The sequence below is a fragment of the Cypionkella sp. genome (assembly GCF_030652235.1).
Taxonomy (GTDB): domain Bacteria; phylum Pseudomonadota; class Alphaproteobacteria; order Rhodobacterales; family Rhodobacteraceae; genus Cypionkella.
In genome coordinates this window covers 1-56,566 of the sequence record NZ_JAUSBA010000048.1, presented here as the reverse complement: position 1 = coordinate 56,566, position 56,566 = coordinate 1, and the positions used below count along the sequence as shown (strand labels likewise).

At 60.0% G+C, this 56,566-nt stretch carries 54 protein-coding genes, 1 tRNA gene and 1 pseudogene (1 of these 56 cut by a window edge); 21 read left to right on the top strand and 35 right to left on the bottom strand.

Translation table 11 applies throughout. The features are described from left to right. Nucleotides 1-828 carry the 3' portion of an acyl-CoA dehydrogenase family protein gene (locus Q7V03_RS17100; protein WP_304926801.1) on the top strand. The gene continues 825 nt to the left of window position 1, outside the view, so only the last 828 of its 1,653 coding nucleotides appear in the window; its start codon lies beyond the left edge, outside the window; its stop codon occupies nt 826-828. A 129-nt stretch (nt 829-957) separates the two neighbouring features. Here Q7V03_RS17100 and Q7V03_RS17095 read toward each other — a convergent pair whose 3' ends face one another. Beyond that, on the bottom strand, nt 958-2,175 hold the full coding sequence (locus tag Q7V03_RS17095) for an MFS transporter (protein WP_304926800.1): 1,218 nt from the start codon (nt 2,173-2,175) through the stop codon (nt 958-960). Between the two features lie 68 nt (nt 2,176-2,243). Next, nucleotides 2,244-2,960, bottom strand: coding sequence for a DNA repair protein RecO (gene recO, locus Q7V03_RS17090; protein ID WP_304926799.1), 717 nt, complete (start codon nt 2,958-2,960; stop codon nt 2,244-2,246). A gap of 72 nt (nt 2,961-3,032) precedes the next feature. On the opposite strand from recO, the gene Q7V03_RS17085 reads away from it, so the two are divergent. Then, on the top strand, nt 3,033-3,629 hold the full coding sequence (locus Q7V03_RS17085; protein ID WP_304926798.1) for a Pr6Pr family membrane protein: 597 nt from the start codon (nt 3,033-3,035) through the stop codon (nt 3,627-3,629). On the opposite strand, the gene Q7V03_RS17080 is transcribed toward Q7V03_RS17085, so the two are convergent. The 10 genes from Q7V03_RS17080 to folK form a co-directional block, all read right to left on the bottom strand. Then, nucleotides 3,608-3,943, bottom strand: a complete 336-nt coding sequence (locus Q7V03_RS17080; RefSeq protein WP_304926797.1) for a DUF1491 family protein — start codon at nt 3,941-3,943, stop codon at nt 3,608-3,610. The two genes, Q7V03_RS17085 and Q7V03_RS17080, sit on opposite strands and share 22 nt — an antisense overlap. 126 nt (nt 3,944-4,069) lie before the next feature. Further along, nucleotides 4,070-4,993, bottom strand: a complete 924-nt coding sequence (gene era, locus Q7V03_RS17075) for a GTPase Era (protein ID WP_304926813.1) — start codon at nt 4,991-4,993, stop codon at nt 4,070-4,072. Nucleotides 4,994-5,015: 22 nt separating this feature from the next. Beyond that, complete coding sequence (rnc, locus tag Q7V03_RS17070; RefSeq protein ID WP_304926796.1) at nt 5,016-5,705, bottom strand: ribonuclease III; 690 nt, start codon at nt 5,703-5,705, stop codon at nt 5,016-5,018. Continuing rightward, entirely contained in the window at nt 5,702-6,481 is a 780-nt protein-coding gene (gene lepB / locus Q7V03_RS17065) for a signal peptidase I (RefSeq protein ID WP_304926795.1), read from the bottom strand. The genes rnc and lepB overlap by 4 nt, the downstream gene beginning before the upstream one ends. A 53-nt stretch (nt 6,482-6,534) precedes the next feature. Further along, nucleotides 6,535-6,948 carry a holo-ACP synthase gene (acpS, locus tag Q7V03_RS17060; RefSeq protein ID WP_304926794.1) on the bottom strand — a complete coding sequence of 138 codons (414 nt, stop codon included), beginning with the start codon at nt 6,946-6,948 and terminating at the stop codon, nt 6,535-6,537. 1 nt (nt 6,949) lies between these two features. Then, nucleotides 6,950-7,699, bottom strand: coding sequence for a pyridoxine 5'-phosphate synthase (locus tag Q7V03_RS17055; protein ID WP_304926793.1), 750 nt, complete (start codon nt 7,697-7,699; stop codon nt 6,950-6,952). Between the two features lie 44 nt (nt 7,700-7,743). Continuing rightward, nucleotides 7,744-8,460 carry a DUF2062 domain-containing protein gene (locus tag Q7V03_RS17050; protein WP_304926792.1) on the bottom strand — a complete coding sequence of 239 codons (717 nt, stop codon included), beginning with the start codon at nt 8,458-8,460 and terminating at the stop codon, nt 7,744-7,746. Between the two features lie 54 nt (nt 8,461-8,514). Continuing rightward, the gene (locus tag Q7V03_RS17045; protein ID WP_304926791.1) at nt 8,515-10,632 is read right to left on the bottom strand and encodes a bifunctional (p)ppGpp synthetase/guanosine-3',5'-bis(diphosphate) 3'-pyrophosphohydrolase; all 2,118 of its coding nucleotides are present in this window, start codon (nt 10,630-10,632) and stop codon (nt 8,515-8,517) included. A 30-nt stretch (nt 10,633-10,662) separates the two neighbouring features. Beyond that, entirely contained in the window at nt 10,663-11,016 is a 354-nt protein-coding gene (gene rpoZ, locus Q7V03_RS17040) for a DNA-directed RNA polymerase subunit omega (protein WP_304926790.1), read from the bottom strand. A 90-nt stretch (nt 11,017-11,106) separates the two neighbouring features. Further along, the gene (gene folK / locus Q7V03_RS17035; protein ID WP_304926789.1) at nt 11,107-11,688 is read right to left on the bottom strand and encodes a 2-amino-4-hydroxy-6-hydroxymethyldihydropteridine diphosphokinase; all 582 of its coding nucleotides are present in this window, start codon (nt 11,686-11,688) and stop codon (nt 11,107-11,109) included. Between the two features lie 141 nt (nt 11,689-11,829). Between folK and Q7V03_RS17030 the strand changes: the two genes are divergently transcribed. The 4 genes from Q7V03_RS17030 to rnhA all read left to right on the top strand — a co-directional run bounded on the left by Q7V03_RS17030 (nt 11,830) and on the right by rnhA (nt 14,588). Then, complete coding sequence (locus tag Q7V03_RS17030; RefSeq protein ID WP_304926788.1) at nt 11,830-12,402, top strand: NYN domain-containing protein; 573 nt, start codon at nt 11,830-11,832, stop codon at nt 12,400-12,402. Nucleotides 12,403-12,687: 285 nt separating this feature from the next. Beyond that, nucleotides 12,688-13,638 (top strand): 4-hydroxy-3-methylbut-2-enyl diphosphate reductase, encoded by a 951-nt coding sequence (gene ispH / locus Q7V03_RS17025; protein ID WP_304926787.1) that lies wholly within the window; start codon nt 12,688-12,690, stop codon nt 13,636-13,638. Further along, nucleotides 13,635-14,084, top strand: coding sequence for a DUF3429 domain-containing protein (locus tag Q7V03_RS17020; RefSeq protein WP_304926786.1), 450 nt, complete (start codon nt 13,635-13,637; stop codon nt 14,082-14,084). Before ispH ends, Q7V03_RS17020 begins: the two co-directional genes overlap by 4 nt. 42 nt (nt 14,085-14,126) lie before the next feature. Then, nucleotides 14,127-14,588, top strand: a complete 462-nt coding sequence (rnhA, locus tag Q7V03_RS17015) for a ribonuclease HI (RefSeq protein ID WP_304926785.1) — start codon at nt 14,127-14,129, stop codon at nt 14,586-14,588. Between the two features lie 114 nt (nt 14,589-14,702). Here the strand turns inward: rnhA and Q7V03_RS17010 are convergent, their stop codons facing one another. From Q7V03_RS17010 to Q7V03_RS17000, 3 genes are all read right to left on the bottom strand, one after another. Next, on the bottom strand, nt 14,703-15,437 hold the full coding sequence (locus Q7V03_RS17010) for an FkbM family methyltransferase (RefSeq protein ID WP_304926784.1): 735 nt from the start codon (nt 15,435-15,437) through the stop codon (nt 14,703-14,705). Continuing rightward, nucleotides 15,434-16,249, bottom strand: coding sequence for a hypothetical protein (locus Q7V03_RS17005; protein WP_304926783.1), 816 nt, complete (start codon nt 16,247-16,249; stop codon nt 15,434-15,436). Before Q7V03_RS17005 ends, Q7V03_RS17010 begins: the two co-directional genes overlap by 4 nt. Before the next feature lie 74 nt (nt 16,250-16,323). Continuing rightward, a complete protein-coding gene (locus Q7V03_RS17000) occupies nt 16,324-18,144 on the bottom strand; it encodes a glycosyltransferase family 2 protein (protein ID WP_304926782.1) in 1,821 nt (606 codons plus the stop codon). Nucleotides 18,145-18,499: 355 nt separating this feature from the next. Here Q7V03_RS17000 and Q7V03_RS16995 point away from each other — a divergent pair, with 355 nt between their 5' ends. Together Q7V03_RS16995 and Q7V03_RS16990 are read left to right on the top strand one after the other, a co-directional pair. Then, nucleotides 18,500-19,387 (top strand): hypothetical protein, encoded by an 888-nt coding sequence (locus Q7V03_RS16995; protein WP_304926781.1) that lies wholly within the window; start codon nt 18,500-18,502, stop codon nt 19,385-19,387. Between the two features lie 49 nt (nt 19,388-19,436). After that, on the top strand, nt 19,437-19,949 hold the full coding sequence (locus Q7V03_RS16990) for a transcriptional regulator (protein ID WP_304926780.1): 513 nt from the start codon (nt 19,437-19,439) through the stop codon (nt 19,947-19,949). Here the strand turns inward: Q7V03_RS16990 and Q7V03_RS16985 are convergent, their stop codons facing one another. The 6 genes from Q7V03_RS16985 to def (Q7V03_RS16960) all read right to left on the bottom strand — a co-directional run bounded on the left by Q7V03_RS16985 (nt 19,950) and on the right by def (Q7V03_RS16960) (nt 23,118). Continuing rightward, a complete protein-coding gene (locus Q7V03_RS16985; protein ID WP_304926779.1) occupies nt 19,950-20,186 on the bottom strand; it encodes a GlsB/YeaQ/YmgE family stress response membrane protein in 237 nt (78 codons plus the stop codon). Between the two features lie 341 nt (nt 20,187-20,527). Next, on the bottom strand, nt 20,528-20,665 hold the full coding sequence (locus tag Q7V03_RS16980; protein WP_304926778.1) for a hypothetical protein: 138 nt from the start codon (nt 20,663-20,665) through the stop codon (nt 20,528-20,530). 56 nt (nt 20,666-20,721) lie between these two features. Further along, nucleotides 20,722-21,615: a methionyl-tRNA formyltransferase gene (fmt, locus tag Q7V03_RS16975; protein ID WP_304926777.1), complete on the bottom strand. Its 894-nt coding sequence runs from the start codon at nt 21,613-21,615 to the stop codon at nt 20,722-20,724. Next, entirely contained in the window at nt 21,612-22,115 is a 504-nt protein-coding gene (gene def / locus Q7V03_RS16970; protein ID WP_304926776.1) for a peptide deformylase, read from the bottom strand. The genes fmt and def (Q7V03_RS16970) overlap by 4 nt, the downstream gene beginning before the upstream one ends. Further along, the gene (gene def, locus Q7V03_RS16965) at nt 22,112-22,594 is read right to left on the bottom strand and encodes a peptide deformylase (protein ID WP_304926775.1); all 483 of its coding nucleotides are present in this window, start codon (nt 22,592-22,594) and stop codon (nt 22,112-22,114) included. The genes def (Q7V03_RS16970) and def (Q7V03_RS16965) overlap by 4 nt, the downstream gene beginning before the upstream one ends. After that, nucleotides 22,594-23,118 carry a peptide deformylase gene (def, locus tag Q7V03_RS16960; RefSeq protein ID WP_304926774.1) on the bottom strand — a complete coding sequence of 175 codons (525 nt, stop codon included), beginning with the start codon at nt 23,116-23,118 and terminating at the stop codon, nt 22,594-22,596. The genes def (Q7V03_RS16965) and def (Q7V03_RS16960) overlap by 1 nt, the downstream gene beginning before the upstream one ends. Before the next feature lie 206 nt (nt 23,119-23,324). Between def (Q7V03_RS16960) and Q7V03_RS16955 the strand changes: the two genes are divergently transcribed. Beyond that, the gene (locus tag Q7V03_RS16955; RefSeq protein WP_304926773.1) at nt 23,325-24,494 is read left to right on the top strand and encodes a MalY/PatB family protein; all 1,170 of its coding nucleotides are present in this window, start codon (nt 23,325-23,327) and stop codon (nt 24,492-24,494) included. A gap of 45 nt (nt 24,495-24,539) precedes the next feature. Here the strand turns inward: Q7V03_RS16955 and Q7V03_RS16950 are convergent, their stop codons facing one another. Beyond that, on the bottom strand, nt 24,540-24,890 hold the full coding sequence (locus tag Q7V03_RS16950; RefSeq protein ID WP_304926772.1) for a hypothetical protein: 351 nt from the start codon (nt 24,888-24,890) through the stop codon (nt 24,540-24,542). A gap of 176 nt (nt 24,891-25,066) precedes the next feature. On the opposite strand from Q7V03_RS16950, the gene Q7V03_RS16945 reads away from it, so the two are divergent. Continuing rightward, nucleotides 25,067-25,603, top strand: a complete 537-nt coding sequence (locus Q7V03_RS16945) for a hypothetical protein (protein ID WP_304926771.1) — start codon at nt 25,067-25,069, stop codon at nt 25,601-25,603. A gap of 9 nt (nt 25,604-25,612) precedes the next feature. Here Q7V03_RS16945 and Q7V03_RS16940 read toward each other — a convergent pair whose 3' ends face one another. Then, nucleotides 25,613-25,942 (bottom strand): hypothetical protein, encoded by a 330-nt coding sequence (locus Q7V03_RS16940; RefSeq protein ID WP_304926770.1) that lies wholly within the window; start codon nt 25,940-25,942, stop codon nt 25,613-25,615. A gap of 11 nt (nt 25,943-25,953) precedes the next feature. After that, on the bottom strand, nt 25,954-29,409 hold the full coding sequence (gene smc / locus Q7V03_RS16935; protein WP_304926769.1) for a chromosome segregation protein SMC: 3,456 nt from the start codon (nt 29,407-29,409) through the stop codon (nt 25,954-25,956). A gap of 224 nt (nt 29,410-29,633) precedes the next feature. Between smc and Q7V03_RS16930 the strand changes: the two genes are divergently transcribed. Then, entirely contained in the window at nt 29,634-30,020 is a 387-nt protein-coding gene (locus tag Q7V03_RS16930; protein ID WP_304926768.1) for a GFA family protein, read from the top strand. Nucleotides 30,021-30,180: 160 nt separating this feature from the next. Here the strand turns inward: Q7V03_RS16930 and Q7V03_RS16925 are convergent, their stop codons facing one another. The 7 genes from Q7V03_RS16925 to rsfS all read right to left on the bottom strand — a co-directional run bounded on the left by Q7V03_RS16925 (nt 30,181) and on the right by rsfS (nt 36,519). Then, nucleotides 30,181-30,663: an RNA pyrophosphohydrolase gene (locus Q7V03_RS16925; RefSeq protein ID WP_304926767.1), complete on the bottom strand. Its 483-nt coding sequence runs from the start codon at nt 30,661-30,663 to the stop codon at nt 30,181-30,183. A 64-nt stretch (nt 30,664-30,727) separates the two neighbouring features. Next, nucleotides 30,728-32,074, bottom strand: coding sequence for a S41 family peptidase (locus Q7V03_RS16920; protein WP_304926766.1), 1,347 nt, complete (start codon nt 32,072-32,074; stop codon nt 30,728-30,730). Between the two features lie 9 nt (nt 32,075-32,083). Then, nucleotides 32,084-33,211, bottom strand: coding sequence for a murein hydrolase activator EnvC (locus Q7V03_RS16915; protein ID WP_304926765.1), 1,128 nt, complete (start codon nt 33,209-33,211; stop codon nt 32,084-32,086). Then, complete coding sequence (gpmI, locus tag Q7V03_RS16910) at nt 33,208-34,728, bottom strand: 2,3-bisphosphoglycerate-independent phosphoglycerate mutase (protein ID WP_304926764.1); 1,521 nt, start codon at nt 34,726-34,728, stop codon at nt 33,208-33,210. The genes Q7V03_RS16915 and gpmI overlap by 4 nt, the downstream gene beginning before the upstream one ends. 76 nt (nt 34,729-34,804) lie before the next feature. Further along, the gene (locus tag Q7V03_RS16905) at nt 34,805-35,719 is read right to left on the bottom strand and encodes a hypothetical protein (protein ID WP_304926763.1); all 915 of its coding nucleotides are present in this window, start codon (nt 35,717-35,719) and stop codon (nt 34,805-34,807) included. A gap of 11 nt (nt 35,720-35,730) precedes the next feature. Then, on the bottom strand, nt 35,731-36,201 hold the full coding sequence (gene rlmH, locus Q7V03_RS16900; protein ID WP_304926762.1) for a 23S rRNA (pseudouridine(1915)-N(3))-methyltransferase RlmH: 471 nt from the start codon (nt 36,199-36,201) through the stop codon (nt 35,731-35,733). A gap of 3 nt (nt 36,202-36,204) precedes the next feature. Beyond that, the gene (gene rsfS / locus Q7V03_RS16895) at nt 36,205-36,519 is read right to left on the bottom strand and encodes a ribosome silencing factor (protein WP_370651158.1); all 315 of its coding nucleotides are present in this window, start codon (nt 36,517-36,519) and stop codon (nt 36,205-36,207) included. Between the two features lie 374 nt (nt 36,520-36,893). Here rsfS and Q7V03_RS16890 point away from each other — a divergent pair, with 374 nt between their 5' ends. The 10 genes from Q7V03_RS16890 (at nt 36,894) to Q7V03_RS16845 (ending at nt 45,474) form a co-directional block, all read left to right on the top strand. Then, on the top strand, nt 36,894-37,034 hold the full coding sequence (locus Q7V03_RS16890; protein ID WP_304926761.1) for a hypothetical protein: 141 nt from the start codon (nt 36,894-36,896) through the stop codon (nt 37,032-37,034). A 350-nt stretch (nt 37,035-37,384) separates the two neighbouring features. Continuing rightward, on the top strand, nt 37,385-38,791 hold the full coding sequence (leuC, locus tag Q7V03_RS16885; protein ID WP_304926760.1) for a 3-isopropylmalate dehydratase large subunit: 1,407 nt from the start codon (nt 37,385-37,387) through the stop codon (nt 38,789-38,791). A gap of 164 nt (nt 38,792-38,955) precedes the next feature. Then, complete coding sequence (locus Q7V03_RS16880) at nt 38,956-39,498, top strand: bifunctional 2-polyprenyl-6-hydroxyphenol methylase/3-demethylubiquinol 3-O-methyltransferase UbiG (RefSeq protein ID WP_304926759.1); 543 nt, start codon at nt 38,956-38,958, stop codon at nt 39,496-39,498. Between the two features lie 23 nt (nt 39,499-39,521). Next, the gene (gene leuD, locus Q7V03_RS16875) at nt 39,522-40,127 is read left to right on the top strand and encodes a 3-isopropylmalate dehydratase small subunit (RefSeq protein WP_304926758.1); all 606 of its coding nucleotides are present in this window, start codon (nt 39,522-39,524) and stop codon (nt 40,125-40,127) included. A 289-nt stretch (nt 40,128-40,416) separates the two neighbouring features. Further along, entirely contained in the window at nt 40,417-41,223 is an 807-nt protein-coding gene (locus tag Q7V03_RS16870; RefSeq protein ID WP_304926811.1) for a hypothetical protein, read from the top strand. Nucleotides 41,224-41,255: 32 nt separating this feature from the next. After that, nucleotides 41,256-42,251 carry an endonuclease/exonuclease/phosphatase family protein gene (locus Q7V03_RS16865; protein ID WP_304926757.1) on the top strand — a complete coding sequence of 332 codons (996 nt, stop codon included), beginning with the start codon at nt 41,256-41,258 and terminating at the stop codon, nt 42,249-42,251. A gap of 57 nt (nt 42,252-42,308) precedes the next feature. Then, nucleotides 42,309-43,025 (top strand): substrate-binding domain-containing protein, encoded by a 717-nt coding sequence (locus Q7V03_RS16860; RefSeq protein ID WP_304926756.1) that lies wholly within the window; start codon nt 42,309-42,311, stop codon nt 43,023-43,025. Nucleotides 43,026-43,058: 33 nt separating this feature from the next. Continuing rightward, entirely contained in the window at nt 43,059-44,165 is a 1,107-nt protein-coding gene (gene leuB / locus Q7V03_RS16855) for a 3-isopropylmalate dehydrogenase (protein ID WP_304926755.1), read from the top strand. Nucleotides 44,166-44,318: 153 nt separating this feature from the next. Then, a complete protein-coding gene (locus tag Q7V03_RS16850; protein ID WP_304926754.1) occupies nt 44,319-45,326 on the top strand; it encodes a DMT family transporter in 1,008 nt (335 codons plus the stop codon). Between the two features lie 71 nt (nt 45,327-45,397). Further along, nucleotides 45,398-45,474: transfer RNA gene (locus Q7V03_RS16845), tRNA-Pro, on the top strand. A gap of 328 nt (nt 45,475-45,802) precedes the next feature. On the opposite strand, the gene Q7V03_RS16840 is transcribed toward Q7V03_RS16845, so the two are convergent. The 4 genes and pseudogenes from Q7V03_RS16840 to Q7V03_RS16825 all read right to left on the bottom strand — a co-directional run. Next, complete coding sequence (locus tag Q7V03_RS16840; RefSeq protein WP_304926753.1) at nt 45,803-51,703, bottom strand: DUF3320 domain-containing protein; 5,901 nt, start codon at nt 51,701-51,703, stop codon at nt 45,803-45,805. A 22-nt stretch (nt 51,704-51,725) separates the two neighbouring features. Beyond that, nucleotides 51,726-55,115: an AAA family ATPase gene (locus Q7V03_RS16835; RefSeq protein ID WP_304926752.1), complete on the bottom strand. Its 3,390-nt coding sequence runs from the start codon at nt 55,113-55,115 to the stop codon at nt 51,726-51,728. Beyond that, entirely contained in the window at nt 55,115-56,386 is a 1,272-nt protein-coding gene (locus Q7V03_RS16830) for a DNA repair exonuclease (RefSeq protein ID WP_304926751.1), read from the bottom strand. Before Q7V03_RS16830 ends, Q7V03_RS16835 begins: the two co-directional genes overlap by 1 nt. A gap of 59 nt (nt 56,387-56,445) precedes the next feature. Next, nucleotides 56,446-56,566 (bottom strand): annotated as a pseudogene (locus tag Q7V03_RS16825) (IS5/IS1182 family transposase); the annotation flags it as partial.

Genomic DNA, 56,566 nt, shown 5'->3' with positions numbered 1-56,566 from the left:
GCCTCGGGCGAGATTTTGCCGACGGCAGTGTTTACCGAGCCCAACACTGGCAGCGATCTGGGGTCTTTGCGGACGCGGGCGGTTGCGGTGGATGGGGCTTGGGAGGTCACCGGGAATAAGACTTGGATCACCCATGCGGCGCGGACTCAGGTGATGACGTTGTTGGCGCGGACGGATGCAGAGACAACCGATTATCGCGGCCTGTCGATGTTTCTGGCCGAAAAGCTGCCGGGAACCGATGCAGAGCCGTTTCCGACGCCGGGGATGACCGGGGGCGAGATTGCGGTCTTGGGCTATCGCGGCATGAAGGAATATGAGCTGGCGTTTGACGGCTTTAAGGTGGCATCCGAGAACCTTTTGGGCGGGGTGCCGGGGCAAGGCTTCAAGCAGTTGATGCAGACGTTTGAAAGTGCGCGGATTCAGACGGCGGCGCGGGCGATCGGGGTGGCGCAGAACGCTTTGGAAGTGGGCATGGCTTATGCCACGGACCGCAAGCAGTTTGGCAAGGCGCTGATCGAATTCCCGCGCGTGGCGGGGAAGCTGGCGATGATGGCGGTCGAGGTGATGATCACCCGGCAGCTGACCTATTACAGCGCATGGCAGAAGGATCACGGCAAACGTTGCGATCTGGAGGCGGGGATGGCGAAGCTGCTGGGCGCACGGGTGGCTTGGGCGAGCGCGGATAATGCGTTGCAGATCCATGGCGGCAATGGCTTTGCCTTGGAGTATCAGATCAGCCGCATCCTGTGCGATGCGCGAATCTTGAATATCTTTGAGGGCGCGGCGGAAATTCAGGCGCAGGTGATTGCGCGGCGATTGCTGGATTAGAGCGGGGGGAAAGGGCGTCGTCCGGGGCACAAAAATTCTTCCCCGCGGGGAATGACTTGTAGAATTTTTCAAAATCATGGCCACTTTCCACAACATGTTGTGGTAGAAGGGCGGATCAGAGAAATCGACTTAGAGCCGGCCGCGTGATGGGCGCAGGTTGCCGAGGCGGGGATGTAACTTGCCTGCGATGACGTAAGCCGCCCCGAAAGCCAGCCCTGAGGCGGCAAAGATGAAGTTCAACGGTGCGACCCAGAGCACCAGCCACGCCATGGCGGGGGTGGCGATGCCAGAGACATCGCGGAAGCTGGAATAGACGGCGGCCATCTCGGCGCGCTCGGACGGTTTGACGGACATCATGAAGGGCAAACCGCCGACAACGTCGAGCATGACAAGGCCGAATGAGCCGAGAAAAAGGCAGGCGATGGTCAGCGTGGGGGCGAATGCGAGGATTGTGGCGGCGCAAAACAGAATGGCGCAATAGGCCAAGGTGCGGCGCAGGGCGACCCGGACCGAGCGGCGGCGCACCCACGCGGCCATGAACGGCGACAGCAGCAAGGTGGCGTTGGAGACTGACAGCATGAAGCCGCCGAGTTTGTCGCCCAAGCCGGATTCAATACAGTACACCGGGACATAGACCACATAGACCCACCAGCCACAGCTGCGGATCACCGCGAACAGCCAGCCGGCGATCAGCCTCGGTTGGCGGAAGAAGCGGCCCAAATAGGCCAGCGGATTGACAGCGGGGCCTTTGGCGCGGGCGATCTGTTTGCCGGACCCGAGGCGCAGATACCAGAACACCCCGAACAGGATCACCGCAAACACAGCCGCCACGATGAACGGTAAGGGGGCCCACAGCGCGCGCATGTAAACGCCGCTCATCGGGCCAATCGCCCAAGGCGCTGCGGCATAGACCATTTGCAGGCTTTGGGTGCGGCCGAGATCGGCGCGCGGCACATAATCCAGCACATAGGCGTTGAAGCAGACAAAGCAGGTGACGGTGGCCATCGACATGATCAAGATGCCCAATTGCACCGACCATTGCGTGCCCAGCACGAACAGCACCATCGAAACCAGATAGAACACGCAGCCCGCCGAATAGACCCAGCGGCGCGGCCAGATTTGCGTCAGGCGCGGCACCATCAGGCCCCAGAACAAAGTGATGATGCCTGCGGTCAGATAGACGGTGGACAGGTTTTGCGCCGAGCCAAACGCATCATAGACCGCGATCGGAATGGTCGAAATCAGCATGCCGCGCACCGCAGCCTCTAGCCCCGCAAGCAAAGCGAAATGCTGGAGTTTTGGGCTGGAGGAGTGTTTCAACTCCAAAGACTGATACCGCAGGGCCATGGTGATATTTGGCTTGTATCGCGGCTGTGGGTCTGTGCCGCTGGCGACGGCGGTTAGGCTGTCCGCGACTATTGTTGCGCCAAGATGGCTAATAACCGTGCACGGGCTTCGGGCAGCGGTTTGCCGTTCAATGTAGGTTCCAAAGCGCGGTTGAGGAAATGCCCGGTCAGGGCAAGACCTTGGGCGATTTCAACCGGGCTGGCAGGCCCCTGCCCCAGCAAAACCGGCGGCAAAGGCAACAGCCGCCCCGCCCAGTCGCCCGCCGCATCCCGGTTCACCGCGCGGCCGGTTTTCGGGCTGACATAGGCAAGATCTTCGCGGCTGCCGGTGATGGCGCATTGGCTGAAATCAAGGGCAAAGCCGAGTTCCTCTAGCAGGTTTAGCTCCCAGCGCAGATAATCCGGCGGCCAGCCCGGGGTTTGCAGCGCATCCAGCAAGGCGATGGAACGGGCGTAAAGTGCTGGATGTGGCTCGCGGTCGGGCAAAGCGGTGTGCAGCATGGCGCAGACCGCATTCAGGCCCGCAAGGTTCAAGCGATCCGTCAGCACGCCCGCCCGGCTGCGCAAGGGTTCAACCTTGAAACTGCCGATCTGTTCAGACAGCCGCGCCTGCCAGACCACATCGACCTGAGATCCTGGTTGCAACACCGCCGCCATCCGGCGCGAGGCACCGCCACGCACCACGCCCGCATGACGCCCATGCGCATGGGTGAACACCTCGATGATCGCCGATGTCTCGCCATGCGGCCGCACCGAAATCACCGCCCCCTGATCGCGCCATTCCATATCCCCAGTATCGACGCAGCGTCACGGCAGAGCAAGGCTTGCCATTGCAGAGTTTTACGGCAGATTGCGCATATGTTGGCCAGATTGACCGCCTTTGCCCTTGCCCTTGTCGGACTAGCCGCCCTGCGCGCGCAGTTTGATGCGCTGACCGGGCTGAGCTTGGCCGTGGACAGAATTTGGGCGATGGCCGCTTATTTCACCATTCTGACCAATGCCTTGCTGGTGGCGCATCTGCTGGCAATCACCAAGGGCTGGCAAATTTCAGCCGCGCGCGCGGCGGGGTTGTTGGTGGCGATTACCACGGTGGGAATTCTGTATCACGCGCTGCTGGGCAACCAATTTCCGACCAAAGGTGTTGGCTGGTGGGCCGATCTGGGGCTGCACACGGTGATGCCTTTGGGCTTTGGCGCGTGGTGGCTGGCGTTTGCACCGAAACATGTGCGCTGGTCGGATGTGCCACAGTGGCTGATCTGGCCCGTGATCTATACGGCTTATGCGCTGATCCGGGGGCAACAGACGGGGGCTTGGGCCTATCCGTTTCTAAACGCGGACGCCTTGGGTTGGGCGCATGTGGCGCGCAACATCGGGGCGCTGGTGGTGGCGCTGGTGGTGCTTGGCCTGGCCATCGCGGCCTTGGCGCGCTTCCTTCACTCGGCCAAACCCGGCTGATCCAGCAGGGTACGGCCTTGGCGATCCTCCAGTTCAATCACCCAAAGATCAGGATCGCGGCTGCGCTGGCGCGATAGCAGCGCATCCACCTCGGGCTCGGGACCATCCGCGAGAACCACCCAGACGCGGGTATCCGCCAGAAGATCGAACGAGCGTTGATAAGCGCGGGCTTGGCCGTTCAGCAGGGCGACTTTCACCAGAACCGCGCCTGCCGTGGGGTCGCCCTTGGCGGTGACATAGACCGGAATATCCGCCAGCCGCAGTCGGGTCAGATAGGCAGACACCCAGAGATCAGAGGTGAGACGCGCACTCATCGTTGCTCTTTCTGAAATACTCCCCCCGGAGGGATCGACAGTTCAACCGGCACGCGCTTTCATATGACGAAACCGAAATTTGCGACAAATTTCGGGCCGGAATTTTGCTTAAAATTCCGCTTGGCCTCATGCCTCGCCGTCTTTGAAATCCAGACCCATTTCGGAATAGCGCTCGGGCTCATCCTGCCAGTTTTCCCGCACTTTCACCTGCAAGAACAGATGCACGGTGCGACCGAGGAATTCCGAGATATCGGCGCGGGCGGCTTGGCCGATGCTTTTGATCGTCTCACCTTTGTTGCCCAGCACGATGCCTTTGTGGCCGTCGCGGCTGACATAGATGATCTGGTCGATCCGGGTGCTGCCGTCAGGTTTGTCTTCCCATTTCTCAGTCTCCACCGTCAGTTGATACGGCAGTTCTTCGTGCAGTCGCAAAGTCAGCTTTTCGCGGGTCATTTCCGAGGCGATCATCCGCATCGGCAGATCGGCGATCTGGTCTTCGGGGTAGAACCACGGGCCATCGGGGATCTGCTCGCCCAGCCATTCGCGCAAGTCTTTGACACCATAGCCTTTTTCCGCCGAGATCATGAAGGTTTTCGCAAACGGGAAAGCTTCGTTCATCTTCTCGGCCAAAGCCAAAAGCACTTCGGCCTTGACCTTGTCGATCTTGTTGATCGCCAAAGCCACGGCTTGGCCCTGCGGGATTTGGTCTTTCATGCGGTCGATGATGGTGGCGACCCCTTCGGTCAGGCCGCGGTTCGCTTCGATCAGCAGCACGATCAGATCGGCATCGGCAGCCCCGCCCCAAGCGGCTTTGACCATGGCGCGATCCAAGCGGCGGCGCGGGCGGAACAGGCCGGGGGTGTCGACGAACACGATCTGCGCCACGCCCTCCATCGCCACGCCGCGAATACGGGTGCGGGTGGTTTGCACTTTATGCGTCACGATGGACACTTTCGCGCCGACCATGCGGTTCAGCAGGGTCGATTTGCCCGCGTTCGGTTCGCCAATCAGCGCCACAAAGCCCGCGCGGGTGCCAGGGCCGTCGGGCATCCGGCCAGTGAGTTTGCTGTCTTCAATCATCAGAAGTCTCCATCCGGGCCAGAAGGGCGCGGGCTGCGGCTTGTTCGGCCACACGTTTCGATCCGGCGCGGGCAAATTCAGCCTCGCCACTTTCCAGTCGGACTTCAACGGTGAAGATCGGCTGGTGGTCTGGGCCTTCGCGGCCCTGTTCGGTGTAAATTGGTGGCGGCATGGCGCGGGCTTGCGCCCATTCTTGCAGCGAGGTTTTCGGGTCACGCGCGTCTTGTTCGACAGCACCGATCCGCGCGGCCCAAAGCCGCAGGATCAGGGAGCGCGCGGCATCAAAGCCGCCGTCTTGGTAGACGGCAGCAATCACCGCTTCCATCGCATCGCCCAAAAGCGCCTCTTTGCGGCGGCCGCCAGACAGCATTTCCGAGCGGCCGAGTTTCAGCACATCGCCCAAACCGACCTCTCGCGCGACTTCGGCGCAGGCCTCTTTGCGCACCAAAGCGTTGAAACGGGGGGCGAGCTGACCTTCGGACGCGGCCATGTCGGCCCCCAGAAGGGCCTCGGCCATCACCAGACCCAAGACACGATCGCCAAGGAATTCAAGGCGTTGGTTATCGGGCCGGGTGGTAGACGAAATCGAGGCGTGGGTGACGGCGCGCAGCAGCAGATCTGGCTGGCGGAACGTATGCCCGATGCGCGCCTCGAAGGCTTTGAGATCGGCTGCGAGCTTCACTCCACCGCCTTGAAGAAGCGGTCCGAACGCCATGTCCAGAAGAACAGCATTGAGGTGCCAGCCGAGGAGAAGATGATGCGGTCGGCACGGCCGATCAGGTTTTCGACAGGCACGAAGCCGACGCCGCCGACGGCTTGGGCAAAGCGGCTGTCTTGGCTGTTGTCACGGTTGTCGCCCATGAAGAAATACGCGTCTGCGGGCACGGTGAACACGTCTGTGTTGTCGGCGTAGCCATCGTTTTCGATGTTCAGCACATCATGCACAACACCGTTCGGCAGGGTTTCGCGGAAGCGATCTTTCTTGCAGATCGCGCCATCGCCGACAGCACCATTGGCGCAGCGCGGGCGGGACTTCATTGGGCCTTGCGGCTCCATCACTTCTTCAAAGGTGCCATCGGGGGTTTGCGGGACGACCGCGCCGTTGATGTAGGGCACGCCCTGTTTCATCTGAATCTTGTCGCCCGGCAGGCCGATCAGACGTTTGACGAAATCAGAGCCGTTGACGGGATGGCGGAACACCACCACGTCGCCGCGCTCGGGTTCGGACGCGAAAATGCGGCCAGAGATGGGGCACAAAGCGAAGGGACAGGAGTATTTTGAATAGCCGTAGGCCATTTTGTTAACGAAGACGAAATCGCCCACCAGCAGGGTGTCTTTCATTGATTCCGAGGGAATCCAGAACGGCTGGAACAGCAGGGTGCGGAAAGCGCCTGCGATCAGCAATGCGTAGACGACGGTTTTGATCGTCTCGACAATGCCGCTATCGGTTTTCGCCATGGTGTACGTCTTCCTTCAGATTTGCCGCTACATGCGCGCCGGGGGGGCGGGAGTCAAGTTGGCGTGGGGCCAGGGCGGGCCTCGATCACCACGAAAGCCTGCGCCCAAGGGTGATCGTCGGTCAAAGTGACGTGAATGATCGCGTGATGATCGGGCGGAGTCATTTGGGCGAGGCGTTCGGCGGCCCAGCCGGTGAGGTGCATCACGGGTTGGCCGGTGCGCAGGTTCGACACCGCCATATCTTTCCAAGAGATGCCCATGCGCAAGCCGGTTCCCAATGCTTTTGAGCACGCCTCTTTCGCCGCCCAGCGTTTGGCGTAGGTGGCGGCGACGACGCGAGGGCGGCTTTCGGCCTTTTTCTGCTCAGCTTCGGTGAAGACCCGGTTGCGGAAACGGTCGCCATGGCGGGCGAGAGCGGCCTCGATCCTTTCGATATTGCAGAGGTCAGAGCCGATGCCGAGGATCATGTCAGGCGCGCGCCGCATCCATCAGGCGGCGCATTTCCTTGATAGCGGCTTCAAGCCCGACATAGATCGCCTCGCCGATCAGGAAATGGCCGATGTTCAGCTCGGCCACTTCCGGGATGGCGGCGATGGGGGTGACGTTGTCGTAGGTCAGACCGTGGCCCGCGTGGACTTCCAGGCCAAGGCTGTGGGCGAAGGCCGCACCTTTGCGCAGGGCGTCGAGTTCTGCTGCCGCCTCGACGATGCGGCCTTCCGCGTGCAGGTCGGAGTAGTGACCGGTGTGGAGTTCAACCACAGCGGCACCGATGCGGGCAGAGGCTTCGATTTGCGACGGGGCGTGGCCGATGAACATCGACACCCGGCAGCCTGCTGCGCGCAGCGGGGTGATGAAATCGGTCAGGCGGTTGGCGTCGATGGCCACATCAAGGCCGCCTTCGGTGGTGCGCTCGGCGCGGTTTTCCGGCACAAGGCAGACGGCATGCGGTTTCAGATGCAGGATAATCGCTGCCATCTCGTCGGTGGCGGCGCATTCAAAGTTGAGCGGGATGCCAAGGCCTGCGGCAAGCGCCGCCATATCGGCGTCACGGATGTGGCGGCGGTCTTCGCGCAAATGGGCGGTGATGCCATCGGCGCCGGCAGCTTCGGCGATCAGGGCGGCGCGCAGAGGGTCAGGCCAGACAGAGCCACGGGCATTGCGCACGGTGGCGACGTGATCAATGTTGATGCCAAGCCGTTGCCGCCCGAAATGTGCCATCGCATTCGTCCTTTGTGGTTTTGATCAGATGTAGCGCGGCAATGTTACTTTGCACCTGCGCTGCTGTCATCTTCGCCGGCGCTGTTTTCGGCGTCTTTGTCGCCGCGGTGCAGCAGACGGTTTTTCGCCTCGGCGACGGCGACTTTCAGACGGTGGCGCCGCTCGCGGCGATCATCGGTCTTAGCGGCGCGGGCTTTTTGGTAGGTCGTCACCAAAGGGATGGTCAGGTAATAGGCCACCGCCGAGATGATGGTCCCGGGCAGCAAAGCGCCGATGAAATAGGGCAGATAAATCTCGTGCCAAAACCGGATCAGGCCGCCCCAATGCATCGTTGCCGGAGTGAAGATGGCCCAGAAGTTACGCCACAGATCAACTCCGGCGGAACCGAAAGCATCAATGATCGCGTCAAAGGTCAAAGTTCCTTCTACGCCCATGATCCAGTGGCCCAAAGACATAGCAAACACCGCGAAAAACGGCGTGGTCAGCGGATTGGTGTTGAAGGTGCCAAGCAAAGCCGCAAACAGGTTGCCGCGCACCAGCCGGGCGGCGGCCCAAGCGGCAACGAATTGCAGAAACGGAAGGGGCAGAAATCCCACAAGAAAGCCCGCGAAAATACCGCGCGCAATGCGGTGGGGGTCGTCGGGCAGACGGCTCATCCGGTGGATGACATAGCGGGTCGCGCGTTTGAACCCACCCTTCGGGTAGACCATCTCGCGCATCCAAGCGAGCCATCCCAGCGGTTGCCGACGTTTGAAAACCATAGAGCGGCCCCGCTTCCTTCCTGCCCTAAGGCGTATTCCTTGCCGGAAATTCCGTTAAGGCTTGCGTGTCATATCACGATGCCGCGACACTTGTGCGACATCGGTTTCGGCTTCCAGCGCCGTCATCACCATGTGCAAGTGTTCCACGTCACGCAAGTCCACGTCGATGATAAGTCTGTAAAAATCCGGTTTGCGTTCGATAAACCGCAGATCGGATATGTTGGCTTTCTGCTCGCCAATCAAGGTGCAGATCCGACCCAAAACGCCTTGGTCGTTGGATATGGCGACATCCAGCGCAACGGTGTTGACGGGGGCATGACGGCCCGCGTGCCATTGCAGATCAACCCAGCGGTTTGGCTGTTCTTCGAACTCTTCCAAAGCCGGGCAGTCAATCGCGTGGATCAACAGACCTTGGCCGCGATAGGTGATGCCAACGATACGCTCGCCGGGCAAAGGCTGACAGCACAGGGCGCGTCGGAAGGTTTGATCATCGGGCATACCGATCACGGCGCGGGCGGGTTCGACCTCATCCGCGCCGCGTTGCACCAGTTCGGGGTAGAGGGTTTCGACCACTTTGCGGGCGGTCAGTTCAGCAGAACCGAGAGCAGCCAAAAGTTCGGCTTCATCCGGCATGCCCAGCATTTTGGCGGCGGTGCGCAGGGCTTTGTCTGTGGCCTTTTTGCCAACATGTTCAAAGGCGGCGCGGGCAAGTTCTTGACCAAGGCGCACAAAACGGCCGCGATCTTCTTCGCGCAGAGATTTGCGAATCGCGGCCTTGGCGCGGCCGGTGGTGACAATGTCGATCCAACTGGCCTGCGGGCGCTGGCCTTCGGCGGTGATAATCTCTACCGACTGGCCGTTTTTCAGCCGCGTCCACAACGGCACGCGGATGCCGTCGACTTTGGCAGACACACAGGAATTGCCGATGCGGGTGTGGATCGAATAGGCGTAATCCAAGGGCGTCGCGCCACGCGGCAGTTGCACCACATCGCCCTTCGGGGTGAAGCAGAACACCTGATCGGAATACATTTCCAGTTTGACGTTTTCAAGAAATTCGTCGTGATCGCCCTCGTCCAGCCGCTCGGTCATCGCGGCGATCCATTTGGCGGGATCGACGGCAAACGGGTTCGTGGCGCGCACGCCTTCGCGGTAAGACCAGTGCGCTGCGACGCCGGCCTCGTTGACTTCGTGCATCTCACGGGTGCGGATTTGCACCTCGACCCTTTTGCCATCGCGGCCCGACACCGTGGTGTGGATAGAGCGGTAGCCGTTGGATTTTGGTTGGCTGAGGTAGTCTTTGAAGCGACCGGGGACCGCGCGCCAACGTTGGTGGATCACGCCCAAAATACGGTAGCAATCGGCGACCGACGCGCAGATGACGCGGAAGCCGTAGATGTCGGAGAGGCGGGAGAATGCGAGGTCTTTCTCCTGCATCTTGCGCCAAATCGAATAGGGCTTTTTGGCGCGACCGTAAACATCAGCGTCGATCTGCACCTTATCCAACTCGGCGTGGATGTCCGCGGTGATCTGATGCACCACATCGCCGGATTCGCGTTGCAAGGTCAGGAAACGTCGGATGATCGAATTGCGGGCTTCCGGGTTCAGCACCCGGAACGACAGGTCTTCGAGTTCTTCGCGCATCCACTGCATACCCATGCGTCCTGCCAAGGGTGCATAGATTTCCATGGTTTCCCGGGCCTTTTTGGCCTGTTTTTCCGGGTTCATCGATTTGATGGTGCGCATGTTGTGCAGACGATCGGCCAGCTTGACCAAGATCACCCGCAAGTCTTTCGACATCGCCAGGAACAGCTTGCGGAAGTTCTCGGCCTGCTGCGATTCGGTGTTGGAAAGTTGCAGGTTGGTCAGTTTGGTGACGCCATCGACCAACTCTGCCACTTCCTCGCCAAACAGCTTGGCAACCTCGGCATAGGTGGATTTGGTGTCTTCAATGGTGTCGTGCAAAAGCGCCGTGATAATGGTGGCATCATCCAACTGCTGTTCGGTGAGGATGGCAGCGACTGCGACGGGATGGGTGAAGTACGGCTCACCCGATTTGCGCATCTGACCTTCATGCATCGCTGCACCGTAGGCATAAGCCCGGCGGATCAGTTCAGAATTGCAACGTGGATTGTAGTTTTTAACCAGGGCGATGAGGTCTTCAACGTCAATCATCACCGCCCCGCAATTCGGGAATTCCCGTAATTAAAGCTCGCCTTGCGCTTCCATGAGGGCGCGCAGCAGCTTTTCTTCCGACATGTCATCCTGCATCGGGCGATCAACTTCACCCGACATCAGCAGAGCCATCTGATCTTCTTCTGGCTCGTCAACTTCGATCTGGGTCTGGTGACCTTCAATCATCCGCTCACGCAAGGCATCCGCCAGTTGGGTTTCCTCGGCGATTTCGCGCAAGGCCACCACCGGATTCTTATCGTTGTCACGATCTACAGTCGCGGCAGAGCCGGCCTGGATTTCGCGGGCCCGATGGGCCGCAAGCAGGACAAGTTCGAACCGGTTCGGAACTTTATCGACGCAATCTTCAACCGTCACGCGGGCCATGAAAGACTCCAGTAGGGGAGGGGCTGTGAAGCGGTCTATTTAGGCGCGATGCTGCGGCTTGACAAGGGGATAATCAAGCAAATGCCCAGATCAATCTGAAGGCAGGGCGATGACTTCGGCACGATCTTTCGCCGGAAGCGCTGCCAGCATCTGCGCCACGGTCAGGCCAGTGACAGGATGCTGCCAATCGGCGGCAACATCGGCAAGCGGCACCAGAACGAAAGCGCGCTCGGCCAGACGCGGATGCGGCAGGATCAGCTGGTCGGGCGCAAGGCTGCGTTGATCGTCTGGCAGAAGATTTTTCCATTTCAGATAGGTGGCACGGTCAGGCAACACTGATTCGCCCAAGGCCAGAAGATCAATATCAAGACTGCGCATCCCCCAACGCTGCACGCGCTCACGTCCGAATCTTGCCTCCACTATGTGCAAACAAGCTAATATATCGGATGCAGGCATCGCGTGACGCAACGTCACGAGCGCGGCGGCGTTCACATAGTCCGGCCCTGCCCCAGCGGGGAAACATGGCGTTTGATACAGGGTACTTAGTCGCGTCACTGGCAACCCCACGCGATCAAGTTCCGCTATAGCGGCAAGAATTGTTGACTTTGGCGACAACTCGCCGAAATTCAGATTGGCGCCAAATGCAACCAGAGCGTGCTTTAAAGCAACCATTTTTGCTGGTATCCTATCGATAGATTGGCTTGATCGAGTATCCGCCGCACTGCTATTCACATCCATTGCCGTCGCCTTATCTACATTGGTAGTCAATTCAAAAAAGCGCGGTTACCGGACAGATTTTTCGAGGGGAAGACTATGTTTTACAAGGACGAACGGCTTGCGCTGTTCATTGATGGCTCGAACCTGTATGCGGCCGCAAAGGCACTTGGGTTTGACATCGACTACAAGTTGCTGCGTCAAGAGTTCATGCGGCGTGGCAAACTTCTGCGTGCTTTCTATTATACCGCCCTGCTGGAGAATGACGATTATTCGCCGATCCGCCCGCTGGTCGACTGGTTGAACTACAACGGCTTCACCATGGTCACCAAACCGGCCAAGGAATACACCGACAGCCAAGGCCGCCGCAAAGTCAAAGGCAACATGGACATCGAGCTTGCCGTCGATGCGATGGAACTGGCGCCGCGGGTCGATCATGTGGTGATCTTCTCGGGCGACGGCGATTTCCGGCCGCTGGTGGAAAGTCTGCAGCGTCAAGGCGTACGGGTTTCGGTGGTCTCGACCATCCGCAGCCAACCGCCGATGATTGCGGATGAGTTGCGCCGTCAGGCCGACAATTTCATCGAGCTGGACGAGTTGCGCGACGTGATCGGCCGCCCGCCGCGTGAGCCTCGGCTTGAGCGTGACGAAGCGGCTGTTGACGTAAAGTAAAATGACGGAAGTGCAGCAGACCTTTGCTGCGCTGGATGAAAAGCCGAGGCGGGAAACTGCCTCGGCTTTCGCTTGGCGCCCAAGCCGGGATTTCGAGGGCGGGCTGCTGGAGCGCTGGTTCTTTCATTGAAGCCGGCCGATCTGCGGTTAAAGCGGGAAGGATCTGGGGCTGCCCGGATCGCCCAACATCTGCGCGATCTTGCGGCGGGGCCGTATTACTTTGAACCGCAAGACTAGACGAGGCCCGCGTGGCAGCTTAGGTCTAGGCCAAACATGAGAAGCCCGATGACCCTGCCACCGCTGACCCTCTATCTCGCCGCCCCGCGCGGCTTTTGCGCCGGTGTCGACCGGGCGATCAAGATTGTCGAACTGGCGCTGCAAAAATGGGGCGCGCCGGTCTATGTGCGGCATGAAATCGTACATAACAAATTCGTCGTCGATGCGTTGCGGGCGCAAGGCGCGGTGTTTGTCGAGGAGTTGGACGACTGCCCGGTTGACCGCCCGGTGATCTTCTCGGCACACGGCGTGCCAAAATCGGTGCCTGCGGCAGCACAAGCCCGCCAGATGATCGCGGTGGATGCCACCTGCCCGCTGGTGACCAAGGTGCATAATGAGGCGCAGCGGCATTCCGAGGCGGGTTTGCAAATGGTGATGATCGGCCATCAAGGCCACCCGGAAACCATTGGCACGATGGGACAACTGCCCGTGGGCGAGGTTCTGCTGGTGGAAACCGCCGCGGATGTCGCCGGGTTGATGGTGCGCGATCCGGCGCGGTTGGCCTATATCACCCAGACCACGCTGTCGGTCGATGACACGGCAGAGATTGTGGCGGCCTTGCAGGCGCGGTTTCCGGCCATTGTCGGGCCGCATAAGGAAGACATCTGTTACGCCACCACCAACAGGCAAGCAGCGGTGAAGGCGATTGCGGGCAAGATCGAAGCCCTTCTGGTGATCGGCGCGCCGAACTCGTCAAACTCGCGCAGATTGGTCGAGGTTGGCCGTTCAGCGGGCTGTGCCTATGCGCAACTGGTGCAGCGCGCGTCTGAGATTGACTGGCGGGCGTTGGAAGGTGTGACTTCGGTGGGGGTAACCGCGGGAGCATCTGCGCCGGAAGTCTTGGTCAATGAGGTGATCGACGCCTTCCGCGCCCGGTTTGACACGCGCGTGGAACTGGTTGAAACCGCACAAGAAAACATCGAATTCAAAGTGCCGCGGATCTTGCGCGAGACGCTATGAGGGCCGTTCCGCTCGCAGTGATGCTGTTGGGGCTGTCAGGCTTGCTGCCGTTTTTCTGGGGCGTTGCGACCTTTGTCAGCCCTACCGCGTTTGATTTGACGATGTCCATTCTCGGCCCGCGTTTTGTAGCACCGTTTGTACTGCTGTCGTATGGGTCGATCATTCTTGCCTTCATGGCGGGTGTGCTGTGGGGGTTTGCCACCCGCGCGCAGCACAGTGTTTGGGTTTTCTATGCGGTTTCGGTGATCCCGGCGCTGTGGGTATTTTTTCTGATAGGCGACGGACCGACATCATCTGCAATTTACCTCGGTCTGGGGTTCATCGGCCTGCTGGGGCTAGATTGGCTGTTCTGCCACCACAAGCTTGCGCCAATGTGGTGGCTGCCGTTTCGCGTCATGCTGACGGTGGCGGTCGTGACAAGCCTGGCCGTGGTCACCTTTGGTTGACCTTGACGGCAAGCCGGCCTAAATCGGCGCAAAGGAGCCAAGATGACCGAACTTTTTGCCTATACGGATGGTGCCTGCTCGGGCAATCCTGGCCCCGGCGGCTGGGGTGTTTTGATGCTGGCGCGCGAAGATGGCGCTGTGGTGAAGGAACGCACACTGTCGGGCGGTGAGGCGCATACCACCAACAATCGGATGGAATTGCTGGCGGCGATCTCGGCTTTGGAGGCTTTGACGCGGGTGTCAGAGCTGACGATTGTGACCGATTCTGCCTATGTGAAAAACGGTGTCACCGAGTGGATTCACGGCTGGAAACGCAACGGCTGGAAGACCTCTGGCAAAGATCCGGTGAAAAATGTGGATCTGTGGCAACGGCTTGATCTGGCCCAAGCCAAGCACAAGGTGGTCTGGCGCTGGATTAAGGGCCATGCCGGACATGCCGAAAATGAGCGCGCGGATGAGCTGGCGCGGGCCGGGATGGCGCCGTTCAAGCCGGCGAAACTGTAGCTCTGGCAGATCGGGAAACGGGGCGCGCACATCGGCGGACCGCCGATCCGGTTGCATATACCGCCTAATACCTTGCAATCATTGTGCGATCTAACGCCAGCGCGCCGACTGCGGCTATATCCAGTCGAGATTGACTTTCCCCGCCGGATATTTCGCTGCCACCACCTCGCGCAGGGCTTTGTAGCGGTCGCGCAGGTCCTTGAACTTGCGCTCATGGGTTTCCGCCACCAGCGCGCGGATGTTTGTGAACAAATCTTCACGATCAAGCGCTTCGAGGATGTCGAGTTCTGCGCCCTCAATATCCATCTTGATAAAAGCGATCTCGCCACGCGTGGCTACATGCTCGCGCACCAGCGTCGGGAAATCAAGCAAGGTCACCTCGACCGCGTTTTCCGCATCAATCCGCCGCCCGCCATCCAGAATGGTGCTTTTGACCGAGGCCCCGTCAGGATTGTCGCCAAAATTATCGGCCCGCATCAGGCGAATGGTGCCTGTCCCCACCCCCACGGCGGCATTGACCAAAGTGACGTTCGGGGCATTTGCGAACTTTTGTTCAAGAATGGAAAACGCATAAGGATCAGGCTCATAGGCCAGCACATCCGCCCCGGTGGCGGCCAGCAGTTCGGTCACCACCCCCATATTGGCGCCGCAATCCATCACCAGATCGCCGGGCCGCAACATCGCGGTGATTGCCGTCATATAGCCTTCCGCCCAAGCCTTGCGCTGGTTGCGCTTTTGGCGGCGGATCAGTGCCTCAATCTCATCAGGGGTCGTGGGTAAAGCTTTGACGAATTTGTCTTTTTTGCCCTTCTTGATCTGCGGCTCTAGCGCCTGATCCGTCTCGGTCATTCCTCTAGCGCCTTAGACGCGTCAACGCCAATCTGTGCGCACATCCGTGCAGCGTAAGAGTTGGGCATCGGTGGATTTTTGCGCCAATAGGGTTTGGTACCGTTGGTATACAGATGCACCGACAGGGTATTGTCGGTGAAATGTCCCTCAACCCGACCATAGGGGTCGTAGAACACGTCGTTCAACTGGAACGGCACTGGATAGAGGTAATCCGAACTCAGCGCCTTTTCAAAATCACCGGTCTGTTGCGCGAAATAGGTGAAGGCCTGCGGGCCAAACGCGGTGCGCTCGGCGTTATAAATCCGCACAGCTTGCGGCAGGCTGCTGTCTTGCTTTTCGATCCGCTTGCGTTGCTGCTTGTTGAACCAAGCCGGGGCATCGGGCAGGTTTTCATAATAATCCAGCAACTGCTTGATCAGCTCTCCCTGCGGCGGAATATAGACAACGCCACAGTTCAACGCCCCTCTAAAGCCATGACCTGCATAGATATTTTGCATCTCATCCGGGAAAGGTTTGTGGCAAAACGCATCACAATCAATCCAGACCGCATCGGTTTTCTCGATCATCTTGTAGCGAAACACGTTGGACAAAAAGCTTTCCGAAGTCTGCCGCACGATATCCATATCAATCGCCATAATGTCGGTGGCGGGTTTGACGGTGATACCATCGGGCACATTCGTCACCTTGTCGGTGCAATACAGCGTGGTCGGATGGCCCTGTGCGACATGGCTGAGCAGGCAAAGCTGGTTCAGATAATGCAGCTTGTCGCCGATCCAAAGCGAGGCGACGGGTCTGCGAACGGGGGTAGACATGGGTACTGCCTCGTTTGTTTCGTTTTGTGGAACAATGCCGCAGAGCCGTAAGGCTGTCCAGCGGCGGACGTTGGTTAACTTGGGTCGTCTGGATCGACGGGTGCACCAAGCCGAAAACCGCGCGCGATATTGGCGTCAAATCCATAGTCCGGCACATAGCCAAGTGCCGCCAGCATGTCCTCTATTTCCGGCAAATGCGCGTGATGTTGCTCCAACAAGCGACCATAGAGAAATATCTGTTTCGGGACAGGCGCGGGTAACATCGGCAGCAATTTTTGCAGCACCTCTGGGCTAAGTTGCGAGTCTGAAAGCAACAGAGCATCCGGGCGCAGCTCCGTGATCAGCGCCAGCGCGCCTGTCGTGGGTTCAGCTCCAAGAATTTGATCCAAAAGGATAAAGCGATTGCTGAAAGCGCGGTTACTCAGCGCGCAAACCACAGCCAGCATCTGCCGCAAATCGGGGTTATCCTCTTGCAGACAGAGGCTCAGATCGGGCCGGATATTGGCGCAATGCCCGGCCAGAAAGCCCACTGCAGAGCCGATTTCCAACACCTTGGCCTGCTCAGCCAAGACCTGCGGCATCCGGCGCGCAAGCCCGCGCTCGAACTTACCAGATTGGATCAGAACCCGCGCCGAATCCGTAAAAACACGCGGATCGGCAGGCAGTTTCATGCTGTGATTAGGGTAAACTTCGGCACGCGCGTCTTGCGAAAGATCAAACCTGCCCGACCGATACGACCCCATCGGCACCGCCTCAACTGGGTCTTTCGGGACGGCCTGCCGTTCGGTTTTCGCCTTGGCACCCCGGCGCTTTTCCACATCAGACATCAGCGCTGCGATCTTTTCCTTGTCGCGGGCCTGTGGCGGTTTCGCGACGATCTGGCTGATCGGGACATCAGAGGCTTTGGCCAAATCGGCCACCAGCTGGTGATAGGCCTCGGTCTGGCGCAGCTCGGCCAAACGCCCCTCGGCACGTGCAATCGCCGCATGGTGCAAGCGGTTTAGCACCGGGTCTTGCAGCAGTTGCGCGATGATGGCATTGCGCTGTTTGGTGTAGCGCAGCATCGTATCGTCGCGCACTTCATTGCGATCTTGCAGCGACCAATAGTCGGAATTGTACTTATCCGCCTTATTGTTCACATTGCCGCGCATCTTGCGAATGGCATAGCTGTCCACCGATTTTACCGCGTAATGATTGAGCTGCACCCAGTCATAACCAACAGTCCGGGTGATCGAACGCCAGCCGCGAAACTTGAAGTAATCTTCCATCTCGCGACCCGAACCGTTCAGCCATTTCACCTCATCAGGGAACGCAGTTTCATGCCATTTCGTCTTCATTTTCGGGCGGTGAATTCCCAATTTCCACTTATCGGCACTGAAGCTGAACAGCGTCTTTACCCCCCAGCCCTTGTTCCATTCCTGCGGTGCGGCCCATAGATATTGCTCCGTTACCGGTGCGCGCGACCAATCCACCACCCCGCCAGAGCCGAATATCCGCCATGTCACCACGATGCCATTGGCACCCTGCGCTTTGGTCGCCGACAGCAGGCTGTCGAGGGTGCCATCGCCGTGTCTGATCGACAAAAACTCATCGGCGTCAAACACCATCACCCAGTCGGATTGCTGCACCACAGGCTCGTCCTGCGCGCAGTTCAGCGCCGAGGGTTGCGGGCGGATGCCTTCGGGGATCACGTTGCGGCGATGGTGGCAGAGCCCCAATTCCTCCAGCCGGATCAGCATGTCATCGGTGCCATCTGAACAATCGTTCGTATAGACCACCAGATCAGAAAATCCGACCGCCAGATGATGCGCAACCCATTCGATCACATAGGCGCCTTCGTCCTTCATCATCGAGACGGCGGTCACCTGACCATGCGGGCTATCATGGCGTTTCAACGAAAAATCAACAGTGCCCCAGCGCGCATCAGCCCCTTTCGGACGCCCCGCAAGCGGTACAATGCCTTCTGGTTGCTTACCTTGTTTCGACGTCACGCCCTGCCCTGCCTCTGCGCGGCGAAGCCTTTGGCCCGCCGCAGAACCCCGATTGCAGATCACCATAGGGCAAGCCGGAATCTGCCAGCAAGGCCAATGCAGAAAACTGCGCTGAACTGTGTCTTAGCAGACAACTGTTTCCAATTTAGCAACGAAAACCAAGGACTTTGCATCAAAACTTTTGTCAAACGCGTGACTTTGCGATGCGATGCAGCTTAGTCTGCCAAAATCTTCGCATTTTCACCCGCAGAGCAAGTATATGACCCCGAAACTGACCGTATTTTTCATTGTGGAGCCCCCCGATTATGAGGTGATGGCCTGTTTTCTTGCGGCGTCACTGCGCGAACAGTTTGGCGATCAGGTCGCGCTGGTCGGCTATTGTCCGGATATTAAGCTTGATCAAGTCTCGCCGAATGTCAAAGAAGTGCTGCGCCGCATGGGCTGCGAAGTGCGTCCCTTCGTGGTCGAGGGGCGATTTTCTCCGGCCTATCCGCATGGAAACAAAATTCTCGCCACGATGGAGCCGCGCGATACTGAGTTTTCAGCCTTCTTCGACAGCGACATTCTTTGCCTACGCCAGAACCGGGTTGAGAATATTATCATGGCGGGTGCGGTCTCGCTGACGCCCGCCGCCTCGATGAACTGGGGTAAAACTGACAATTGGAACCTGATCTATGACGCCTGCGATATGGCGATTCCAGAGGAGCGTATCAAATTGGCACGCCAGTCCGGGGAACGTCAGCGCATACCGTATTTCAGTTCAGGTTTGTTCAGCTTCCCCGAGCAATACCGCAGCCCAGATGGTCGTAGCTTTCCGCAGGTCTGGATGGACGTCGCGCAGACCATTGATGCGCATCCAGATGTTCCCGGAAAGCGACCCTATCTCGACCAAATTTCGATGCCACTCGCGATCCAAAAATCGGGGTTGAAATGGAATATTCTGCCAGAAGAACAACACTTTATTCTGGGCGGAAAACTGCGTGGTGATGCCCTTCCCGAGGATCGTGAGATTTTCACAGTGCATTATCGCCAGTTGAAGGTCCTGAAGGAAACCGGATTGACCGCGATAAGCCGCAAGATGTTAAAGCGACAAGCTGGGGTGAAGCGGATCGACAAAGCGGGGGAAGACCTGGACGATGATGAATAGCCATTCACGTTTAACTTGCAATTCATAATGTCTGAGTCATATTGAGATTATGGCACGTTCAAAACTGATCTCGGACCGTGATGTTTTCCAGCAGGTTCTGGCCGTGCTGCTGCAAAATGGCGAAAAAGCGGTGACGTTTTCAACAGTTTCTGCAGCGACCGGGCTTGCGCCAGCCACTTTGGTGCAACGTTTTGGCAGTTGCAATGAAATGATCTTAAGCGCGATTGCACAGGCTTGGGCCGAGTTGGACGACTTAGTCGAAGCCGTAACTCTGGATGTCGCGGCCTTGAACAAAGGGCTGGCGAGCCTGCTGAAATCGCTTGTTGGGCCGGTTGATCCGGGCGCGTTGCTGATGCTGAGTTTACGCGATCCGGCCTTGATCAGGCGTGCAAAAGCTTGGCGTCATAAAGTTGAGCAGGCAATTGCAGCGCGTCTGGACGACAGCGCGAAGGCGAAAGAAACGGCGGCGCTTATCTTTGCGGCGTGGCAGGGTCGGATGTTGTGGGATGCGGGCGGCGGCAAGGGCTTTCGGTTGGGCGAGGCGATTAAGCGACTTGGTTAACTATTTCATGATATAGGTTTTATATAGCCAGATCAGCACCATAGCACCAACAATCGCCCCAACAAGCCCAGCCAGCCAGCCGGTGATCACCACCAGACTGCGCAACAAAAACCCGCCGATCAATGCCCCTGCGATGCCAATCACCACCGTCGTTGGCACATCCGCATCAATACGCATCACCCGTGTTGCCAAAAAACCAGCCGCCGTTCCGATGATCAACAAGAACACCAAGCCCATACCCGCCTCCTTCATCCATACCGCCCATATGGGGACGATTGCTGAAAATGGAATGGCCTACTCCGCCGCAACCATGGCTCGGGCGATATGCGCAAAATCTCGCGACCAGACCATAGCGAAACACCATCGCCCAACTCGGCTGGTTGCGCATCAGTTCCGGGTGGCCGAGCAGCGGACGAATAGGTTGGATCTTTGCCGCAGGTTGCCACTGCACGCCGCGTCGCCACGCCACAAATTCGCTTAGCATCTTATATGGATAGGGCAATCCCCTGTCACCCAGCCGATCGCTGTGGACGACATCAAGCTTTCGCCATCCCGAAACTTGGTTCTGGGGGAGTAGATCACCACACCATCAGCGGCGGCCACGCGCCGTAGCGGGTCCGATTTACCATAACGGCCTTAACGATGACCCAATCCATGCCGCTTTCAGCATGATCAGCCGCGACTGTGACGATCCAGAATTTTTGTTCACGATCCATATCACGCTCCCGGTCTTACCAGCATAGGCCGAGGGTGCTGCCCGTTTCGATCGAGATCAAGTGAGGGTTTCGGGCATTTTCAGCCCATTCAGGATGTCAGCTGCCGACATCGGCCGCTTGCCCTCGCGCTGCGCCAGAGTGATCTCGACGGCACCATCACCGCAAGCGATGCGCAGCCCGTTCAGCACTTGTCCAACAGCGCCCGACCCCGTGGTTGCGCGCGAGCGCAGCAGTTTGATACGCTCTCCGTTAACCTCACACCAAGCCCCGGGAAACGGGGAGAGGCCGCGGATTTGGCGATCAACCAGTGCGGCGGGCTTTGACCAATCAACCCGCGCTTCGGCCTTGTCGATCTTGGACGCGTATGTGACGCCTTGTTCGGATTGCGGGATAGCCTCCAATGGCAAAAGGTCAATCGTAGCCGTGATCAGCTTCGCTCCAAGCATTGACAGGCGATCCTGCAGATCTGCAGTCGTCTCCTCCGCGCCAATTGCGGTCGCTTCGCGCGCCAGAACAGGGCCAGTATCAAGACCAGCTTCCATCTGCATGATGCTGATCCCGGTCTCGGTGTCACCCGCCATGATTGCGCGATGAATCGGGGCGGCCCCGCGCCAGCGCGGCAGCAAGGAGGCATGGATATTCAGACACCCAAGGCGCGGCTGATCGAGCACAGCTTGCGGCAGGATCAGCCCATAAGCGACGACGACGGCGAGGTCCGCTTCCAACGCGGCAAAGGCGTGTTGCGCCTCGACGGTTCGCAACGATACAGGGTGGAAAACCGGCAGGCCCAAGGCTTCGGCACAGTGCTGCACGGGGCTCGCACGGTCAGCTTTTCCGCGCCCGGCAGGTCTGGGAGGTTGGCAGTATACCGCAATAATCTCATGGTGTTGAGATAGCGCCTTTAGGATCGGCACCGAGAACTCCGGTGTGCCCATGAAAATTATTTTCATAACCGTTTTCGCAGCTTTTCGGCCCGCGTGATCAGCATTTTGCGCTTCACTGCGGAGAGATGGTCAAAGAACATTTTGCCCGCCAGATGGTCGATCTGATGCTGCACAGACGTCGCCCACAGATTGACGAAATCGCGGTCTTCGATCTGATTGTCCGCATTGAGAAACCGCACGGTCACGGCACGCGGACGCCGCACAACGGCCGATACGCCGGGCAGATTTGGCGAGGCCTCTTCATGCTCGCGGAATTGCCCTGAGGCATGCAAAATCTGCGGGTTTGCCATCAAAATGGCCTGACCACGCTGATCGGAACAATCCACCACGGCCAAGCTTTGCGGGATGCCAATCTGCACCGCAGCCAGCCCGTAACCGGGCATCGCATCCATCGTATCCACCATATCGGCCCAGATCGCGCGGATCTCATCGGTGATCTCGGCGACGGGATGGGCTGGTATGCGCAGGCAGGGATGCGGGTATGGCAGGCAGGATCGAGCCGTCATCTCAGGGTACTTTCGGCTAAGGCGCGGGCGGCAGGATCGAGGTGATCCAGCGTTAAAACACCGTTCAGATGGTCCAGTTCATGCTGAGCGCAGATCGCAGCAAAGCCTATGAACGTTTCTTCACAAACGACATCGGCAAGGTCAAGCCACCGCATCCGCACCGAAGCTGGTCGTGCAATTTGGCTGGTCATGCCCGGTAAAGACAGACAACCTTCAGGTCCAATCACAGTTTCTGACGAGGTCCAGAGCAGTTCTGGGTTGATCAGAACGCGCGGGGCGTAGGTGCCGTCTTTCCATGTGCAATCCATCACGAACAGCCGCAGCAAGACTCCGACTTGCGGTGCCGCCAGCCCACGACCGGGGGCGGCATACATGGTTTCCAGCATATCGGCAGCCAAAACGGAAACATCGCCGTTAATTTCTGAACAAACAGTCGTTAACCGTGCATCTGGCCAGATAATGATTGGCAAGATCGCCATCAGTACTCGGCCCCCGAGCGCGCGCGTTCCCGTTTCAGCTTTTCCATCTTACGGGTGATCATCTGCCGCTTCAGCGGGCCAAGATAATCAATGAACAGCTTGCCATTCAGGTGATCAATTTCGTGCTGCACACAGGTCGCCCACAGACCGGTAAACAAGCGTTCCTGCGGGACGCCATCAAGGTCCATCCAGCCGACTTTCACCGAACTCGGTCGCTTCACCTCGGCATATTGATCGGGGATCGACAGACAGCCCTCCTCGTAGCTGCCAAGGCCCTCCGACGACCACAAAACCTGCGGATTGAGCAGCGCCATCGGCTCGGGCGGGCCATCTTTGATGCAATCCATCACAATCAGCCGCTTCATCACGCCAATTTGCGGCGCGGCCAAACCAATTCCGGGCGCCTCATACATGGTTTCAAACATGTCCGCCGCCAGTGCGGCAATCTCGGCAGTGACCGCTGCGATTGGCTCGCAGGGCTTCTTCAGACGCGGATCGGGATGGATCAGGATATCGCGGATCATCTTTGGGATTTACGGCGCGGGGGCAAATCGTGCAAGAGGGTGGCGGGGATTCATTGAAAATGACCCTCAAGCTTCAACAATAGTCGTTTTTCCCAGTAAATTATGGGTAATCGGCACATAGTTCTGATTTATAAGCATAAGTAGGGATGATTTTCTGATAAGTTTAATTTAACTAGAACGAAATACCGAAACGCAGCAGGATAGCCATGACCTTCGACACCCCAATCAATCGCTTTGGAACCCATTCTGTCAAATGGGATTCGATGGAGGCCTTCTATGGCGTGCCGGCCAAGGACGGCATCGCCATGTGGGTGGCGGATATGGACTTCCGCCCACCGACCTGCGTGCAAGCGGCCCTCGAAGGCATGATTGCGCATGGCGTCTACGGATATTACGGCGATGACGCCGCCTATCTGGACGCTGTTCGCTGGTGGATGCAGACCCGGCACGGTTGGTCGGTGGAGCGGGATCAGATTTTCACCACGCACGGCTTGGTGAACGGCACCGCGATGTGCGTCGATGCCTTTACCAAACCAGGCGACGGCGTGGTGCTGTTCACCCCGATTTATCACGCCTTCGCGCGGGTGATCAAAGGCGCGGGGCGGCAGGTGGTTGAATGCAAGCTCGCTAATGTGAACGGGCGTTACGAAATGGATTTCACGGCCTGGGATGCCCAGATGACCGGCAACGAGACCATGCTGATCCTGTGCTCGCCGCACAATCCGGGCGGCCGGGTTTGGACGCATGCCGAGTTGCAGGGCGTGGCGGATTTCTGCACGCGCCACAAGTTGTTGTTGGTGTCGGATGAGATTCATCATGATCTTGTGATGCCGGGGCAGAAGCATACGGTGATGACAGCGATACCGGGGATTTCCGAACGTTTGGTCATGATGACCGCCACCACCAAGACCTTTAACATCGCAGGCGCACATTCTGGCAATGTGATCATCGCCGATCCCAAACTGCGCGCACGCTTTGCTGAACGGATGAACGCGATGGGGATCTCGCCGAACTCGTTTGGCATGTTCATGGCGACGGCAGCTTACTCGGCCGAGGGTGCGGCTTGGGTGGACCAGCTTTGTGCTTACCTTGACGGCAATGCCAAGATTTTCAACGCGGGCATTAACCAGATTCCCGGCTTGAATTCGATGCCGCTAGAGGCGACCTATCTGGCTTGGGTGGATTTTGCCGGCACCGGCATGGCGCAATCTGAATTCATTGATCGGGTGCAGAAACAGGCGAAAATCGCCAGCAATCATGGCACGCCCTTCGGTGCCGGCGGCGAGTCCTTCCTGCGCTTTAACCTTGCCACGCCGCGCGCGGTGGTGGTTGAGGCGGTGCAGCGGCTGCAAGCTGCCTTTGCCGATCTGCAATAGCGGCGGCGTTACGCAAAGGGGGGTGGCGGGGGCGCCACACCCAACTCAGGCTCTGGGCAGCAGTGCCACCGGGGCGTTTTCATCGCGGTAGTAATCCAGCGCAGCGCGGTCAGACACCAAGGTCATCCGTTTGAAATCGCAGATTAAATCACCATTTTCGACCAGTGAAGCCACGATCAGGCATTGAAAAACATGCCGCGAGCCATCGTAGACATCGACCAGACCGCGCAGGTGGGGGGTGAGGGCTGCATCCAAGGCGAAACCGTCGTGCCAACAGCGGATCACCGGAAAAACCGCCTCACCCACCTGCACGCGCAGCCGCGATTTGCGCGACGATTCGCGTTTGCGGGCTGCATCCAAACCGTCGCGAATGTCTTGTGGCAAGAATTCCAGCATCTTCGCCTCCACCGTTGCTGTTAAGATTGCCCGCGAACTGCTTAATTTTGTGACACGCTGAGAACGCGATAACGAAATGCCCCGCACACGTTGCGAAAATGTCGCGAATGGTGACATGGCCGAAAGGAAATGGCCCTAGAATCGTTGTTTCAAGGGCGCGGAATATGGAGCATCGCATGATCACTTTGGCCGAATTGCAGGATGCCCTGCCGCATGTGCAAGCAGCGCCGAAGACCGATGCCCCGATTCGTGGACTTTGCCTGCGGCCAGCGCTTGGTCAAAGGGTGTTCCCCGCGCAAATCAGCATGACCAAAGCCCAAGGCATTCCGGGCGAGCGTTGGACAACGACGCCTTGGATGCGGCTGGCGGATGGCAGCCCCGATCCGCGGATTCAGGTCTCGATCCTGCAAAGCCGGGTGATGGATCTGGTCTGGCGGGATCGCAACCAGCCGCATCCCGGCGATCCGATTGTGGCGGATCTGGAGATGTCAGAGGCCAATCTTCCGGTTGGCACGCTGATCCAAGTGGGCACGGCGGTGCTGCGGGTCTCGGATGTGTGGAACGATTCCTGCGCGAAGTGGAAGGTGCGCTACGGCACGGCTGCCTACACTTGGGTGCGGGCCAACCCACTGCTGCGGTTGCGCGGAATTTTGTGCTCGGTTGAGGTCGATGGTGAAGTGGGTTTGAGTGATCGTTTGCAGGTGATGCGTTAACCTTTGGCGCTACATGCCCTCGTCGCGCTGGCGGGTTTCGCGCCGCCATGCGACGCAGTGTGCGACCATGGCGCGGGTCAGCTCGGCCCAAAGCGCGAGGTTTTCTGGGGTTGCGCGGAGGGTAATCCGGGTCTCGCCTTGGGAAATATCCATCGGCGCATCGGGGTGCTGGGCGGTCCAGTCTGCGATTTGCGCCGGCGTTGCACGCAGCGGCCAAGTTTGTGCCAAGAGCCAGATGGCACCAATTTGCGTGGCGGTAAATTCGGGAAAAGTCGGGTCGCTGCGGGCGTAAATCACGCCACCCACAGCCTCTACCCCGGTGAATCCGGCTGCGCGCAAAAGGTGCTCCATCAGGCGACCAGTGCTTCGGCACGTTTCAGGTCAACCGAGACCAACTGGCTAACGCCTTGTTCTGCCATGGTAACGCCAAACAAGCGATCCATCCGCGCCATCGTCACCGCATGATGGGTGATGATCAAAAAGCGGGTTTCGGTGCGGCGGGTCATCTCATCCAGCAGATCGCAGAACCGGGTGACGTTGGCGTCATCCAACGGCGCGTCAACTTCATCCAGCACGCAAATCGGCGCGGGATTGGCGAGAAACACGCCGAAAATCAGCGCCAGCGCGGTCAGGGTTTGCTCGCCACCCGACAGCAGAGATAGCGTCGCCAGCTTCTTGCCCGGCGGTTGGCACATGATCTCTAGCCCGGCTTCCAGCGGGTCATCGGATTCGACCAGAACCAGCCGCGCCTCGCCACCGTTGAACAGATGGGTGAACAAAGTCGCGAAGTTGGCGTTAACCTGTTCAAACGCGGTCAGCAGGCGTTCGCGGCCCTCGCGGTTCAGGCCCGCGATGCCGGATCGCAGTTTTTTGATCGCTTCTTCAAGGTCGATTTTTTCCTGCGCCAGCGCGTCGTATTCATCGGAAACCGTCTTGGCATCTTCTTCGGCGCGCAGGTTGACCGCGCCCAAAGCCTCACGTTGCCGCTTCAGGCGTTGCACCTCGGTGTCGAGAACCTCGGCATCCGGCATCTTGTCAGGGTCAACTTTCAGCGTGTCGAGAAGTTGATCAGGTGTCGCGCCCTGTTCTTCGGCGATGCGTTCGGCGGCGAAAGCAACCGTTTCGCGGGCGGCTTCGGTGCGGGCTTCGGCACGGGCGCGGGCTTCGCGGGCTTCGCCTGCCAGCCGCTCGCCTTCGCGTTCCGTGTCGCGGGCGCTGCGCAGGGCGGCTTCGGCGGCAGACAAAGCATCGGCGGCCACTGCGCGCCGGGCTTCGGCTTCGGTGATCGCGTCGCTGAGTTCTTCGCGCTTGATGGCGATTTCTTCGGGGGCGGCAGAGGCCTCTGACAGCTCCTCTTGCGTCTCGGCGCGGCGCTCGGCGAGTTCTGCGATGCGCTTGGCCGCCGTGTCCAGACGGTGCTTCCAGCCCGACAGTTCCTTCACCGCTTCCTGCCTGCGGCGCACCCGCGCTTCGCCTTCGCGGCGCACCTCATCCTGCGCCGAGCGCCGCGACATCATGGTGATGCGAGCGGCCTCAACCGCCAGCTTGGCGGCCTCGAGGCTTTCGCGGGCCGAGTCGAGATCGGGCAGGTCTTCCTCGGCGGCCACCGCGGATTCCAAGCGTTCGCGCGCCTCAGAGGCCTCGCCTTCATAGCGATCCACTGACAGGCGGGCGGCGTCCAACTTGCCGCCAGCAATGGATTTATCGGCCTCAGTGCGGGCGGCCATGCGGTTGGCCTCGGACACGCGGGCATCGGCGGCGCGGCGGGCATCACGGGCGGTCTGGTCCGCACGGGCAAGGTCGGCCAGGCGGGATTGCAGCAGGGCATGGGCCTGCGACGCGCCTTCTGCACGCGCAGAAACTTCCTCCAGATCACGTTTCAAGGCGGTCAGGCGGTTCAACTGTTGCAAGCGCAAAGCGGCGGCAGAGGGCGCGTCTTCGGCCCCGGCGCGGAAGCCATCCCAGCGCCAGAGGTCGCCTTCGCGGCTGACCAAACGCTGCCCCGGTTGCAGATCGGCTTGCAGGCGCGGGCCGTCGGCGCGGTTAATGAGGCCAATTTGGGCCATGCGGCGCGACAGCACGCCGGGGGCCTGAACGTGGTTTGACAGTGGCTTAACGCCTATGGGCAGGCTTTGCGACCGGGCGTAATCGGGCAATGCGACCCAGCCAGAGCGTTTATCCGTTCCCACTTCCGGCGCGCGCAGGTCATCGGCCAAAGCCGCACCAATGGCCTTTTCCAGACCCGGCTCGACCACCAGCAGATCGAGCAGTTGATGCCCCGCTTGGGCTTCGCGCTGCACCAAACGAGTCAACGCCGCAACTTCAGCGCGCAGGGCAGAAGCCTCGCCTTCGGCCTCGGACCTTGCTGCGCGGGCTTCGGCTTCGCGGCCTTGCACCTCGCCACGGGCGTCTTCGGCGGCCAGCAGGGCGTCTTCAGCAGCTTCGGCGGCCTCGGCGGCGGCGGCTTGCGATTCTTCTGCGGCTTCAAAGCCTTCGGAGGCTGTTTCCAGTGCGGATTGGGCAGATAGAACCGCCTCTGCCGCCCGCGCGGCCTCATGTTCAGCCTTTTGCACCGTTGCTTTGCTGTCAGCCAGCATCCGCTGCACCGACTGGTGACGCGCGGCCAGACGGGCGGCATCTTCGGTGGCCTGCGACAAAACACCTTCGCGGTTGCTCAGAATTGCCGACGCTTCGCGCGCCAGATCGGAAGCCTCGGTCAACCGATCCTCGTGGCCGTCACTGGCGCGCAACAGCTGTTCAATTTCCCATTCCAGCCGCCCAATCGTCTCGCCCGCGTCGCGGTTCAGGCTGGATTCGCGTTCGGCATCGCGGTCAAGTTCGGCGATGCGGCCCCGCAGGGTTTCGATCATCGCGCGGGCGCGGGCCTCTTGGTCGCCCAACTGGTCGCGCTGCACCATCAGGCGTTGCAGGATGGCGGCGGCGATGGCTTGTTCGTCGCGCAAAGGTGGCAGTGCATCCTCGGCGGCTTCGCGTTGTTTCGCGGCCAGACGCGCGGCGGCTTCGGCTGCCGCAGCCTGGGTCAAGCGTTGACGCAAAAGACCGTCCGCCTCGGCACGGGCGAGTTCAGCCTCGCGCCAGCGGCGGTATAGCAGTTGGCCTTCGGCGCGGCGAAGATCCTCGCCAATTTCGCGGTAACGGGCCGCTTGTTTGGCCTGACGGATCAGTTGCGACAGCTGCTGCGCCATCGATTCCAGCACATCATCGACGCGCAGCAGGTTGGTTTCCGCACCCGATAGTTTCAGTTCGGCCTCGTGCCTGCGGGCATAAAGGCCCGAGATTCCAGCGGCTTCCTCTAGGATGCGGCGGCGGGCCTTCGGCTTGGCATTGATCAGTTCGGAAATCTGTCCTTGGCGGACCAAAGCAGGGGAGTGGGAACCCGTTGAGGCATCGGCAAACAGCATCTGCACATCGCGGGCGCGCACGTCCTTGGTGTTCAGCTTATAGGCCGAGCCTGCATCGCGGGTGATGCGGCGGGTGATCTCTACCGTGTCGGCATCATTGAACCCCGAAGGCGCGAGGCGGTCGGAGTTGTCCAGCACCAGAGCCACTTCGGCGAAATGCCGCGCGCCTCGGGTGGCGGCGCCGTTGAAAATTACATCCTCCATCCCGCCACCGCGCATCGCCGAGGGGCGGTTTTCGCCCATCACCCAGCGCATCGCCTCCAGCAGGTTGGATTTACCACAGCCATTCGGGCCGACCACCCCGGTCAGACCGTCATGGATGACCAGATCGGTCGGGTCCACGAAGCTTTTAAAGCCATTCAGCCGCAGCTTGGTAAAGCGCAAATGGATGTGTCCTGATTCCGTTGGAGGCGTATGATCCACGCAGCGCGCGTGCGAGTCAACTTATCGTCGCAGGATGTGGCAGAGGCGCTATGCTTATCCCCAAGATATTGCGGCGCGGGCTGGGATGTGGAAGCCTCCGGCGGGAGTATTTCTAAAAGAGCAATGGTTGTGGACATTGACCGATGTGGCAGACGTACCGATAGTTGGATGGAAGGAGCCTTGCCATGACCCCACCGGTTTCCGGCCATTGCCTGTGTGGTGCCACGCGGTTTCGCTGCACGGCTGCACCTTTGTGGCAAAGCCATTGCCATTGCGAAAGCTGTCGGCGGGCGTGTTCTTCGGCGTTCACCTCGTTCTTTGGGGTGGCCCATGGCGCTTGGGCATGGACCGGCGCTGCGCCTGCGACTTATGCCTCATCGCCCGGTGTTTGGCGTGATTTCTGTGCCACCTGCGGTGCGCAGATGGCCTATCGGTCGGATCGATATCCGGGTGAAATTCATTTCTATGCAGCTTTGCTGGATGATCCGGGCATTTACGCGCCCGAAACCCATGTGCACACCGATGAGATGTTGGCTTGGGTGCATCTGGCCGATGGCTTGCCGCAGAACTGATCCGGATTGCGTGTGATCTGACACGGCGATGTTGGTGCCAGATCCATCCTTCCCAGCTGGGACTGATTTGTGGTTTACGTCAGCTTCTGAGGGAAATTCCACAACATAGTGTGTGTGATGGCCCGTGACGTCACTTTGCAGCGCAGGAATGTACCCTACGTTAAGTCAGATGTGCCCGAAACGCCTGCACCACTTCTTCGTAGACCTTGCGTTTGAACGGCACGATAGAGGCGACCATGTCATCGGCCCCAATCCAACGCCATTTTGAAAACTCGGGGTGATCCGAGGCGATATTCACCTGCATATCCGTCCCCAGAAACCGGAACAGGAACCACTTCTGCCGCTGGCCGCGATACTTGCCGCCCCAGACTTTGCCCAACAGCTCGGGCGGCAAATCATAGGTCACCCAATGGTGGGTTTTGCCGACAAATTCCACCAGATCGGCGGTGACGCCGGTTTCTTCCCACAACTCGCGCAAAGCCGCCGCGCGGGGTTTTTCGCCATCGTCGATGCCGCCTTGTGGCATCTGCCACGCGGGCACCGGGTTGTCCAACCGTTGGCCTGCAAAGATCAGGCCCTTGGCGTTGATCAACACGACACCGACGCAGGGGCGATAGGGCAAGCTTTCGGGATCAACGGTCATATGCGCCTCAAATAAAAACTGCCGCGCCCCAAATCGAAGGCGCGGCAGTTGGTTAGCTTTGCACTTACGGCTTGGTCGCCACAGCGTTCAAGCCGCGCAGAATATCCACCGCATAGGCCAGCTGATAATCTTCATCGCGCAGTTTGGCGGCTTCTTCGGTGCGCGCCCGCTCGTCTTCAAGCAGTTTTTTCTCGTCCTCGCTCATCGAGTCATTGGTGATCGCCCCGCGCAAGCTGGCTTCTGTGCGCTGCTTGGTTTGATCCTCGGCCGCTTTTGCCTCGGTGCCTTCTGCCGCTGGATCGACGACCGGTTGGTTCACCACGATATCCGGCATCACACCCAACGATTGGATCGAACGCCCCGACGGTGTGTAATACCGCGCCGTGGTCAGCCGCATCGCACCCTCACCCTTCAGCGGGATCAGGGTTTGCACCGAACCTTTGCCAAAGCTTTTGGTCCCCACCACAATCGCGCGGCGGTGATCTTGCAATGCGCCTGCGACGATTTCCGAAGCCGACGCCGAGCCACCGTTGATCAGCACCACAATCGGCTTGCCATCGGCCAGATCGCCCGGTGTCGCATTCTCACGCGAGCTGTCTTCTGCATTGCGGCCCCTTGTCGAGACGATCTCGCCTTCATTCAGGAACGCGTCCGAGCTTAGAATCGCCTGTTTCAGCAAACCACCGGGGTTGTTGCGCAGATCAATCACGAAGCCTTTCAGCTTGTCCGCGCCGCCCGCTTCTTCGGTCAGCTTCTTGATGCCATCTTGGATGCCCGGATAGGTTTGATCGTTGAACGAAGACACCCGCAGCACGCCGATATTGCCGACCAGCCGGGCTTTCACCGCCGCCACTTTGATGGTGTCACGGATGATCGAGACATCGAACGGCTCTTTCACACCTTCACGCACCACGGTGATCACGATTTCCGAGCCAATCGGGCCGCGCATCTTGTCCACCGCCGCATCCAGCGTCAGACCCTGCACCGCTTCACCATCGACCGTGGTGATGAAATCACCCGGCTTGATGCCGGCTTTATCGGCAGGCGTGCCATCCATCGGGGAGACGACTTTGATATAGCCTTCTTCCATCGTCACTTCGATGCCCAAACCGCCGAACTCGCCGCGGGTTTGGGTGTTCATGTCATCAAAGGATTTGGCGTCCATGTAGCTGGAATGTGGGTCCAGCGAGGTGAGCATGCCGTTGATCGCGGCCTCAACCAGCTTTTTGCTGTCGACATCCTCGACATATTGCGCGCGGATGCGTTCAAACACATCGCCGAACAGGTCAAGCTGTTCATAGACCGAGGCGTTTTTCGTCGCATCCTGCGCGATCAACGGGCCCGCCACCTGCGTTGTAATAACGCCGCCTGCAATCGAGCCGCACAGTGCCGCGATAATCATCTTCTTCATCGGCTCGTCCTATTCCTCTGCTTTGGCGGTTGCCGCGAACCACTGCATTGGGTCCACTGGTTTCGCACCTTGCCTCAACTCTATGTAAAGCGTTTCCGTCTCGCGTCCGCCACTGCCTTCTGTCGATGGCGCCAGAAGATCGCCAGATCCTGCCGCTGCGCCGCCCATCAGGCCCAGTGCCGCACCTTTTGGGATCACTTCGCCGACTTCGCCATACACCTGATCTAACCCGCCCAATACCATAAGATAGCCGCCACCGGGTTCAATGATCATCACGTTTCCGTAGTCGAGCAGCGGCCCACGATAGCGGATGGTTGCGGCCCAGGGGCTGGTGACCAAGGCTGCGGGCCTTGTGGCAAGAGTCATACCGGGGCGGGTGACGCCGCGCATATCGGTCTCATCGGTTCTCAAAAGCAAAGTGCCCAGCGCCGGCAGATCGAGTTTGCCCTGCTGATCGGCAAAGCTGGCATTGCCCGTGTCATCCAAGGCAAGCCCCGCCGCGAAGGCTTCCAGCGTATCCGCCGATTCCAAAAGGCCCCGCAGCACGTCGGGGTCTTCCGTGAAGCGTTTCGGCAATTTGGTGCGGTCTGACATGGCTTGACTGAGATCTGATCGCGCCGTTTGCGCGGCGGCCAAGCCCTGCCCCAAGGTTTCCCCCGCCGCCTTTTGCAAGCGGCGCAGGTCGGATAGTTCTTGTAATTGGCCCTTCAGATCATTGACTTCGGCCTGCAACGCCGGGGTGACATCGGCGAGCATCATGCCAGACCGCACGGTGCCTAAGGGCCCCGTTGGGTGCAACAGCAGCAGTGGCCCCGGCTCGGCATCAATGCGGGAAAGCACGCCCAACAGCTGCGCAATCCGGTCGCGTTTGGTCTGAAATTGCAGCGTCAGCGCGGTTTCGCGCAACTCTGCCTGCCGCAAGGCTTCGCGCAGGGCCGCCAGACCTTCCTCATAGGCTTTGATGGTTTGGGTCAGCGCCGCAACCCGATCCTTCGCGCCCTCTGCCGCCTGTAAAGCGGCCACCGCCTGCTGCAATTCTGCACTCGCCTCAGCCGCATCTTCGGCCACGCCGGACGACGCCGCCGAGGCGGACCACATCAAAAGCAAGGCGGCGGTCAAGGCGACGGGGCGGATCATGCCAGCATAAGGCTCCGACCCGTCATCTCGGGCGGTTGCGGCAAGCCCATCAACGCCAGAATCGTCGGGGCCAAATCACCCAGCCGCCCGCCATCGCGCAACACCGCCCCCGCAGGCCCGCCGACCAGCACCACCGGCACCGGATTGACGGTGTGCGAGGTATGTGGCCCGCCGGTGACCGGATCAACCATCATCTCGCAGTTGCCATGATCGGCGGTGACAATCATCGCCCCCCCCTTGGCCTCCAGCGCCACCAGCGCGCGGCCCAAACCAATATCCACCGCCTCACACGCCTTGATCGCCGCCGTCAGACTGCCGGTATGGCCGACCATATCGGGGTTGGCGAAGTTGACCACGATCAGATCATAGCCCTTCTCAATCGCCATCACGAGGTTATCAGACACCTCGACCGAGGACATTTCCGGCTGCAAATCATAGGTCGCGACTTTCGGCGATTTTGGCATCGCGCGGTCTTCGCCTTCAAACGGCACTTCGCGGCCACCGTTCAGAAAGAACGTGACATGCGGATATTTCTCGGTTTCCGCCAGACGAAACTGGGTGCGGCCCTGCTTGGCCACCCATTCCCCCAAAGTGTTGGAAATGCTGCGCTTGGGGTAAGCCGTGGACATATATTCACTGTGATCGGTGGAATATTCCACCATCCCCAACATCGCCGCCCATTCGGGCCGATCGCCAGTGGCAAAGCCTGCAAACCCCGGAGCCGCCATCGCGCCCAGAATCTCGCGGGAGCGGTCCGAGCGAAAGTTCAGACAAAACACCCCGTCGCCATCAATCGCACCCTGATAATCGCCGATCACCGTGGGCGCGATAAATTCGTCCATCTCGCCCTTGGCATAGGACTGCGCCACCGCCTGCGCTGGCGTCTCGGCCCGTTCACCATTGGCCATCACCATCGCATCATACGCGCGCTGCACCCGCTCCCAGCGATTGTCGCGGTCCATCGCCCAATAGCGCCCGATCACCGTGGCAACCTTTGCGCCCGCTGGCAGTTGCACCATCAGCATATCGATGAATTCGGCGGCGGAAGACGGCGACACATCGCGGCCATCGGTGATCGCGTGCAAGGCCACCGGGACGCCCAGCGCGGTGATCGTCCGACACGCCGCGATCACATGGGTGATATGGCCATGCACGCCGCCATCCGACACCATGCCAATCAGATGCGCGGTGCCGCCGCTGGCTTTCAGCTTACCCACAAATTCCAGCAGCGAAGGATTGGTGGCAAAGCTGCCATCCTCGACCGCCAGATCAATCGCGCCCAGATCCATCGCCACGACCCGGCCCGCGCCGATATTGGTGTGACCGACTTCCGAATTGCCCATCTGCCCGGTCGGCAAGCCCACATCCGGGCCATAGGTGATCAGGGTAGAATGCGGACACGTCGCCCAAATCCGGTTGAAATTTGGCACATTTGCCTGCGCCGGCGCGCTGGATGTCGGATCTGGATTGATCCCCCAGCCATCCAGAATGCACAGAACAACGGGTTTGCGAGACATGAAGCGGCCTTTCCAATGCGTCAGATGCTTCTACCGCTGCGGGGGGCGCAGAGCAACGGTCGCGCATGGTTTCTGACTATAGCAGATCGCCGACTACGGGAATCGTAGCGCCCTCGCCAAGCCGCCCCGCTATGTCGATCTCTTCAACGCTGAGGAAATTGGCGTCGGATTCATAGATATGTCGGATTCCTGCAAGGATTGGGTCGCGGGTTGAAGGCCGCAGCGCACAATAGGCAGCGCCATGAAGTGGCCAGCGACAATCTAACCCGCCTGTGTTGTCGCCATGCGCGATAGCGTTCAGCAGCAAGATCGCCGTGCAGCCTTCAAAGCCCGGAGCACTTGGGACATTTGCGGTCAAGTTAACGACTTCACCCGGATACCAAACATCGCCCTCGGGAAAAATTCCATCGCGTTTGCCGATCACGTCCATCAGCGCGGCAAAGTGCGATTCCACGTCCTCGCCCCGGTCAGCTTGCGCCACAGCATACAATTCATCGCGGCGCATAGAGCGCGCGATGCGCAACAACGGCTCCGCAATCTCGCCGGATTGACGCGTCCGGCAATCGGCATCAGTTGGCAACTTATCCAGACTAATCACATTAAATTCGACCGCCCGGCGCAACCCATTCGCGACCGCCGCCCGCAAAGTCGCAGGCCAATCGCGCAGGTGCTTGCAGGCTTCGTCCCAAGCCTCGGTCAGCAATCCAGAAACCTGCCGCCGTTGCAGCACATCCGCCAGCAGCACCACCACCGCCAGATCAAAGCCCTCGGCTCGGGTGATCGCAATCGTCTCAAGCCCGTCCAGCAATGCCAAAGTCTTATCACGCTGAAACCGGAAGTTGTCATCGCGCAGCAGCGCAAATGCCTCGCCCGTCTCGCGCAAACCAAGCACTGACGCCGCAGCCACCGCCGCCAAATGCTGCGCCAGCAAAGGTTTCACATGATGGATAAGGTCGCTGACCGCCTGCATGGTGCGAAAATCGTTGCTCATCGCCGTCTCCCTCAAGCCCGATGATACGGCCCGCCGCCGAGAATCGTTGCCGCCCGGTACAGCTGTTCGGCCAGCATCACCCGCACCAGCATATGCGGCCAGACCATGCGGCCAAAGCTAAGCGAAAACCCCGCCTTCGCCCGCAGGCTGGGATCAATCCCATCCGCGCCGCCGATCACAAAGGCCACATCTTGCCGCCCGCCATCGCGCCAGCCCGCCAGCATTTCGGCGAACTCTGGACTGCTTAGCACGCGGCCACGCTCGTCCAGCGTCGCAATCAGCGCGCCCGTTGGAATTGCCCGCTCCAGCAAAACAGCTTCTGCCGCCATGCCAAGGTTCTTCTTATCCTCAACCTCAAGTTCCGACACCGGGCCAAGGCTTAACGCCCGCCCGGTCCGGTCCATCCGCGTATAATAGTCATCGACCAGATCGCGCTCGGGACCAGCCCTCAGCCGCCCCACCGCACAAACATGCAGCCGCAAGGGTTATGCCCCGCGATGCGCGCTGCCCGGAAGCCACATCTTTTCAAGATCATAGAACTCGCGCACTTCGGGACGGAAGACGTGGACGATGACATCGCCCGCATCAATCAGCACCCAATCGCCGGTCTCTTTGCCTTCCATCTTGGCCGACAGGTGGAACTGCTCTTTCAAGCGATCCGCCAGTTTTTCGGAAATCGACGCCACTTGCCGCGACGAGCGGCCCGAGCAGATCACCATATAGTCAGCGACATCCGAGCGCCCGCGCAGATCAATCTGCACGATCTCTTCGGCTTTGTCGTCATCGACCGAGGCCAGCACAGAAGCCAGCAGATCTTCGGCGGTGTAATCGTCAGAGGCGCGGGTGGCGCGCGGGCCAACCGGAAGGCCGGTGGCGGGATCAGAATGCGACAGGACAACGTCCTCCAATTAGCGCGCCGATGCGGCCCCGGCACAGGGATATCACCAGCCTATCATTGCAGGGCAACAATCTCAACGGCAGGCGAAGGCGCGCGTCTATCCTGCCAAGCGGCGTTTCGCAAGGGCTTGGCTTGGCTTTAGGACAGCAGGGTTGACCAAAAAACAGGCGCCAAGCTATGCGATCAACGCATGACGGCAATACTTATCGCATAACTACTCATTCATGCTGCGATGCAGCATATCACAGGCAGGGAGGAACCAACGGAGTAAACACTATGAACAAGTTCCTTAAACTGCTGCCACGTCGCAAAACCCGCCATGAGGCAGAACTTGAATATCTGAATGGTGCTGTCAGCATCTATGATCTGGAATGCCGTGAGCGCGAGATCGAGCGCGGACGTTTCGCCCAGTTCTGATGATGCGGCTCTGATCATCCAGTTCTGATCACCTGACCACGCTACCGACGACACCCTAAATCTGCATCGGGGGCGCACCCGCCCCCGGATGCCCAAGCTGACCGCTCCATCTTGGCCACACTCCTCTACATGCCGCGACCTCGACCCTTGCTTGCAAGGCGCTATGGGCGTATATCCGCCGCATGATCCGGTTTTTTGACATCGCTGACCATGACCGCCTGCCGTGGCGGTTCTACGGGGCCACCCGCTCTATTCTAGCGCGCGTCTGATCGGTAAACCCGGGCGTCCAGTGATGGGAAAACGCCCCGCCTCACGCCTTTCCCCTTTCCAAACCTGAGGATGAGCCAGCCATGACCGCTCGCACGCTTTATGACAAAATCTGGGACGATCACGTCGTCCATCAGGCCGATGACGGCACTTGTTTGCTGTATATCGACCGCCATTTGGTGCATGAAGTCACCTCGCCGCAAGCCTTTGAAGGTCTGCGGATGACCGGCCGCAAAGTGCGCGCGCCGGAAAAAACCATCGCTGTGCCGGACCATAACGTGCCGACAACGCTCGACCGCGCCAATGCGGCGACGATGACGGAAGACAGCCGGATTCAGGTGCAAGCTTTGGATCAGAACGCTAAAGATTTCGGCATCCACTACTATCCGGTGTCAGACGTGCGCCAAGGCATCGTTCATATCGTCGGGCCAGAGCAAGGCTGGACCCTGCCCGGCATGACCGTGGTCTGCGGCGATTCGCACACCGCCACCCATGGCGCGTTTGGCTCTTTGGCGCATGGCATCGGCACCTCGGAGGTTGAGCATGTGCTGGCGACGCAAACCCTGATCCAGCGCAAGGCCAAGAACTTCAAGGTTGAAATCACCGGATCCCTGCGCCCCGGCGTCACCGCTAAAGACATCACTATGGCGGTGATTGGCGAGACGGGCACCGCAGGCGGCACCGGCTATGTCATTGAATATTGCGGCCAAGCCATTCGTGAGCTGTCGATGGAAGGCCGGATGACGGTCTGCAACATGGCGATTGAAGGCGGCGCGCGCGCGGGCCTGATCGCACCCGATGAGAAAACCTACGCCTATTGCCTGGGTCGCCCGCAGGCGCCAAAAGGCGCGGCTTGGGAGGCTGCCGTCGCCTATTGGAAGACGCTTTACACCGACGAAGGCGCGCATTTCGACAAGGTTGTGACGATCAAAGCCGAAGACATCGCGCCCTTGGTGACTTGGGGCACCTCGCCCGAAGACGTGCTGCCGATCACTGCCGTGGTGCCTTCGCCCAGCGATTTCACCGGCGGTAAAGTCGAGGCCGTGCAACGTGCCTTGGACTATATGGGCCTCGTCCCCGGTCAAAAGCTGTCGGAAATCAAGATCGACACCGTGTTCATCGGCTCTTGCACCAATGGCCGCATTGAAGATCTGCGAGCTGCCGCTGCGATCCTGAAGGGCAAGAAGAAGAAAGACGGCATCCGCGCGATGGTTGTTCCCGGCTCGGGTCTGGTGCGGGCGCAGGCGGAAGCCGAGGGTCTGGCGCAGATTTTCATCGACGCAGGCTTTGAATGGCGTCTGGCGGGTTGCTCGATGTGCTTGGCGATGAACCCAGATCAACTGGCACCGGGCGAGCGGTGTGCTGCAACCAGCAACCGCAATTTTGAGGGCCGTCAGGGCCGTGGCGGCCGCACCCACCTGCTGTCCCCCGGCATGGCCGCCGCCGCCGCAATCACCGGTCATCTGACCGATGTGCGCGAGATGCTATGAGCCACTCTTTCGCCGGTCAATGTCCAGTCTGTGACAAGCAGACTGTGTATATAAGCCAGTCGGATTGGCTGCGTGACGGCCTTTTGTGCCAGCATTGCCATTCAATCCCGCGTGAGCGTGCCTTTGCGTGGTGCCTTGAAACACTTTGTCAAGGTTGGCGTGGCATGGCCGTGCATGAATGCTCGCCCGCAGACCGGTCTATTTCAGCCCGGATGAAACGCGAATGTCCGGGGCATGTTGGCACCCAATATTATCCGGGCGTCGCTTTAGGGACCATGCACGAAGGCTATCGCTGCGAAAATCTTGAAGCACTGACCTTTGCAGACGCCATTTTTGATCTGCATTGCCATCTGGATGTGATGGAACATGTGAACGATCCAAGCCTTTGCTTTGCCGAGATGCAACGTACACTGAAAGTAGGTGGAAAGATGATTCTGACCACTCCAATATATGAGGGCAAAATCAAGACCGAGCGGCGTGCGCACTATGGCCCGAACGGCGTTCAGCATTTCGCCGAGCCTGAATACCATGGCAACCCGATCAGCAATGAGGGCTCCTTGGTGACTTTTCACTATGGCTCTGATTTTGCTGATTTGATTTTGGCTTGGGCGCCAAAATGCTCGGTCAACATGATCACGCTTAACGACACCTATCTGGGTGTTTTGGGAAAATTCCGCGAAGTCTTCGTCGTGACGCGACGCAACTGACGCTTGGGTATAAGGAAAATCTAATGGATAAATTCACCACCCTCACCGGGATCGCAGCCCCGATGGCCTTGGTCAATATCGACACAGATATGATCATCCCAAAACAGTTCCTGAAAACCATTGCCCGCACCGGGCTTGGGGTCAATCTGTTCGACGAGATGCGCTATAATCTTGACGGCAGCGAGATTGCCGATTTCGTGCTGAACCAACCGGCTTACCGGAAAGCCGAGATCATTGTGGCGGGCGACAACTTTGGCTGCGGCTCCTCGCGCGAACACGCGCCTTGGGCTTTGCTGGATTTCGGCATCCGCTGCGTGATCAGCACCTCTTTCGCCGACATCTTCTACAACAACTGCTTCAAGAACGGCATTTTGCCAATCGTGATGCCGCAAGAGGTTGTCGACATCCTGATGGCCGATGCCAAAAAAGGCGCCAATGCGCGGCAGACCGTTGATCTGCTGACGCAAACCGTCACCACCTCGGACGGTCAGGTGTTCGGGTTCGAAGTTGACGGCCACCGCAAGCACTGCCTGATCAACGGATTGGACGATATTAGCCTGACTTTGGAAAAAGCCTCGGCCATTGATTCTTTTGAAAAAAAGAACGCAGCCTTGCATCCTTGGGCCTGACGCCAGCCAAACCACTACATCTGGGGCCACCCTGCGGGGTGGCCTTTTTGTTACCGCCAGTTTGATTCAATCCTGCAACACCTTGAACACTGAATTGCCACGGTGCTTACCGATCTTTCACCCAGCTGTTGCCGATCACGGGGAAAGAAGGCAAGAATTGGGCAATATTGAGGCAACCCGCCTTAAAGTGCGGGAAATCTTCGGGACACTTGCCTGGCAAAACTCCAGACAAGACCGATTGAAGGGTGGCAGGGCAGTGGTTTCGCGGCTAACAGGCGCGATCGTGCGCATGATTTTGGTGATGGTGCTGGTCGCCACGCCTTCCGTGCTTTTGGTCGATGTGACGGCAGATGCCAAACAGATGGTCGCCCTTGTGGCGCTGATCATCGGGCTTTTGACCTTTGTCGAATACAATGCCACCTATCCCAGCCTTATCGAATTTCGCGACGCAGCCCCGTTCAACCGGGTGAGATACCTGATGCTGCTGGCCACCGTGGTGTCGCTGTCGATGATCGCGCGTGGCCGGATCATGCCCTCGACCCTGACCGATTTCGCCGATGCGGTGGGCACGCTGGTCGGGATTTCGATGGATTTCCCCTATAGCCCGGTACGGCTGGCCACCTTGATGGTCGCCCAGGATGCCACCCCCGAGCAGGTCGCCGCCGTGCGCACCGCGGCCGGGATGGCTTACCTGATCTCATTGATATCTTTATCCATTTTTGTGGTGATCCTGAAGGCGGGACGCTGGCCCTCGCGCAGCCGCGCCTTCAACGTCTGGGTCAATCTGCCCACTTTTGACCCGACCGCCGGGGCCGATGTGGTCGCCCGCCTCACCCGTGACGCGCGCATTAACATTGCGTTAGGGTTTTTGCTGCCATTCTTAACCCCAGCCGTGGTGAAGATTGCGTCGACGGGATTCGAGCCGTTGACGCTGACCTCGCCACAAACCTTGATCTGGACAATGACGGCATGGGCCTTCCTTCCCGCCAGCCTGTTCATGCGCGGCATTGCGATGGGTCGCATCGCCGACATGATCACCGAAACCCGCGCTGCGAACAGCTTGGGCAGCGATGGCAAGCGCTATGCGCCTGCCTGATCTGGCTGTGGGCTTGGCCCGCTTGTGCCGAGTTGCGGCCAGATCTGCGCGTTGCGATCTATAACATCGACTTCTGGGCCAAAGGCCCCGGTCTGGCGCTGCAATCTTTGACACGCGGCGACAATCCTGCACAACTGGCCGCCATTCAGGTGATCGCAAAACTTGATGCCAATGTGCTGCTGCTGACCGGCATCGACTATGATCTGCATGGCGACACGCTGGCCGCACTGGAAAAACGTCTGACCGAAGCAGGCGCATCTTACCCCTACCGCCTGCCCTTGCGCCCGAATACCGGCGTGGCAACGGGCCTTGATTTGGATGGCAACGGCATTTTGGGCGAGCCGCGAGACGCGATGGCCTATGGCCGTTGGGCGGGCGAAGGCGGTATGGCGATCCTGTCGCGCTTGCCGATTGATACCGAAAACATCCGTGATTTCAGTGGCTTTCTCTGGGCTGATCTGCCCGGAGCCCTGATGCCACCCGACACGCCACCCGGTCAGCTGCTCTCCACCACTGGCGCCTATGAGGTGCCGATCACCCTGCCCGATGGTAAAATCCTGCGCCTGCTGGCATACTATGCCGGCCCGCCGATCTTCGATGGCCCGGAAGACCGTAATGGTCGCCGCAACCATGATGAGTCCGCGTTCTGGCTGCACCTGCTCGCAGGCGATCTGCACTTCAAACCGCCCGAACCGCCCTTCGTGATCTTGGGCCAAAGCAACCTAGACCCCGCCGATGGTGCCGGACGCAAGCAGGCGATCACGGCCTTGCTGCACCACTTCGCCCTGCAAGACCCGCGCCCGCGCGGGCAATCCACCCGCCATGACCCCGGCCAGTCCGGCGATCCGGCGCTGGATACCGCCCTGTATCCAGTAATCGGCGGGTTGCGGGTTGAGATTGTTCTGCCCTCAAAAGACCTGCACATCACAGCGTCGGGGGTAGAATGGCCGCCCGACAGCGACCCCACTGCGGCCATTCTCACCACCGCCTCACGCCATCACCCGTTGTGGGTCGATCTTGCGCCCTAGGGCCGGCCCAGCGCAGTTGCGCCGCGGCCACCTCGGCCAGTCCGGTGGTCTGAAACTGTGGCAACACGAGCTGCATCGTCGCCCCATCCAAGCGATGCGGCGGCAAAACTCGCGCTGGCGGTTGCCGGCCGCGACACCAGCCTGCGCGGCCCGGTCCGCATCACCGCCAGCCGTATCGTCTCTCACTATCTGCTGCCACCGATGTTGGCCGAATTGCGCCGGGAAGAACCCGGTATCGAGATTGAACTTTCCCCCACCGATGCCTCGGATAACCTGCTGTTCCGCGAGGCCGATATCGCGCTGCGGATGTATCGCCCGACCCAACCCGATCTGATCACCGCACATCTGTGCGATATCCCGATGGCGATCTATGCCGCCCACAGCTGCCTTGCCCTGAGGCCAGATCCGATCACCCCGGAAACCATCCTCAACCATGATTTCGTCGGCTTTGACCGTTCCGACCTGATGCTGCGGATGATGGCAGCCCTAGGTTTTCAGGCGCGGCGCGAAGATTTCGCGTCCCGCTGCGACGACAAAATCGTCTATTGGGCACTGGTGCGCGCGAGCCTAGGCTTGGGCGGGATGGAGACCGTGATCGGCGATGCTGACCCAACTGTCACCCGCGCCGCGCCTTTCCTTCAGCTGCAACCTTTGCCGATCTGGCTGACTGCGCCCGAGGCTTTGCGCCACACCCCCCGCATTCGGCGGGTGTTTGATGCGCTTGCCGCCCATTTCCGGGCGCTAAACCTTGACCCTGCCCCCCCCATTGGCTAGGCCAGCGCCAACCCTTCCAACGTGGAGCCTATGATGGCAAATCCCTCCCTGCTTATCCTCGCCGGCGACGGCATCGGTCCTGAAGTCATGGCCGAGGTGAAAAAACTGATCAGCTGGTTCGACGCCAAAGGCATCGTCAGCTTTGATGTCTCCGAAGGCTTGGTCGGCGGCTGTTCCTACGACGCCCACGGCACGCCTTTGACCGATGAAACCATGGCCCGCGCGCAGGAAGCCGATGCGGTTTTGCTGGGCGCTGTTGGTGGCCCAAAATATGACAAACTCGATTTCAGCGTGAAGCCCGAGCGGGGCCTGCTGCGCCTGCGCAAAGAGATGGACCTGTTTTCCAACCTGCGCCCCGCCCAGTGCTTTGATGCCCTCGCCGATTTCTCGTCGCTGAAACGTGAAGTCGTCGCAGGCCTTGATATCCTTATCGTTCGTGAATTGACCTCCGGCGTCTATTTCGGCGAACCGCGCGGTATTTTCATGGAGGGCAATGAGCGCGTCGGCATCAACACCCAGCGCTATACCGAATCCGAAATCGCCCGCGTCGCGCGTTCGGCGTTTGAATTGGCCCGCAAGCGCAGCAACAAGCTCTGCTCGATGGAGAAGGCCAATGTCATGGAATCTGGCATTCTGTGGCGCGAAGTGGTGCAGGAAATCCACGACAAAGAATACCCCGACGTGGCACTGACCCATATGTATGCCGACAACGGCGCGATGCAGCTGTGCCGTTGGCCCAAACAATTCGACGTCATCGTCACCGACAACCTGTTCGGCGATGTGCTGTCCGACATGGCCGCGATGCTGACCGGGTCGTTGGGCATGTTGCCCTCGGCAAGCCTAGGTCTGCCGCAGACCAATGGCCGCCCGAAGGCTTTGTATGAACCCGTCCACGGCTCGGCCCCCGACATCACCGGGCAGGGTAAAGCCAACCCGATCGCCAGCATCCTGAGCTTCGCGATGGCTTTGCGCTATTCGTTCAGCTTGGGCGATGAGGCAACGCGGGTGGAAAAAGCCGTCGAGAAAGTGCTGGCCGACGGCGTGCGCACCGCCGATCTGATGGGCCCGGATGGCGGCTCGCCCGTCAGCACCACGCAAATGGGTGATGCGATCATCGCCGCGATGGAAGCCAGCCTGTAACACCCTGCCGTTGCCCTTGAGCCTGTCCCTCAAGGGCAACGACTTCTGACGAAGAATCAGCAAGAAACCCCGCGCCCTGCAGCTTGCCCCTTGAAGTTCACCCCCCAAGGCCCGACAGCTAGGCATCACTGCACACTTCCCCGGATACCCGCCATGCCCGTTGCTCAATCGAACCTGCGTGGGGCACTTTTGGCGCTGGCCGCGTTCGGGATTTACGCCACCCATGATGTGCTGGTGAAACATCTCGGGGCCAGCTATAGCCCGTTTCAGCTGATCTTTTTCTCAGGCCTGCTGACCTTCCCGCTGATCACCATCCTGCTGATGAGCGACCGCACCGACGGCAACCTGATCCCGAAACACCCCTACTGGACCGCCCTGCGCACCGCTTCCGCCGTGGTGAATGGCATCACCGGGTTCTACGCATTTTCGGTGCTGCCGCTTGCGCAATGCTACGCGATCTTCTTTGCGATGCCGATTCTGATCACGATTTTGGCGATCCCGATCTTGGGCGAAAAGATTGGCCTGCACCGGGGTCTCGCCATCATCATCGGCCTCGCAGGCGTGATGATCGTGCTGCGACCGGGGCAAGAACCGCTGAGCCTTGGCCATCTTTCCGCCCTCGCCGCCGCTTTGTTGGGGGCGATGACCTCGGTGATCGTGCGCAAGATCGGCCATGATGAACGTTCGGTGGTGCTGATGCTCTATCCGATGGTGGCGAACTTCTTGGTGATGGCGCTGGCGCTGCCCTTTGTCTATGTCCCTGTTCCGATTGAACATATGGGCATGCTAGGCGCAATGGCGCTGCTCAGCCTGTTTGCGGGCATGCTGACCATCGCCGCCTACCGCCGCGCGCCTGCGATCATCGTAGCGCCGATGCAATACAGCCAGATCATCTGGGCAATCCTTTACGGCTTTTTCATCTTCAACGAAAAAGTCGATTTCTGGACTGCCGTTGGCACCGCCGTGATCATCGCAGCCGGGGTCTATATCGTGCTGCGCGAAGACAAACCCTTGGTCTCGATCAACCGCCCCGTGCTGGAGCACCGTTCGCGCTTTGATTACGGCGCGACCCCCCGCATCGGCCTCTGGCTGCGCCTGTTTGACCGCCGCCGTTTGCGCAACAAGACCGAGGGCCTGTCCGGCACCGACGGCGACGCTTAGACAGAACCGGGCTTAAGTCAGCGCCGCCCTCTTGCAAACCGGCACACAACGGTTTAACCCCGCGCCATGGTCGGAGCGTAGCGCAGTCTGGTAGCGCACCTGCTTCGGGAGCAGGGGGTCGGAGGTTCGAATCCTCTCGCTCCGACCAATTAAAAGAATCCCGATATATCAATGACTTGAAAATACAGCCTCATTGCCCCCGGAACACTTTTTCTACCCATAGGCCCGGAGCAGTGCTACGCCCGTGAATGAAGAAGCACCTTTTTGGAGTCGCTATTCGGGTTAATGATACTTTCGCACTGGATTTCCTCTATCGCGCCTTCAGTGAGTTCACATCGACCATCCGCTGACCATTGTTTTCGAACGACCAATGACCACGATCCAAGGCTTTTGGTTGACACACGGACCTCCCCCAAGCGCGCAAAGATAAGACGCTGAGGAGGCCGGTGGTAGATACCACAACAGCAACGCCGCCTTCATGGCAGGGTGGCGCCACCTTCGGTCCTCCAATATCTACAGTCATCAAGATAGCTGCGCGCGTCTTGGCTCAGCCGCGCGATTCCCAGCAGCCGTGATAGTTCCAAAACTGGATCAACTGACGCCGAAATACGCGCCGTGTGCTGGTCTTCCATCCAAGCGATTTCGGTCCGGGACACTTCTCTAAGGCTTCGCCCTCCAAGCCCGGCGAAGGGAACGCGCGGCACTACACCGCCCTTTGGCCAGAAGAATACCGTGCCATTTTCATCCTGCTGGTCGAGCAACCTATGGAACGTCGCTACCCTTGCCTGAATGCGGCCACCCGTGCGCTGCCAACCATGCAACTGGGCGACGCTGCGTGCCAAGGCCGCCTCTGTCATGGCACCTTGCGTCTGGACCAGTTTGAGCACCAGCGCCGCCAGCGTCGCGGAATAGACCTCGTCGAAAAAGTTGTCTGGCTGTAGCGTATGCTGGCTCAGCGGCTCCATCTCAGGCTGAGCAACAGGTAGATCAACCGACGCAAACTGAACTGCAGCGGCCGACTCAGGCATGCAGGCTGGCACCGGCATAGACGGCAAAATTAGTTTGGACTCCTTAGGTGCGGTCGGCGTTTCAGTGGCGATGTCGTCGAGCCGCAGATAAGGCATGATCTGCGCAGCGTCGCCTAAGCTGTCAGCTTCGGTCACTTCGACTTCGACCACTGCCAGTCTGCGCTGGCGATCCCTCTCCAACACCTCACGCAGCAGCACATCCACCCGATCAGCCGTCGCCACAGGGTTGCGGAACCAGTCGGTGGACCAAATGCGCAAGATCGACCAACCAAGACCTTCCAGAACGGCTTGCCTGATCCGATCACGGTCGCGCGCGGTTGCAGAGCTGTGATAGCGCGCGCCGTCGCATTCCACTCCCACAAGCCAGGTTCCAGCATGGTCGGGATGCCGCACGCCAAGATCAATGCGGAAACCGGAAACGCCGATCTGGCTGTGCAACTCCCATCCCTTCGCGGTAAGGGCAGCCAACACCGCCTCTTCAAACGGTGATTCAACCGGGCCCACAGAGCCTTTGTCTTGTGCCGATAGCGCAATCGCGCCGCGTGCTGCGAAATCGAGGAAGGCTTTAAGATCTTTGACCCCACGCGCGCCTGTCCTCGTCAGGTCAATCTGATCTGCGGTAATCGAGGCAAACACATGCAACTCTGCCCGCGCCCGCGTCACCGCAACATTCAAGCGTTTCTCACCACCGTCCCCATTCAGCGCGCCGAAATTCATCGCGAGCTTACCCGCACCATCCGGCCCGAAGGTGATCGAGAACAGCATCACATCGCGCTCATCACCTTGGATATTCTCAAGGTTCTTCACGATCAGCGGCTCCTCACGATCATCCGAAAAGAACCATTCCAGCGCCGGATTGGCTTGGCGTTCGGCATCCAGAAGATCAAGGATCAGACTTTGCTGCTGGGCGTTAAAGGTGATCACTCCCAGCGTCGGGCGATCTTTTTCCGGCAGTTTCAGCCAATCGAGCAGCCGCTTGCGGATCATCTGCACGATGGCACGGGCCTCATCAGGGTTGGTGCGCCCGGTGCCGCGCATATAGGTGCCAGCGATCTTGTGCAGCTTGACCGCATTGCCCGAGGCATCTGGCGACGGGAAGGTGACAAGGCTGCCGCCATAGTAAAAATGGTTGGAAAACGCGATCAAGGCCTCATCCCGGCTGCGGTAGTGCCAGTTCAGCAGTTGCGTCGGCACACCGGAGGCCGAGACTTCATCCAAGATCGAGGGCATATCCTTTTCGTATTCTGCAAGGTCATCGCCGTCGGCGCCATCATCGCTGCGGCCAAAGAAATTGGTCGGCGGCAACTGACGCGGATCACCGACGATGATCGCCTGCTTGCCGCGCGCAATCGCGCCAATCGCATCCCACGTGGAAATCTGTGAAGCCTCGTCGAAGATCACCAGATCAAACTGCGCCTGGCCCGCAGGCAGATATTGCGCGACCGACAAAGGCGACATCAGCACACAAGGGGCGAGTTTGCCGAAGGTTGTCGGCATCTGGCTGATCAGACCCCTGATGGCTGCTGTCGGCCGTTGCAGCCCAAGTTGATGCCGAAGGATGCCGAGTTCGGAATTCCGCGGCACGGAATCGCGCGTCGGCAGATCATTGCCAAGCCGCCGCATCACTTCCGCCGAAGCCATCCCGGTCATCGCATCGTCCAACGCGCGGAACCGCAGGATTAGCGCATCATGTTCCCAATACGCAAAACTGCGCAACATCGGCGCGGCATCCATAGCAAGGCGCAGCCACCACGCCATATAGGCGCTTTCAAACGCAGCCTCTGCCGCGCCGATATCCGCGCCTGCTTGAAGCGCGTCGATGATCGGCTGCAACCCAAGTGCCGCTGCCTGCCCGCGCGTCGCCAACCATTTCATCCAATCGGGCAGCCGCGCCTGCAACGCTTCGATGGCCAAAAGGTGCGGCATCAACTGATCAGCGCTGACGTTTGCATCCCCCCCTGCTGCCGTGAACCCCGAAACATCGGCGGCGAGCGCGGTCTCTGCGGCAACCAGACGGCGCAACAGCGGCTCAAATGTGCCACCATCACGCTGCATTAGATTTGCGCGCTGTTCCATCAACCGGGCGCACGGCAGGCCTGCGTCTGTCAGTGTTGATTCAAGCCGGGCAAAACCGTCGGCCTCTTCCAGCGCAGCAGACATGGCACCTATATCCGTGCGTTCGCCTGCAAAACCGGGCAATGCAGACAGCGTGGACTTGACGATCAGCGCCTGCGCCCGCAGCAACCGTTTAAGCGCTGCAATATCCGTAACAGGATCAGCGGTGCCGCCGTGCGCATAGGATTGCAGCAGCTTTTGCAGCTTGGTCTTCGCCATGCCGGCCATCGGCCACATCTTGGTCTGCGCCTCGCGCCATTGAATATCCAGCGCTTCCAAAGGCATATCGGCGATCACATCATCCGTATAACTGGCAGCCAAGGCCTGCCGTTGATCACGGCAGGCCCGCAGAGCTTCGGCAAATGGTGCCAGTTCTGCACGCAACGCCGGGGCCGCGTTCAAAGCAATCTCTGATACCGCAGGGTGGCCCAAACGGGCGGCAGGCACTTTGCCCAATGCCGCCACAACATCAGCCAAACCGACAACTGCGGCCGGATATCCCAACTGCTGCGCCAACCCGAGCCGTGCTTCTTGCGCTTCGTGCAGAGTGACCCGCAGACGGCGTGCCGCCGCAAGAAACGCATCCTGCCAGCCAAATGACCACTCCCCCGGAGCGACCAGCGCCAGCGGTCCGCCCGTGCCCAAGTCAGCAATAATCCGGTGCCGCTGGCCCAGTTCCGCCGCCAGCGCACGCAGTCGCAGCCAAGTGTCCTGATTGTGGCAATCCTTATTTGGGAACGCCAAAGATAGCACTGCAGGCCGTTTCGCCACCCGCCCATTCGCCTGATAAACGCTGAAGCCCTGCGTTCCGGGCGAATGCAGCGCCGCGACATAACCGTTCAACTGATCGCGCGTTACCCGCAGATCATCCGTGACTCGCACCCAATCCGCCGTGCCATGCGCGCTGGCGCGATCCCACGAGCGGCCAAGTTGTGTCAAAACCGCCTTGCGGTCGGCTTTGTTCGAGTGCAGCTCCAACACTGCGGTGCCCAAGCCATGCCGCTCAAGCCGCCGATGCACCACATCCAAGGCGGCAGCCTTCTCGGCCACGAACAGCACGGTGCGACCCCGGCCCAGCTGATCGGCGATGATGTTGGTGATCGTCTGGCTTTTGCCGGTGCCGGGCGGCCCGATCAGCACATAATCGCGCTGCTGCGCCGCCGCCATCACCGCCGCCAGTTGCGAGCTGTCGGCGGGCAGCGGTGCCAGCAGATCAGCGGGCGCATGTTTTCGGTCAATGTCGGCGGGCTGTGGCATCGCCCCGGTGCTGTCTGCAAAACTTTCGGTCGGGCTGTCCACCAGATGCCGCACCAATCGACTTTCGCGCAAGTTATCGGTGCGGTCGACCAGATCTTTCCACATCAAATATTTCGCGAAGGAAAAGGTAGAAAGCGCGCAATCCTCCAGCACCTCAAACCCAGCCACATCCCGGACTTTATGGCGCAAGATTTGCAAAATGCGCGGAATGTCCAAACCGCTGGCATCGCGCGGCAATTCACCTTCCAACTCGGGCATCCGCAACTCAAAATCGCGCTTCAGAAATTCAAGCAATGTGGCGTTGATCCGCACCTCATCTTCAAGCTGCGACAACCGAAACTCTGATTGCGCGGAGCGGCGCTCCAGCTTGACAGGCAGCAGCAGCAACGGCGCGCGGTAATGGCGCGGGTCGCTATCAGTGCGTTTCCAGCGCAGGAATCCCACAGCCAAGAACAACGTGTTGGTGCCGCCTTCTGCGGCATCGCTGCGGGCCTTGCGGTAAAGCTCGGTCAGTCGGTTGGTCATGTCGCGGCTGGTCAGCGGCACGGCAACCTGCCCCCGCGCCATCGCATCCCGCGCCAACCCGGCTTCAATCTGACGCGCTTCCTCGGCGGCCAAATCGCGGCCAGACACCGCATGTTCATCCTTCAGCGCCAGCAACCTAAACATCGCGCCATCGGCAAGCTGGTCTTCCAGCCCGGAAACATCCGGGCAAATCATCGGGATCGCCAGCTTGGTATCCTTGAAGTTCAGCAAGCGGTTGGCCAATGACAGATCCAGCAACTTGCGCTGCCAGCGCTCAATCCGACCCAAAGCGGTGGTGGGCGCAATTTCGATCAACTCGCCGGGCAGACGGCCCAAATCAAGTGGGCGTGGCAGGGCAGCAGCGGCCACAGCTTCATCATTATTACTCGCCTCTTGCGCCACACGATGGCTTGCCAACGGGCGAATCCGCGCCGCCCGCGCGCGTTTGATATCGACGACCTGAATGAACTCGGTCTCGCGCGCCTCAGACAGCCGGTCTCGGCCCGCATCAACAGCAGCCTCAAACCCCGTGCTAGGGCGTTTGGTCAAAAGCGTGGTTTCCAGCGGCACGAAATCTCGTGCAGCTGCCGCTTTGCGCACTGCAACCACATCGGGCTCCACCAGCCGCCCAAAATCGCGGGCGACCAGCCAGACACCCACCCAAGCGTGGCCGTGCGAAAACAAGATCGCGGTGTTCAGCCCCGCCGCCTCGAACGCTGCGGCCAGCAACAAGGTGCTGTCCAAACAGGTGGCAAGACCCTCGGCCACGATCCGCTCGGGGTCACGCACCTTTTGACCCATCCGTTCAAACGAGGCAGGCGGCACGGCATAGGTCAGCCCCAGCCCGGTCGCCGCCGACCAGATCGCGCCTGCGATCATCCAGACCCGCATAGGATCACCTAACTGATAGCCTTCCAGTGACCCTGAATGCCCTGCCGCCTCTAACAACCGCGATGCCTCTTTCAAAAGTCGCGCCACCGCCGACTGGTTGGGCGAGACGAAGGCCGCCAGGATGTTATCCATCTCGGCCAAGCCGCCCCATTCATCGCGGGCAAGGAGTTCAATACGATGCTGCATTTGATCGGTCACCTGACCGTCAATGCTGATTTGAAAACTGATTTGGCCGATTTCGGCCTCATCCAGCCCGCCCAAAATTGCAGTGTCCAGCGGCGTTTCGAGATCGACCAGATCAATCCCCGTCCCCGGTGCGATCCGGTCGATCCGCCAGGATTTATCGCGCAGGATCGCAGGCGTGGCCGTTAAACTTAGCGTCACATTAACCGCCGCCGCCGTCCCCTCATTCACCAGCCGCAAACTGCGCAGCACCGAAACGCCGTTTTGCGCGGATGCAAAGTTCACCTTGCCCGCCAAAACCGCCTTTAGGACGACCAGCGGCTTGGGCTCCGCAAGCTGTTGTTCGGCTTTGGTGGCATCGGTCACATCGGTGGACATTTCGGCTCCAGTTCAACGCAAATCAGAGGGCTTGCAAATCAGTCACCCGCACATCGGGACAAGCAGCGCGGGCGATATCGCAGAGGTGGCGGTGGTGGGTGAGGTAAATCACCTGACCCGAGCGCGACATCTCGGCCAGCAAAGTGAAGGCCGCAGCGGCCCGGTCGTCATCAAAGGTTTCCATGATGTCATCGGCGATGAACGGCACGGTGGGGCGACTTTGCGCCAACTCGTGATATCCCGCGATCCGCAGCGCGAGGTAAAGCTGAAACCGCGTGCCCTTTGACAGATCGGCGGCCAGTTTCGCACCACCCGCCGCAGACAAAGCCACCAGCACCTCGGTTGCGCCATCGGGTTGAGCCGCAAGGCCAGTATAAGCGCCCCGGCTTAAGCTGTGAAACGCCGCCGAGGCGCGATCAAGCATGGCGCTGCGGTGGCTGTCGCGGTAGCGGCGCAGGCCTTGCTCCACCGCGATCAGACCAAAGCGGCGGGCCAGATGCGCCTTCGCGCCGTCGCGCAGTGCGTTCAGCAGATTGGCACGTTCAGCTTCAAGGCGCGCCACGGCATCATCGCCGCCCACGGCGCTTAGTTGACGCTTTGCTTCAAGCAGAACGGCGAAGGCCGCCTGCGTTTCGCTGTGCCGCAACTCTAACGCGGCCTGTGTCTCAGCCTCTTGTGCCGTCAAAACGCTGAAATCCACGCCCTCGGCTGACTGTGGACGATTGGCAAGATCGGCGCGCAGGCCGATCATATCACGTCGCAACTGTGCGGCACGTTGGCAATCCGCGATATGGCTGCCAAGGCTGGCACCGCCTGCTGCCCAGCCAAGCGCTGCGCCCAACGCGTTTAACGCCCCGGCATTGGCTTCAGCCTGCCGCTGATCTTGCAACTGCACTTCGCGATCATCAGCTAGATTGCGCGACAGTTCGGCCAGTTTGGTGGTGGCATCTTCAGCCTGACGCAGACGCGCAGGCAGGTCCGCCCAACGAGTTTCAGGCGGCAACTGGATTGCCAACAGGATCAGCGCCACCGCGTCGCGAAAACCTACGCGGTTCTGCTCCATCTTGGCTATGCGGTCCGTCAATCCGGCAAGCAGCGCGGCATCGCGACCCAACGCATCCAGCAAATCGAGCATATCGCCCAAACCTGCGCTGTCAGCGGGCAGCCCTGAAAGCGCGGTGCTGGCGCTGGCCGTTTGCCACGCGGTCAGCCATGCCGCCGCATTGGCCTCAGCCACGGTGTGATCTTTGATGCGATCGTGCAGATCAGCCTGCAACTCGGCCAGTTGTCCGCGCGCATCGCGGTGCTTTTCCGAAGCTTCCAGCCGTGCAGTCGCTATGGCCCAAAGCGCATCAAAACCACCGTGATCTGGGCTAAGCCCAAGCGTCCCTTGCAACGCCGCTGTGCCAGCCCGCAAATCGGCCTCAGCGCGGGCCAGCGTATCCTCGGCCTGCCGCAGCGCCGCGCGCACACCCAGCGCTGCAATTCGCTGATCAAGCCAGCGGCGCAGGTCTGCCAACGCGGCCCCCGGCAAACCAAGCGCGGCACAAGTGGCATCAAGCGTGGCCGCATGCACATCGCGTGCGGCGCAGGCCTGCGTCCACTTGTCTTGCGCCGCAGACACTTCCGCCGCCAGCCCGGCGCGGCGACTGGCATCTGCCGCATCCAACCGCGCCCGCGCCATCATGTCGGCCAAAAGTGCAGCAATCTGATCATCCTGCCGCAGTGCCGCTTCAAAGGCATCGGCACTTGCAGGTTTCAAATCAGCGCGGTGGGCGGCCCAACGGGCTTCGCGCTGGCTGCGCGCCGAAGCCGCATCAGCCAATGTGGCACCCGCTGACACCTCTGCCGCCTGCCCTGCCAACGCCTCGGCACTGTCATGGGCGGACTGCGCCTGTTGCAACGCGCGCTCGGTATCCGTCACGGCTAGGCGCGTGCGTTCCGCATCGGCAACCCAAGTCTCAACCTGCCAACTGGCTGGAACCGCAAGCGCTGCCAGCGCATCGGCATCACCTTGCCAAGGCAGAAGCGTTTGCAGCGCGGATTGCATCTGCGCCGCGTATGCGTCTCGGTCGCGCAGCGCCACTCGCAGTGCCCCACTTGGATCTGCCGTGCGAAACCGCGTCAGCAGCGCCTGCAAACCGGCAAGATCCTCGGGCGTGCCAGGATCACCAAGCCGATTTTGCGCGGCTACCAACTTGGCTTTGGCCTTCGTGGCCTCCTCCGTCGCACGCGCAACGGCGGTGAAAACACCCGAGCGTTCGGCCAGCAAGCCGCGCAACGCGCTCAGCCGCGCCGGATCAAGCAACAGCGGCTCAACCGCAGCACCGGGCCGACCCAAACGCACAAGCGTTTCGCGCAACGCCGTCTCGACGCTTGCGGCCTCATCGCGACGGCGCGGCAAATCCTGCACGGCGGTGTCATGCGCCGAACGCAGCGCATCGGCCGACAAGATGGCATCCCGCACGCCCAAGATCGCGGAGTCTGGCGTCATCTTGGCACTGCGATCTTCCAGCATTTCGATCCGCTCGGCGCGGTCAGCGATCCGGCTGGCCAAAGCACTGCGGGCCGCCTCCAGCGCCTGATGGTTCTGCACCACCGCATCATCGGCGTCCGGCAAATGCGCAAGCGGGGCATGATCGGCCTCTAGCCGCGCCAGACGATCCCGCAAAGGCAATACTGCCAGCGCAGCTTGCAAATCGCGCAGGGTCTGGGTGATGGCGGCTTCCGCGTCGCGCGCAGTGTTCCAGTCACGCTCGGCCATCACCACATCGCGCCCCAAGCGCTGATAGGTTGCAGCCGAGGTGTCAAGCGCGCGCCGCTGGCGATCCAGCTCGGCCAACCGGGCCTTTGCCTCATAAACCACGCCCTTGCGGCCCCCGGCGCGGTGGAAGCCGTCCAACTCGGCGCGGATCGCGGCCAGCTGCGGGCCAAGCCCGGCAAGCCCAGCACTGGCCGAAAACAGCATCTCGCCCAGATCGCCCCGGCTGGCGAGAATACCCTCACCACCCTTTTCCAGCGTGTCATCATCCAGGGAAAACATCGCCATATAGCCTTCGCGCGAAAGCCCTCCTAGCGCCGATTGCAGCAAAGTATCCGGCACCACAGCGCCATGCGCATCAAGCAAACTGGAACCGAGGCGCTTTTGCCGTGCCAGATCCAGCACACCAACGGCATGGCTGATCTGAGCCCCGATCCGCATCGTGGGCCCGGCATGTTTGAAATCGTAGCGGCTGCGCGACGGGATACCATAAAGAAAATCCAGCCAAGCCGAGAACAGCGTCGATTTGCCAGCCTCGTTAGGTCCAAAGATCACATGCAGATCAGCCCCACCGGGTGCCGGCGCGGGAAACGCCAGCCTTGCCTCGGTAAAGCGGCCATAGCGGGTCAGATCCAAACCTTCCAAACGCATCAGACGGCCTCACCCGCGCCAAGCCGGGCGACGATCTGCACGCTGCCGTCTGCCAGCAGCAAGCCACTTGCGGCGGCTACAGCGGCGGCATCATCACCCAAGAGATCGCGCAATTCGGGCGGCAAATCGTGCATCAACACGCGCGCAGCCTCCGCCAAGGCCGCCAGCAGCGCCGGATCACTTGGCAACTCTGCCATAACAATACCGACGAGATCGGTGGGCAACTGGCTGGTGATCCCGGCCCCCCGCGCGGTGGTGCCATTCTCCAACTTGTCGATCCAGATCCCCCCAACGGATGCTGCAATGGTATGAGCTTCCTCAGTCAAGCGGTCCAGATCACGGGCAATCCGCCACGCAAGCGGCGTCGTCCCCATCAGCATCGGGCGCAGCACCAGATACGCCTCAGGGCGTGGCACATGCGCGATGTCACGCAATGCGGCATCCAATGCCTCAATCACCTCGGCCCAGTCAGACATATCTGTCAGATCAATGCGCAGCCGATCAAACCGCAGCGCCGCAACGCTGCGCTGTTCAGTAGCCACAGCGCCGACGTCATCCACCGTCACCAGGGTCACCGAACAAGCCCCAGCCTCACCAATATCACGGCCCTGCGGGATACCGGGCATCACCACAGTTGCACGGCCACAATGCTCTGATCTGCGATGAATATGGCCAAGAGCCCAATAATCATACCCATGCGCGTCCAGATCAGCGACGCTGCACGGCGCATAGACATCGTGCCCGACGCTGCCGTTCAGACAGCTATGCATCATGCCGATGTTGAACGCACCCGTCATCGCCACCGGATACAGCGGCAACAGGCTACCCGGGGCCACAGGCTCGGCAAAGCTGACGCCATGCACCGCGATCAGATGGCCGCCTGCTTCGAACGTTTCGGTCTTGGCCTTCGGCCCAAACACCCGCGTCCCCCCAGGCGGATCAAGCTCGCGCGTGACCTTTGAGATCGCATCGTGATTGCCCCGGATGATAAAACAGCGAATGCCCGCCTCGTCCAACCGCAGCAATTCCTGCTTCAGAAACCGTGGCGTTTTGGCCGAACTCAGCCCGCCATCCCAAAGATCACCCGCAATCAAAAGCGCATCAACGGCCTCGGTCAGACACAGGTCGACAATCCTGGTCAATGCAGAACGGCTTGCCACACCCACCTGATCAGCAAGATCAGCATTGCGCATCGCGAGCGACACCAAGGGCGAGTCTAGATGCAAATCAGCGGTATGAATGAAGCGGAAAGCCAAACTGTGAAACACCATTTATGAAATCGGGCGAGTCACTACGCCAAGCGTGCCGCTCTAGGCTCTGGACTCATTGATCATATCCAGAAGATGACGATGGCCGCGATGGCGATGGCTGACATGAAGGTGTGGGCGCAGCGGTCGTAGCGGGTGTGGATGCGCCGCCAATCCTTCAGCTTGCCAAACATGTTCTCGATT

Bases quoted from the DNA above. Each gene is read 5' to 3' on its own strand.
- lepB (WP_304926795.1), bottom strand. From the start codon at position 6,481: ATGGCGAAAACCGATAGCGGCATTGTCGAGACGATCAAAACCGTCGTC.
- Q7V03_RS16930 (WP_304926768.1), top strand. From the start codon at position 29,634: ATGACCCCACCGGTTTCCGGCCATTGCCTGTGTGGTGCCACGCGGTTT.
- Q7V03_RS17080 (WP_304926797.1), bottom strand. From the start codon at position 3,943: ATGAGTGCGCGTCTCACCTCTGATCTCTGGGTGTCTGCCTATCTGACC.
- Q7V03_RS16835 (WP_304926752.1), bottom strand. From the start codon at position 55,115: ATGCGTTTGGAAGGTTTGGATCTGACCCGCTATGGCCGCTTTACCGAG.
- Q7V03_RS17085 (WP_304926798.1), top strand. From the start codon at position 3,033: ATGTTGGCCAGATTGACCGCCTTTGCCCTTGCCCTTGTCGGACTAGCC.
- Q7V03_RS16945 (WP_304926771.1), top strand. From the start codon at position 25,067: ATGATCACTTTGGCCGAATTGCAGGATGCCCTGCCGCATGTGCAAGCA.
- def (WP_304926775.1), bottom strand. From the start codon at position 22,594: ATGGCGATCTTGCCAATCATTATCTGGCCAGATGCACGGTTAACGACT.
- Q7V03_RS17055 (WP_304926793.1), bottom strand. From the start codon at position 7,699: ATGGCACATTTCGGGCGGCAACGGCTTGGCATCAACATTGATCACGTC.
- ispH (WP_304926787.1), top strand. From the start codon at position 12,688: ATGACCCTGCCACCGCTGACCCTCTATCTCGCCGCCCCGCGCGGCTTT.
- acpS (WP_304926794.1), bottom strand. From the start codon at position 6,948: ATGATCCTCGGCATCGGCTCTGACCTCTGCAATATCGAAAGGATCGAG.
- Q7V03_RS17050 (WP_304926792.1), bottom strand. From the start codon at position 8,460: ATGGTTTTCAAACGTCGGCAACCGCTGGGATGGCTCGCTTGGATGCGC.
- Q7V03_RS16925 (WP_304926767.1), bottom strand. From the start codon at position 30,663: ATGACCGTTGATCCCGAAAGCTTGCCCTATCGCCCCTGCGTCGGTGTC.
- Q7V03_RS16840 (WP_304926753.1), bottom strand. From the start codon at position 51,703: ATGTCCACCGATGTGACCGATGCCACCAAAGCCGAACAACAGCTTGCG.
- rpoZ (WP_304926790.1), bottom strand. From the start codon at position 11,016: ATGGCCCGCGTGACGGTTGAAGATTGCGTCGATAAAGTTCCGAACCGG.
- Q7V03_RS17030 (WP_304926788.1), top strand. From the start codon at position 11,830: ATGTTTTACAAGGACGAACGGCTTGCGCTGTTCATTGATGGCTCGAAC.
- Q7V03_RS16915 (WP_304926765.1), bottom strand. From the start codon at position 33,211: ATGATCCGCCCCGTCGCCTTGACCGCCGCCTTGCTTTTGATGTGGTCC.
- fmt (WP_304926777.1), bottom strand. From the start codon at position 21,615: ATGAAAATAATTTTCATGGGCACACCGGAGTTCTCGGTGCCGATCCTA.
- recO (WP_304926799.1), bottom strand. From the start codon at position 2,960: ATGGAATGGCGCGATCAGGGGGCGGTGATTTCGGTGCGGCCGCATGGC.
- Q7V03_RS16905 (WP_304926763.1), bottom strand. From the start codon at position 35,719: ATGAGCAACGATTTTCGCACCATGCAGGCGGTCAGCGACCTTATCCAT.
- Q7V03_RS16955 (WP_304926773.1), top strand. From the start codon at position 23,325: ATGACCTTCGACACCCCAATCAATCGCTTTGGAACCCATTCTGTCAAA.
- leuD (WP_304926758.1), top strand. From the start codon at position 39,522: ATGGATAAATTCACCACCCTCACCGGGATCGCAGCCCCGATGGCCTTG.
- rnhA (WP_304926785.1), top strand. From the start codon at position 14,127: ATGACCGAACTTTTTGCCTATACGGATGGTGCCTGCTCGGGCAATCCT.
- Q7V03_RS16920 (WP_304926766.1), bottom strand. From the start codon at position 32,074: ATGAAGAAGATGATTATCGCGGCACTGTGCGGCTCGATTGCAGGCGGC.
- gpmI (WP_304926764.1), bottom strand. From the start codon at position 34,728: ATGTCTCGCAAACCCGTTGTTCTGTGCATTCTGGATGGCTGGGGGATC.
- Q7V03_RS17020 (WP_304926786.1), top strand. From the start codon at position 13,635: ATGAGGGCCGTTCCGCTCGCAGTGATGCTGTTGGGGCTGTCAGGCTTG.
- Q7V03_RS17095 (WP_304926800.1), bottom strand. From the start codon at position 2,175: ATGGCCCTGCGGTATCAGTCTTTGGAGTTGAAACACTCCTCCAGCCCA.
- Q7V03_RS16985 (WP_304926779.1), bottom strand. From the start codon at position 20,186: ATGGGCTTGGTGTTCTTGTTGATCATCGGAACGGCGGCTGGTTTTTTG.
- Q7V03_RS16830 (WP_304926751.1), bottom strand. From the start codon at position 56,386: ATGGTGTTTCACAGTTTGGCTTTCCGCTTCATTCATACCGCTGATTTG.
- Q7V03_RS16990 (WP_304926780.1), top strand. From the start codon at position 19,437: ATGGCACGTTCAAAACTGATCTCGGACCGTGATGTTTTCCAGCAGGTT.
- leuB (WP_304926755.1), top strand. From the start codon at position 43,059: ATGGCAAATCCCTCCCTGCTTATCCTCGCCGGCGACGGCATCGGTCCT.
- Q7V03_RS16890 (WP_304926761.1), top strand. From the start codon at position 36,894: ATGAACAAGTTCCTTAAACTGCTGCCACGTCGCAAAACCCGCCATGAG.
- leuC (WP_304926760.1), top strand. From the start codon at position 37,385: ATGACCGCTCGCACGCTTTATGACAAAATCTGGGACGATCACGTCGTC.
- Q7V03_RS16995 (WP_304926781.1), top strand. From the start codon at position 18,500: ATGACCCCGAAACTGACCGTATTTTTCATTGTGGAGCCCCCCGATTAT.
- def (WP_304926776.1), bottom strand. From the start codon at position 22,115: ATGACGGCTCGATCCTGCCTGCCATACCCGCATCCCTGCCTGCGCATA.
- Q7V03_RS16880 (WP_304926759.1), top strand. From the start codon at position 38,956: ATGGCCGTGCATGAATGCTCGCCCGCAGACCGGTCTATTTCAGCCCGG.
- Q7V03_RS16950 (WP_304926772.1), bottom strand. From the start codon at position 24,890: ATGCTGGAATTCTTGCCACAAGACATTCGCGACGGTTTGGATGCAGCC.
- Q7V03_RS16980 (WP_304926778.1), bottom strand. From the start codon at position 20,665: ATGGATCGTGAACAAAAATTCTGGATCGTCACAGTCGCGGCTGATCAT.
- Q7V03_RS16870 (WP_304926811.1), top strand. From the start codon at position 40,417: ATGATTTTGGTGATGGTGCTGGTCGCCACGCCTTCCGTGCTTTTGGTC.
- Q7V03_RS17045 (WP_304926791.1), bottom strand. From the start codon at position 10,632: ATGATTGACGTTGAAGACCTCATCGCCCTGGTTAAAAACTACAATCCA.
- era (WP_304926813.1), bottom strand. From the start codon at position 4,993: ATGCCCGACGGCCCTGGCACCCGCGCGGGCTTTGTGGCGCTGATTGGC.
- Q7V03_RS17005 (WP_304926783.1), bottom strand. From the start codon at position 16,249: ATGTCTACCCCCGTTCGCAGACCCGTCGCCTCGCTTTGGATCGGCGAC.
- Q7V03_RS17010 (WP_304926784.1), bottom strand. From the start codon at position 15,437: ATGACCGAGACGGATCAGGCGCTAGAGCCGCAGATCAAGAAGGGCAAA.
- def (WP_304926774.1), bottom strand. From the start codon at position 23,118: ATGATCCGCGATATCCTGATCCATCCCGATCCGCGTCTGAAGAAGCCC.
- folK (WP_304926789.1), bottom strand. From the start codon at position 11,688: ATGGTTGCTTTAAAGCACGCTCTGGTTGCATTTGGCGCCAATCTGAAT.
- Q7V03_RS16850 (WP_304926754.1), top strand. From the start codon at position 44,319: ATGCCCGTTGCTCAATCGAACCTGCGTGGGGCACTTTTGGCGCTGGCC.